Origin of the sequence: Aquimarina spongiae (assembly GCF_900141785.1) — a bacterium.
Taxonomy (GTDB): domain Bacteria; phylum Bacteroidota; class Bacteroidia; order Flavobacteriales; family Flavobacteriaceae; genus Aquimarina; species Aquimarina spongiae.
On the sequence record NZ_FQYP01000008.1, the window covers coordinates 1 to 57,671 of the forward strand.

Consider the following 57,671-nt stretch of genomic DNA (forward strand, 5'->3'; position numbering starts at 1 on the left):
CTTTTTTATCCACCAAAACTTTTTTGAAATATTTTTAAAAAGTTTTTCCGAAGCTGTCAATGAACATCACTAAACCAAATCTACCCTCAAATCTCTTCCCCGTTTAGCGGCTGCAAACATACAGCCTTTTTAATTATCAACAAGACTTTTTTAAAGTTTTTTTAATCTTTTTTTAATCTAAAAACCCAACACTCTAATACACCATTACTTACAACTGAAAAAAAATATTTACGCCTTCATAATTTTCACAACAATGGATTTACTAATAGGCGTATTACTCTTGTCTGCAAAATGATTATAAGGGACCAAAACATTAGTCTCCGGGAAATATGCGCCTAAATTACCTTTTGGAATATTATAGGGAATTGCTAAAAAGTTAATTGCTTTTCGTTCTACTCCATCATATTGACTTATCAAATGAACAATATCAAATTTTTGCAATGCATGCTCCTGCATGTCTTGTTCATTCATAAACACTACTCTTCTTTCGTTATATACCCCTCTATAACGATCATCTAATCCATATATAGTAGTATTAAACTGATCATGAGATCGAATCGTCATTAACAAAAACTCATCTTCTTTTATTTGATGATCCGGTAAACTGCATATACTAAATTGCGCTCTTTTATTGGGCAGTTTACTAAAATCTAAATCTCTTACATTATTAGGGAGATAAAAACCCACTCCTTTTGAGCGATCATTAAGTTCTTGAAACCCGTTGACCACCTTTTCTATTTTCTCTCTTATTAGCTCGTAATCGGTAGACAATCCTTTCCAATCTACAACATGATCTTTTTTGAAGTACGCTTCTGCAATTCCACCGACAATCTCTGGCTCACTTTTAAGATTACCAGAAGCAGGAGGCAACATCCCTTTTGATCGATGCACTTTCCCCATACTATTTTCTACTGTAAAAAATCTTGGTCGACCTTCTTTCATATCTTGTTCTGACCTGCCTAAAGTCGGCAAAATCAATGCAGTTTTTCCTGCCACCAAATGTGTTCTGTTTAATTTGGTACTTATATTGATCGTAAGATTACAATTAAATAAAGCTTGAGCCGTATATTCGGTATCAGAAGCTGCGGATAAAAAATTACCTCCCAGTGCAATAAACACTTTTGCTTTTCCTGTATTCATGGCTTCTATGGCATGCACCGTATCCAACCCTTCCTTGTCTGGAGGCGTAAACCCAAAGGTATTTTCAATAGCGTCATTGAGCGCTGGTGATACATGATGCATAATCCCAACGCTACGATCTCCTTGTACATTGCTATGTCCTCTTACCGGACAGGTTCCTGCTCCAGGTTTACCTAAACTTCCTTTCAGCAATAGAAGATTCACACACTCTTTAATGTTCTCTACTCCATTTTTATGTTGGGTGAGCCCCATCGCCCAGCAAATAATAATTCTCTTTTTGTGCGCTAGCAGATCAACCGCTTGGTCAATTATCTTTTCTGAAACACCGCATTGCTCTAAGAGCTCCTGATCAGAATACATATCCACATCCTGTGCTAACGTTTCATATCCTTGGGTATACTCTTTGATAAATTCATGATCAACAACTCCTCCTCGTTCTTTCTCTAATCTTATAAGTTTTTTAATCATCAATTTCAATAGTGAAACGTCTTGATTTATTTTTACCTGAAGATGTATGTCGGTAAGAGCTGTACCCGATGCCAGAACTCCTTTAATTTCCTGAGGGTTTTTAAACCGTATTAAACCTGCTTCTTCTAAAGGATTAACACTAATCACTTTGCCTCCATTTTCTTTACATTTTTGCAATGCAGATAGCATTCTGGGGTGATTCGTCCCTGGATTTTGCCCAATCACCATCACCACCTCGGCTTTTTCAAAATCTTCAAGTTTTACCGAACCTTTACCAATCCCCAAAGTTTCTTTTAATGCTACACCACTAGACTCGTGACACATATTTGAGCAATCGGGCATATTATTGGTTCCAAAAGCTCTTACAAAAAGCCCATATAAGAATGCTGCCTCGTTACTTGATCTTCCAGAAGTATAAAACACTCCTTGATCTGGATGATCCAGGGCATGCAGTTCTTCTGCGATGAGGGCAAATGCATCTTCCCAAGAAATAGGCTCATAATATATAGAATCAGGACGCAACACCATAGGTTCTGTTAATCGTCCACTTTTGCCGATTTGATAGTCTGACCATTGGGACAGTTCTTCTACAGAATGCTTTGCAAAAAAGTGTTGATCTACCCTTTGATTGGTTGCTTCTTCTGCTATAGCTTTAACTCCATTCTCACAATACTCCCCTAATCTTGAAGGTTTGTCAGGATCAGGCCAGGCACAACCGGGGCAATCAAACCCATCTTTTTGATTCATTTTACCAAGTACCTGAAACGACTTTGTGACTCCCATTTCTTTGAAAGCATGCTGAAGTGCCACTTTTACCGCTGGTAATCCGGCTGCATACACAGCAGGTTCTTTTACCTTTATTCCTGTAAATGATGTAGGCCCTAGAACGGATATATTTCTTTTATTAATGATGCTCATGTATCTTGATCTAAATAAAATGTGAGGAATACCAAAGATACATCTTAATCCCAGATCTGCGCCAGGGATTGAAGTGAAAATCCCGGATCTGTCAAACGCAGAACGGAATTGAAACGGAAAGCCCGCCCGGGCGCCCTAAAACATTATAAAAAGAAGTTCCACACCAGTCCAAACCGAATCACAGCATCTCTGTAGGCATAACCGGGAGCAGAAAATTCATTGTTTTGACTAAAGGCTTCGGAAAAGTTCTCTACTTTAAAGAAAATTCGGGTTTGCCGGACTTTTGCATTAAAAAAGAGGTCAATTTGAGGGAAACCACCGATCTCCTGATCATTTTGAGAATAAAATTCGGATAATACAGGATCGTATGCATCTCCATTATAGGCCGAGAAATATTTGAATGTAATACCAGTTTGTAGAAACAACGCATTGTTCTTAAACCAATGGTCTTCGTAAAACAAACTGTTACGAGTTATAATCTCTGGTACATTATATATCTGATCACCACCTTGCACACTCTGATACATCACAGTATTCTCTAACCCTATCTTACCAAACTTAAAGGCGTTGGTCAATTTTACCTTTAGCACATCGATATTGTCCGCTGCTTGTAGAGGAACCGTGATCGAATCTGCGTCTTTGGCGAAATAAGTGAAATTCTTAATCGTACTGTAACTCGCCTCGATATTGGCAATATTTTTGGCTTTTAGGTTAAGCGATATTTTTTGTGTTTCGGTATTCTCGAAATCATTTTGCCAATTGTAATTGACATAATCGTTTTGATATAACAAGAAGTTATAATTAGGTGCAACAGAATTAGAACTAATCTTTGCTTGTAACCCATACTTCTCGTTTAGTTGGTAACCAGCTCCTGCATTTACATAATGCCCATCAAAATCACCCGACACCAAGGTCATTCCATCTGCAAAAAGCTCAAAACCTTTATAGTTATTAGCATACTGTCCTCCTACCGAAAAAACATCTCCTTTTATTCTGTTGGTGATATTAACTGGATTCCCTTCAGAATCGACCTGGCGAAGAATACTATTATATCCATAATTATAATTAGAGCTTCCTCCGATCACTCTGAGGTTCCCTAACCATTTATTATCAAATTCTAAAAATACCTGATTGCTAAAATCTTCGAGGGCAACCTTATCTGATAGTGCTCCACTTTGATAAGCTTCTCCAAAAATGTTCCTGGGCGCAATAGCTGCCTGATCAAATTGGAACGATTTATCGGTAAGATCCATAATATGTCCTATGGCTAATCCTGTCCCGCTACTATCGGTTCTTTTCAGTATTTCAAATTGGTGATTGAGATAAAATCGTTTCCCTAAAAGGATACTTTCTGCATTTTCAAAATTAACGGTTATTGAAGCTCGATCTGCAAACTCAGCTTCCTCTCCTACAAATTGCCCTTGTGCCAAATATTGGTCAATCCCCTCCGGAGAAAGTCCCCCATTCTCTTCGTTTAATAAATCCTGAGAAACGAAATGTGTTTTTATCTGATATCTTTCGTTTTTGGTGATATAACTTAAAGTAGATCGGAAATTTCCTGTACTCGTCAAGGCGTGTTGATATTTACCTAACGATCTTACTCCTTTGTAAGCGATAGATAAGTTTAGTCTTGGTGAAGTATTTACTGTAAAAAACGCATCTAATTGTTGCCCTTGTTCAAAAGTGGTCTTAAAATACAATTCGGTAAGCGGAGTAGGCACTTGATAATAGTTGATATCATCGGCCTCCATAAAATTAAAATGTCTGGCTCTTGCACCAAATAACGGTAACAAATGATCTCTTTCCTCTCTTTTTGCCAAACTATTATAGGTTTGGCCAACATTATTGATAGGCAATAGTTCAAAATCGTCTCTTCTGAGGTAGTTAAATTGATAATCTTTTTGCAAGGTAAGTGTAGTATCTACAAAAGTAGTATCATTTTGTACAGAAACGATCTTATAAGCTGTAATCGGTGGTTTTTTCTTTTTATCCTTAGAGGAACCAGATGAATTGCGAATAGATCGCTCATCTAAGGTCTGCCCATTTTCTGTTTCATTCTGGTTTCTTTGCTGAGCCCACTGAGCAGCACTATAGATTAATAAAAGTACTAATATTATGTTTTTTCTCATTAGCGTATTTGAACTGTGGCAAAAATATACTTTTTTAACGAAAGTAAATGATAGTCATTGTCTGATTTAGACGATTGTTATTTTCAATTTTTAAAAATAGTTTTTCCGAAATTGAACACATCCTGTATCTTCGCAATATGCTTACATTGAAATTAAACACTGATCTGTTGGAATGCGGCACAGATGAAGCAGGGCGTGGTTGCCTTGCGGGACCAGTTACTGCTGCAGCCATCATTCTTCCAGATGATTTCAAAAATAAAATTCTAACTGACTCCAAACAACTTAGCGAGGCAAAAAGAAAATCTCTAAAACCTCTATTAGAAGACTGTTGTGTTACCTATGGTGTTACACATATTTTTATGGATGAAATCGATAAGATCAATATTCTAAACGCTTCTATTCTTGCTATGCAACGGTCTATAGAGCAATTAAAGCCTCAGCCCGAACATATTGCAGTAGATGGAAATAAGTTCAAACCTTATCATAATATCCCACATACTTGCGTTATAAAAGGTGACGGTAAATATTTAAACATTGCAGCGGCTTCAGTATTGGCCAAAACCTATAGAGATGAATATATGGAGAAAATCCACGAAGAGTTCCCGATGTATAACTGGAAGAAAAACAAAGGATACCCAACCAATGAACATAGAGAAGCAATCCGAAAATATGGAATCACAAAATACCATCGTAAAAGTTTCAGATTACTTCCAGAACAATTAACACTTGATCTTTAAATAATTATATCTTTGAAACGATTAACAAACCACTGTTTTTATTTAAAATTTGCTCGTTTTAAAGAGGTCTTAAAGCTGAATTTTTAATGTCGACATATCAAACCAGGAATACAAATCGAATTTATATGATGAAAAGAATAATTAGCATTCTACTAATTTTTATTGCTATTTCTTGTGACACCACCCCAAAAAAATCAAATTCATTAATTGAATATATCCCCAGAGATGCTCAGGTAATTATCAAAATCAATAACCTCGATAAATCTTCAAGTTCACTTAGAGACAATCATTTTATCAAAACCAATAGTCAATTAGCTTTTATTCAATATTTCAAAAAGTTATCCATTTTGGATCAAACTCATAAAAATCAGGGATTACTGTGTTTTTCTCCTAGAGGAAAAAATGATTTTGAATACACCTACGTTTCTAAATTCGATCCTAAACTCATTGAACAGGACTCTATCCATAAGAAGGACATCAAAACCATAAACTACGATGAGCATGTAATCTATGAAATCACTACAGGAGGAGATAATTTTTATGCCACCAGACAAGATAGCATTCTTATTGCTTCCTCTTCTCAATTATTGATCGAAAATGCTATTCGGATACAAGCTAATCCATTACCAATAGATAGTGATTTAGAAAAAGTATATAATGTATCTGGCACAGACAACAATTTATCTGTATTGATTAATGGTAAAAAACTTAAGAGCCTTCATAATTCGTTATTACCCAAAACCACTCTCGAAGATCTGGGTAATTTTAGTGGCTGGACCTCTCTTGATGCAACGATCGAACAAAATGCTATCAAATTTGATGGAATTGCTGTCGAAAAAGACTCCTTATCCAGCACGATCGGGATTTTTGACAATACTATTCCGCAAACCAATCAACTTTCCAAAATTACTCCTACAGGAGCCAAAGGATTCATCTCCTATACCTATGATGATTTTCTGACCTTAAAAAATAATTTATCTAGGGCTCAAGACAGAGATGTTGAGGATATCCCTAATCAATTAGATGAAGTATTTGCAGGTATATCAGAGATTGGTCTTATTTTTCTAGAGAAAGAAAAGGTTTTGGTTTTGAATGCTATCGACGGAGCCTCGACTGCAGAAGAATTAAATGGAGAAAAAGCGGATACCTACAGAAACATTTCCATTTTTCGTTACTCTGATGCCGGCATTTTTTCGCAGGTTTTGCATCCACTAGTTCAGGACTTTGAAGGTAAGTTTTATTTTGTAAAAGATGATTTTGTGGTCTTTGGAAGTTCTATGAGCGCTTTACGAGATATTATTGCTAACGTCCTAAATCAAACACTGCTGAACCAGCAAGGATATTACAGCAGTGCTGTTAATGGATTATCCAATGAAGCTTCTATTCTTGCCGTAAGCACTATCAAAAATATAAAAGAATACGTATCTACAAACGCCAAAGAGGATTACCAAAAGGAATTAGACGATGTAAAAGACAAAGGGTACGAGATAGGAGCTTTACAAATCATCAAAGAAAATGATTTTGCCCATATCCATGGTATCTTACAGAAAAATGCAGCAAAAGGTTCTGCTACCTCTGTATCTCAGGCAGCTTCGACCACCTTGGAAAATAAAATTCTAAACACCCCAGTACTGGTAAAAAATCACCGTAGTAAAGGTATGGACGCCACCATACAAGATATCGACAACAATCTATATCTGATTTCGGATAAAGGATCCATATTCTGGAAAAAACAAATCGACGGGGAGATTTTGGGAGAGATACAGCAAATTGATATCTATAAAAATGGAAGATATCAGCTTCTTTTCAATACGGCCAACACTTTGTATCTTGTTGACAGAGATGGAAATGATGTTGCTCCGTATCCAAAGAAATTTGATACCCCTATTACGCAACCGCTATCTTTATTCGACTATGATAAAAGTAAACGATACCGAATCGTAATCACCCAGGGGAATCAGGTAAAAATGTTTAATGCCGAAGGAGATGTCGTGACAGGATTTGGTTTTAAAGGCACTGAAACCGATATTATCCTACCTCCGAAACATATTAGAATTGGCACCAAAGATTATTTGCTCTTTGCAGAGAAAAACGGAACGCTTTCTATATTAGATCGATTAGGAAGACCTAGGGTAACTGTAAAGGATAAAGTTGATTTCTCACAGAATCAATGGTATCAATATCAGGATAAATTTACTTCTACTACCAAGGATGGGAAATTAATTCAAATCTTAACGGATGGTAGTGCGGTCACCCAAAACTTGAAACTTACAGGTGAGAATAGTGGAATGGTGGCTACCAACAAGACACTAGTCACTTTTTCTGAAAACAAACTTTCTATAAAAGGGCGAACGATAGAATTAGAATACGGTGTATACACGAAACCACAATTATTCTATATCAACAATAAAATCTACGTAACGATTACTGACACTCAAGCAAAAAAGGTGTTTTTGTATGATAGTAATGCAGAATTACTACCTAATTTCCCTGTGTATGGGAACTCTGTAATCAGTATGGGGAATATGGATAAGGATCCAAATCTAGAATTTGTTGTACAAGGTGAAGACAACAGTATATTGATCTATCAGATTAATTAAATCAAAATACTTACCATATAGCACAACCGAAGTTGACTTAGTTAGCTTCGGTTTTTTGTTGGATCCACTCCGCTTCAAAAAGAGTTTTGAAATGCTTAAGTAGTTTTTCTTTCACCTCTTCTACAGAGATGCTTTCCTTACCTAATTCTACGTTTAGAGATGTAACTGCTTTCCCTTTGATGCCACAAGGAATGATATTGTCAAAATAGCCAAGATCCGCATTTACATTGAACGCAAACCCATGCATGGTCACCCATCTGCTTGCTCGCACCCCCATAGCACATATTTTACGTGCAAAAGGAGTTCCTACGTCAAGCCAAACACCAGTTTCACCCTCACTCCTTGTTCCTACGATTCCATACTCTGCAAGAGTTAGGATAACCACCTCTTCTAGAAAACGAAGGTACTTATGAATGTCGGTAAAAAAATTATCCAAATCCAAAATAGGATATCCTACGATTTGTCCTGGCCCATGATAAGTAATATCTCCCCCTCTATTTATTTTATAGAAAGTGGCACCTTTTTGAGACAACTGCAACTCATTGAGCAAAAGATTACTCATATCCCCACTTTTTCCTAAGGTATACACATGTGGATGCTCTACAAACAGGAAATAGTTAGGTGTTTCCAAACCTGCATCTTCTCTTCGATTTTTAACTTTGATATCTAAAATCTCACGGAAAAGTTCTTCCTGATAATCCCAGGTCTCTTTGTAATCCTTATAACCTAGCTCCTGCAGTTGTATCTTCTTATTCATTATTACAAAGATACAATGATGACGTCGTATTCTTTATGGATTTTAACAAAATCTCATGATTTTGGGTTATTCAGTATCACTAATGCAGCAATTACTCCAGGAACCCAACCGCAAATAGTAAGCAGTAAAACAATTATTACAGAACCACACCCTTTATCAAGAACAGAAAGAGGTGGAAAAAAAATGGCTAATAAAACCCTCCAAAAACTCATAAATAATAATAAAATTTGATTGATGTATACTTATAGGTAGTACAACTTCATATTCTGTTACAATGTTATAAAATTAATCTCTATATTTCTATTTTGTTTTTGACAACAACAGATGAAATTTCAGAAATACCTTCTTATCGTTCTTTTATGCTTTCCCTTTATTGGGATTGCGCAGTATCAATTTACCGGAGAGGTAGACAAAGATAATTGGCCGGAAGCAGTCTATCTTTCTCTTATTGAAGATTACAGAAAATTATCCGGAGTGTATCCGGAGCAGATCATACAAAAAACACAACCAGACTCTTTGGGTATCTTTATTTTTGTTGGGGATCATTTACCCAAGGGGAATCATATTTATAAAATACAGACACATAATTGCTCGGGTACCGAGGAAGACAATGTTCATTTTGACGGTTTTTGCCCTAAGAGCAAAGAAATCCTATTCATTGCAAAGAATACAGATACCATCGCACTCCCTTTTTCTTTTGATCAAGAAATGTTTTGCAAAGTAGTCTCTACCAATCAAAAAAGCGATGCATTTATCAAAATCGATTCGCTAATTCATGAAATGCAATACGCTTTTGGAAAATATCGAAGTACTACGAGTCAAAAAATAAATGCCGCCAAGTGGTTGACAACCTTACAAGATTATGCACAAGAACAAAACGAGCCATTATTAGAGCTTTATGTGTATAGTTTTTTATCCAATAAAAGCAACGAACTTCATAAGTACTATTTGGAGGATCTAAAGCAAAACGCCTATTATGATGAATTGCTTAATAGATTACAACAACAATATCCAGAGAGTCCGTACACCGAACAATATCGGATGGAATTAGCTTCAGACAGATTTTTATCGAACCCAGAGGAACATACTGCAAAAAAGCCATGGTTACCCATTATTGCTATCCTTTTACTTCTTTCTGTAGTGCTCAATTTATTTCAACTTTATCATCATCGTAAGAAAAAAGCAGTATCCCATCTTCTAAAAGAACAAAATCTTACGCCTCAGGAGCAAAAAATTCTGGAACTTATCCTACAGGATAAAACGAACAAAGAGATTGCGACTACCATATTTGTAAGTGTTAGCACCGTAAAAACACACATTAACAACCTCTACAAGAAATTAAACGTTGCCTCTAGAGAAGAAGTTAAATCGTTATATACTAGTAGCTAGCAAAATTTCCACCCCGGGTCTAGTCCCGATTTCGACCCCAGTTTTTTCATTTTTCTCTTTGCAAAACCTCAATTTTGAAATGTTCATTTCTATAGAATGTACTTAATCAATTTATGTATTAATCCAAAAAATTAAAAGATGAAAAAACTTATGTTACCTACTATGTTAGCACTATTTCTAATTTTTACTACTTCTTGCAAAGACAAAGCAACCGACAAAATACAAGCCGAGAATCTAGAAATAGCTGCAAACAACAGTTTAAAAATTGCAGACTTGCCAGTAATGACATTTTCGAAGGTAAGTCATGATTTTGGAACCATAAACGAAGGAGAAATCGTAAAGCATCCGTTTACCTTTACCAATACTGGTAATGCTCCTCTTGTTATTATTAGCGCCAAAGGAAGTTGCGGATGTACGGTGAGTGATTGGCCAAAAGAACCTATTGCTCCGGGTGCTGTGGGAACACTTTTGGTTACCTTTAACTCAAACGGAAAGCCAAATCTGCAAACCAAACAGGTTACGATAACAGCAAATACCGAAAAAGGAAAAGAGACCTTAAAAATCAAAGCCATGGTTACTCCAAAACATAAATCTGGACGTTAATTTTGACATCAAAAAACGAATCCAAATCCCGTCGGTTGACGGGATTTTTTGTTTTGAAATATTCCTTAAATTTTGAAAAGCAGAAATCTTTAAAATTGGGTTTCCCGAAATTGACAGATTACCACATAGTTCGTATCTTTGCCAGCTTAAAACGGCAGAATTATGCAATTATCAGAACAAGAACTTGTACGACGAGAAAAATTAAATGCGCTGCGCAATTTGGGAATCAACCCTTATCCAGCTGCATTGTACCCAACCGATCACACTTCAGAAAAGATCAAACAGGAATTTACCGAAGGTAAAAAGGTGGTGATTGCAGGGCGACTAATGTCTAGACGTATACAAGGAAAAGCTTCTTTTGCAGAATTACAGGATGCCGATGGGCGAGTGCAAGTATATTTCAATAGAGATGAGATTTGTACTGGTGAAGATAAAACCCAGTACAATGAGGTTTATAAAAAACTTCTTGATATAGGAGATTTTATAGGTGTAGAAGGTGAACTATTTACCACAAAAGTTGGTGAAAAAACAGTAATGGTAAAAGATTTTACGCTATTGAGTAAAGCATTACGACCATTACCACTGCCTAAAACAGATAAGGACGGAAATACTTTTGATGAGTTTAACGATCCAGAATTGAGATATCGCCAACGCTATGCAGATTTGGTGGTTAACCCACAGGTAAAAGATGTTTTTGTAAAGAGAACCAAGCTTTTTAATGCGATGCGGGACTTTTTTAATGATCGAGGGTATTTTGAGGTAGAAACTCCAATTTTGCAACCGATCCCTGGAGGTGCTGCAGCACGTCCTTTTGTCACTCATCACAATTCTTTGGATATTCCTTTGTATATGAGGATAGCCAACGAGTTGTATTTAAAAAGACTTATAGTTGGAGGCTTTGACGGGGTATATGAGTTTTCGAAAAATTTCCGTAATGAAGGAATGGATCGTACCCACAACCCAGAGTTTACTGCTATGGAAATCTATGTTGCTTACAAAGATTACAACTGGATGATGGATTTTTGTGAGCAGTTATTAGAGTTCTGTGCGATTGCGGTAAATGGTACAACCAAAGTAACTTTTGGAGATCATGAAATTGATTTTAAAGCGCCTTATGCTCGCGTAACCATGACCGATGCTATCAAACATTTTAGTGGTTTTGATATTACGGATAAAACTGAAGAGGAGATTCGTAGTGCTGCCAAAGAAATGGGTATAGAAGTGGACGATACTATGGGTAAAGGAAAGCTGATCGACGAGATTTTTGGAGAAAAATGTGAAGGCAATTATATCCAGCCTACCTTTATCACAGATTATCCAAAAGAAATGAGCCCTCTATGTAAGGAGCACCGAGATAACCCAGAACTTACCGAGCGTTTTGAATTAATGGTCTGCGGAAAAGAGATTGCCAATGCGTATTCTGAGTTGAATGATCCAATCGATCAACGAGAACGTTTTGAAGATCAATTAAAGTTAAGCGAAAAAGGAGATGACGAAGCTATGTTTATTGATCATGATTTCTTGCGAGCTCTAGAATATGGTATGCCTCCTACCTCAGGAATGGGAATTGGTATGGATCGCCTGATTATGTATCTTACCAACAATCAATCAATACAAGAAGTCTTATTTTTCCCGCAAATGCGACCAGAGAAAAAGGCCGTAACCCTTACTGAAGAGGAAAAAGCAGTAGTATCTATTTTGAAAAGTACTTCTCCAATTGATTTGAATGAATTAAAGTCAAAATCAGGATTAAGTAATAAAAAATGGGACAAAACCATTAAGGGATTAACCAAAAACAAATTAGCTAAAGTAGACAAAACCGAAGAAGGATTACTTGTCGAGCTTTTGTAATTGATTAACCCCTTTTATAAAACAATTTGAGAGATGGCTTTGGTACGATGTACCAAAGCTATTTTAGTTTTTACTCGCAACTAGAACATCAGCTTCCCATACACCTTCTTGTGTAAGATTACCTTCACTGTCATACGATTTTCCTTTACCATTCCTGGAATTATTTTTCCATTTCCCACTATACTTAGTACCGTCTGACCAATACATGGTTCCTTTACCATGGCGTAAGTTATTTTTGAAAGATCCTTCATAACGATCTCCATTGGGCCAGGTATACGTACCCTTTCCAGAAATTTTATTACTCCCAAAACTTCCAGAATAGGTGGCTTTGTCAAACCACACTACATTTCCTTTCACCAAATGTCCCTGAGAAATTTCTACGTCATAATATGCTCCTGCATGGGTAAATTTATGCCATCCGTTTGGTAATTGGTTGATCCCGCTTGAAACTGGATAATTTAGTTCTTGTGCTTTAACTCCCAGCGCTCCGACAAGGAGTAACCCTATTAGTATTAATTTCTTTCCCATAATATTTTTTATAATGGGTCGATAAACACAAGCTTCTACTTACAGATAACCTGCTTATTTTTTGCATTTTAACCGTAACAAAAAAGGAAGTGCTATGATAAAAACACTTCCTTTTCCCCCTTTTAAAAACAAATCCTAACTATACGAAACTATTTTTCCTACAGTTTCTGTATAATTTTCTTGAGCAATGGTATCTATAAACATCCATTGCGCTTCTGCCGTACCAGAAGTAAATATCATTTTGAGATATCCCCTCCTGGAGGTATCTGTATATTGTAAATCATCAATTAATGTTTGAAGCGAAAATTCAAAACCACTTACCTGATCACTTTCTATCCCCGCAAAACTTTCAAACCCGGGCGAAGTAACCGACGATGTAGCAAACTCCATCCCCACTTCATCTCCTCCTGCGTTTTTAAGCACGTTGTGCCATGCATTATGGGTGTCTCCAGCCAAACAAACCATTTTCTTTCCGTTTAACATTTCAAAAAGCTGCTCTCTCTCGGTAAAATACCCATCCCACGCATCAAGGTTGTACGGTAGTACAGTTCTAACTCTGGTAATTTCTTCGGTAGTAAGTGTAACATCTCCAGCCAATAATCTCCCTTTGATTTCGGTGAGCTGAGCTAAAGATCCCTGGAATCTGGCAGCAGTTTCTGCAGAAAGGGTACCTGCGGCCCCTATTTCAGCAACCACTTGACCGAGTAAAATCAATAATTCTGCTGGCATAAACATTTTACCCATCAAAACTTGCTGTCCAAACACTTGCCATGAAGCACTACTAGCACTTATTGCCCCAGACAACCATTGCTTTTGATCTGCACCTAATAGTGTTCTCCCCGGATTCAATAAAGCAGTCTGGAAAGCTTCACCATCTAATGCACCTGTGGTGAAATCAAAAAAGTCGTTGTATGAAATTTGTTTATCTCTTCCTATAATTCGAGTATCTAACATATGAAGGCTAAGAATGGCTCCAAAATCAAAAGTTCTATAGATTTTAGAAGGATCGGTAGTTCTTACCGGAAGAAACTCGCTATACACCTGAATAGCGGTTTGTTTCCTCACTTCGTATGAACCTTCAGACTCTTGGTGGTTTTCTGCTCCATCTTTGTAAGCATCGTTGGTTACCTCATGATCATCCCAAACACAAATGAAAGGTTTTTTCTGATGAGCTAATTGCAATTGCTTATCGCTACGATATTGTCTGTATCGCTCCCGATAATCTTCTAAACTAAGAATTTCGTTTGCAGGTTCGTGTACTCTATCCAGTGCTACTGTATTCTCGTTGGTGCCATATTCTCCTTCTCCGTATTCGTAGATATAATCTCCCAAATGTACAATCACATCGACATCAGAATTTGCCATTGCTCCATAGGCATTAAACAACCCGGCAGCATAATTAGCACAAGAACACACCGCAAGCTTAATATTATTTACGGCATCTCCAACGTCTGGTAATGTAATCGTCTCTCCTGTAACCGAAACTGTTTTGGTTTCGATATTGAAGAATCTATAATAAAATTTAGCATTGGATGACAAATCCTGTACATCTATAGCTACGGTATAATCATTTGCTTCAAAAGTGCCAATTTCGCCGCTTCTCACCACATTCTCAAATGCCTTATCGGTGGCTACCTGCCAATTCAATGTAATTCCATCTACTGGTGAAGTTTTTGCAAAGGCTTTGGAACCCGGGGTAAAACGGGTCCAAATAATTACACTTGTATTGGTTGGATCAAAACTACCCACACCTTCAAAAAAATTATCGGTTACCAAATCCGGGATTGGTGTGATCGGTAAATCATCGTCATTATCACAACTTACATATATTGGGGCTAACATAAGGCCTCCTGTAGCCAAAAGGGATTTTTCGAAAAATTTTCTTCTGTTCATAGTATGCTTTTTTTAATGGCATAAAGGTATTTTCACTCTTGTAGCTGAAGGTTATGCTTCAATTAAATAAACCTTAATTGTTAGGCCATCAAGTTTACCAGATTGTAAGGTCAAAAAATACGTCGTATTGGTGTTTGATAAGAATCTGCTATATTTGAGTGATTTAAAACCAAATGACCATGCCTTTTATCACAGACGAAGAATTACAGGATCTTAAAACCCAAGTTGAACAAGCCGAAGAATCAAAACGCAGTTCAGAATATATGCGGGACAAAGCCGTAAAGGATGAAAAAGAAAATTCTCGTAAGTTCAAAATTGCAACGATTATCCTTGGTATTTTGGCACTACTAGGAATTGCAGGTACTGTTTACTTTATGAACTTCAATACTCCGGCCAACATGATATCTCAAAAGGATCACAAGGAGAAAATAGGGGTATTAGAAAATAAAATCACTGAATTAGAAGGTACACTTCAAAATCTTTCTATGAATCAAGAGTTACAGGCAGAAGATTCTGGAGACGCTGGTACGTTGGATGACAAAGTAGTATATGCAGTTCAAATAGGTGCTTTTGAGGAGAAAAACCTATCCCTATACTCTGACAACTTTGTTAATTTCAAAGAAATTAAAAGTGAAGGCTTCAATAAATATGCTTTAGGTAATTTTGAAACTCTTAATGAAGCAAAGAAATTCAGAAGAGAATTAGTAAAATTAGGATTCAGAAATGCTTTTATAGGTTCGTATCAAAACGGAAAACGGGTAAAAATAGAAGAAGCCTGGTAGGTAAAACATAAAAACAAAAAGAGGTTGATAACACGGATATATCAACCTCTTTTTTTGCAATCAATCAACTCAATCAAAAGATCAGACTCTAACCACAACATATTGTCGACCTGTTCTTTTGTAATACACTCCTCGGTGTTTGTAATATTTCACCCCTCTTACTTTAACTACTTTGTAACCTCTTGGTAATGCAGCCACTCTAACTCCTACTGGAGCAGTAACCACTCGATATCCTCGATTTCTTTTCACATACCACACTCCATTACTTCGATAGTATCGTACATTGTTATGTACCACCACCTTGGGATGATGCAATTTGGTCACTACAACAGTATTAGCCGGCTGCACCCTTACCGCGGTTGCACAAGAGGTAGACAGAAAAGAAATTAATAAAACAACAAGCCCCGTTTTTAGTACCATTTTCATATCCTTAGTTTTTATCATTTACTTCTTAGACAGAAAATTTACACAAAGGTTTAATGCTATTGTTCTTTTTCTACATATTCTTTGATCGAAACACCATCAATAACTACATCACTAAGCACAGATTGCCCTTCCTTAATATGTACTTTACCATATACGTCGTGATGCACATTGGTTCTATTTACTTTTCTATAGGCCTCTTCGGCATCGTATGCTTTGGACTCCTCCATATAATATCTGTTAAACGGCAACTCAAAATTTACTACTCCATTATAATTACCAGTCACTTTGGCTAGCACAAAGTCTTTATCAATATCTAATTCGGTCTTACTTATTTGTACTGTCTTTGCAAATCCATCTGCATCCTTATCGATATACACTTTGATTTCATCTCCATAAACAATGGTAGTGTCCTTCATCTTAAAGGAGTTCATTTCATAATGAAGTGTAATATATTTCCCTCTGAAAGGATCTGAAGGGTCGATAGGCATCGTTCTAAATCTGTATAGCTCTCCTGACTTCAAAATATCCTCTTGCTCATAGATCATTTGAACAGGTATAAAAATTTGAATTAGTGCCAATACTATAAATCCTATGAATAAATGTATCGTCTTCATAATTGTAAATCTTTTAATTGTTTTTTAATTCGTTGTTGTTTTTTCAGCATCATATAATTGGTCACAAAAAAGCCAATCCCTACCAAAACAAATAATACTCCCCTTAACACGAAACTCATCCCCGTATCAAAAAAACGACAAGCAATAAGAATTGAAATAATTAGTAATCCATAATTAAGGATTCCGAAATTAAACTTATTCGCTCCTATTCTTATGGCAGATATTCCTAATGCAAAAGCCAAAGCATTCATTAAGACCACCGGCACCACTTCTAATGATGAAAGGAAAAAATACACAATCGTAAACAACACAAATGTGATTTGAAACAAATTGATTTGGCGAATTCCTTTTTTTATGAAATGATAAATAACAAGCCCAAATGCTATCAAAAAGAGTGCTGCGCTGATATACATCTCCTGTAAACCATACTCAAACTTGAGTGGTAACTCCTCCCACAACCATCGAAATGTAAATGTCAATAAGAATGAAACCGTTCCTAATGACCCAATAATCAAGTACCCATTCCTCAAGGTTCTTAAGGATTTGAACACCTCCAATCGACCTATATTATATAGCAACCCATAAAATGCGATATAGGCTACTAGTATTAAATCTCCTTTATCACCAATAATAGTGGGTAGCGTAATCGCAAAACTTATTGGTAAAATCCAATTAAAAATGGTAACTACGTTACTTAAAAGCCTTTGTTTTAATAGGATTAAATAATGTGGAATCACCAACAACATAAACAATAGGTACAACCAAGGTGTTTGATGACTTCTGTAGTTCCAGAAACCAACTTCTGCTGCATAGTATGTACTCCAAATGACCACTAGTATTGCAATCATATGGGATCGTAACACATAAATTAATGGAAGACACAATGCTATCCACACCAAAAGGAATGAACTGATATTTCCTGGTATGTTATAAATCTGGCTTACCAAAGAAATACAGGCTCCAACGGCAAAAAACAAAAACGTCCCTGAAGCCTCTCTCCAGGTTGCAGATTTATCTTTCAGAATTGAAAACCCTACAAAAAACTGCCCTAAAAGTAAAGGTATAAAGGCTAATACTGTTTTTGTAATTCTCGAAAAATCATCCCAATTATGTGCTAACATTAGAATAATTCCTGATCCTATCAGTAGTGCTCCTAAAACCCCAAAAATGGTAAATAATCTATTCGGTTTACCAATATCTTTTGTGGCATAATATTGTTCTATCTTATCTGCGAGCTCTGGCGAAATGACCTTATCTTTTACCAAAGTTTTAAGCTCTTTATTAAATCTCGAACCCATGATATAAAATTGTTTAGTTATAAATGTAAGTAAAAAGACAGCTGCTGTTACACAGCTGTCTTTCAAATCATCAAAACAAGGAGTTGACCTCCCAATCTTATCTCACTTTTATTTTTTGATCCACGAGATAAGCACAACTCCTTCTTTTGATTTTAAGCATTTCCCTTACTTTCGATGTATTTCTTATCTCTGGTATTTTTTTGCACTGCAATTGCTGCAAATAGACTTAAGGTAAAAGACATCCCGTAAAAACCTTTTTCACTTAATTCTAAATCTGCATTCCACAAACCAATAATCAACAACAAAATAGAAGTAAGTGTTGTGAACCAACTAATACCATAATAAATTTCGGTTACTGGGATGCCCTCTAATCTATCCCTTACACTTTTTTGCACGGACACTGCCGAGAATAATCCAAATAATAATATTGTAAAATAATACCCTTTCTCGTTCAGAAACATATCAGCGTTCCATAAACCAATACAATAGGATATCATACCGATGAACAACGCTGCCCATGATGCTGATATGAAAGCAGGCGTTGGTTTTTGATCGTAAACTTTAGACTCTTTGTTTTCTGATGTTTGATTCATCGTATCCTCAGAAACATCACTACTAAATTTGTAATCCATAATAAATTGATTTTGATGATTTTTTCTGAGACAAAGGTGGGCCAATCTGATGGAGTACAAAACTCTATTTTGTAAAAAAACTTACGATATATAAATTATAATTTTTACAATAAACCTTTATTATATTATATTTATAATAAATTTTACTTACGATATAATGAGTGTTATTTCTTCTATAATTCAAACCTTTTCTGAGGAAGAGAAGCGAAGTTTTGTTACATTTCTCAAGAGAAAAAACAAAAGGAACGACACCAAAAACATCGAATTATTCAAGCTTTTGGATACTAATGAAGAAGTAAAAGACCTGGATATTTTGATTTATGGAAAGCGATCCAAAAACGCTTATCATGCATTAAGTAAAAGATTGCATGATAATCTCATAGATTTTGTAGCATCAAAAAGCTTTGAAGGAGAAACTTCAGAAGAGATGGAGATTTTAAAGCTGTTACTATCCAGTAGAATTTTCTTTGAACAAAAACAAAATAAAATTGCTTTCAAAACCCTTCAAAAAGCAGAACAAAAGGCAAAAACATACGATCTGTATACGATTTTAAATGAAATATATTATACCAAAATTCAATACGCGCATTTAAGTTCATCCCTGCTTCTCCCCGATTTGATAAGCGATTTCAGAAAAAATAAGATCTCTATCCAGGAAGAGGAAAACCTTAATTTATTCTATGCAACCGTACAAAACCAACTCCATCAACAGCATGCGGATTTTAATACGGTGATCAAAAGTACTTTATCACAATTCGGAATTTCGGTTACACAGGATCTAACGTTTAGGTCACTGTTCAAAATTTTGGAAATCACAAACAAAGCAGCACAAGAAACCAGAGATTATTTTACCATCCTACCTTTTGTAGAAGAGGCCTACAGTAAAATCATGGATAAAGAAGAGTTGATTGATAAACACTTATTTTATCATATTCAGATTCTGTATTATGTGGCTAATGCTTATTTCAGGAATAAAGACTTTAACACCTCGATGCATCATTTATCGCAAATGAAAGAACAGATGCTAAAGCATCAGAAAAAATATTATCGCCGATTTTTTCCGCAATATACACTACTACAAACCTTAAATTTAAATTATACTGGCAATGGAGAAAAGGCTATTGCTATTCTGGAGAATTTTGAAGAACATAAATACAAAGAACAAGTTACTTATCTGTTAGATCTTAAACTAAGTCTTATTGTATTTTATTTTCAACAACTTCGATTTAGAGATGCTTTGAATGTTTTTAACAGTCTATATCATAGTGATACATGGTATACACAAAAAGCTGGAGTACTTTGGGTAATAAAAAAGAACTTAGTCGAAATCCTTTTACGCATCGAATTGGACCATATTGACCTTATAGAATCACGAGTAAATAGTTTTCGAAAAAAACACGGTACCTACTTAAAACAGCACGGAGAAAAACGCGCCCTAGAATTCCTAAAACTTATTATAGAATACTATAGAAAACCAGAAGTGATTACCACCGATTCTTTCCGATCAAAAATTAAACAAGCGCTTATTGATTCCCGACGGGAACAGGAGGATATTTTTGAAATGAGTTTTTACGCGTGGTTACAAGCAAAAGCACATAATAACAACTTGTATAGAATCACATTAAAGTTATTAGCACAAACCTGATCACACGCTATTCATCAAATTAACAGCATTGTATCATGCTTTAACCAATATTTCACATAAGCGCTTATGCAATTTTATTACCTTCCGCCGTTCAAAAAAATCATTCTATGAAAAGAAATATACTTTGGCTTCTCATATTCACCGTAACATTTACTACTAGTGGGTATGCGTTTCAAGCTAAAAAAAAGAGAAAAGGAAAAAAGACTGCGGTACAAAAGAAAGCTCCTGGTCAAAAAAAAGACACCGTAATGCCTTATACCAAAGTCATTACCAAACAAGCAAAAACAGACAAAGGATTATTTGATGTTCATTTTGTGAACGACAAATATTATTATGAAATTCCCGACTCATTGCTTAACCGAGAAATGTTGATGGTAACTCGAATTGCCAAAACCGCCACAGGTATAGGTTTTGGAGGCGGTAAGCAAAATACGCAAGTGCTACGCTGGCAAAAAAAGAACAAACAAATATTGCTACGTGTGGTCGCTCATCAAATCTTCGCTGCAGATTCATTACCCATTCACGAAGCGGTGGTAAATTCAAATTTTGAACCTGTATTGTATGCTTTCCCTATAAAAGCATTTCATAAAGATTCGATCCATAATGCAACAGTTATTGACGTTACCAATTTGTATAAGAAAGATGTAAAAGCTCTAGGTTTCCCTGCAGCTAACCGTAAAACCTACAAAATTAGCAAACTGGATGACGCTCGATCTTACATCGATACCATAAGAAGTTATCCACTTAATATTGAAGCTCGACACATCAAAACGTATAATGCTGCAGAACCACCTTCAAATGCAAGCACAGGATCTATCTCATTAGAAATGAGCAATTCTATGATCCTACTTCCGAAAACCCCTATGAAACGTCGTTATTTTGACCAACGCGTTGGATGGTTTGCTCGTGGTCAGGTAGATTATGGTTTAGAAGCACAAGAAAGTAAGACCGTTCGCTATCTTGATCGTTGGAGACTTGAAGTCAAAGAAGAGGACATTGCCAAATTTAACCGAGGTGAACTTGTAGTGCCTAAAAAGCAAATTGTGTATTATATTGATCGTGCTACACCCAAAAAATGGAGAAAGTACATCAAGCAAGGTATCGAAGATTGGCAAGTTGCTTTTGAAGAAGCTGGTTTTAAAGAAGCAATTATTGCCAAAGACCCGCCTAGCGTTGAAGAAGATCCTGATTGGAGCCCAGAGGATGTACGATATTCTGTAGTTCGATATCTAGCATCTCCTATCCCTAATGCTAATGGTCCCCACGTAAGTGATCCCAGATCCGGAGAAATATTAGAAAGTGATATTAATTGGTATCACAATGTTATGACTCTACTTAGAAATTGGTTCTTCGTGCAAACTGCAGCTATCAATCCCAATGCTCAAAATGTAGCTTTCAAAGATGAAGTAATGGGAGAACTTATTCGCTTTGTGTCCTCGCATGAGGTAGGCCATACCCTTGGGTTACCACACAATATGGGGAGTAGCGCTGCTTATCCTGTTGAATCATTAAGAGATCCAGAATTTACAAAAAAGTATGGAACCGCTCCATCCATCATGGATTATGCAAGATTTAATTACGTAGCACAGCCCGGGGATGGTGATGTTGCCCTTATGCCAAAAATCGGAATCTATGACAAGCATTCTATACGTTGGGGTTATCGTCCAATCATAGACAAAACCGCAGAAGGAGAAAAGAAAACCTTGGATCAATGGATTTTGAAACATCAAAACGATCCTATGTACAGATTCGGAAGACAGCAGTTTGGTGTTATAGATCCTAGCTCCCAGACCGAAGACCTGGGAGACGATGCAGTAAACGCAAGTACCTATGGAATAAAAAACCTAAAACGTATTGTACCTAATTTAATACAATGGACAGCAGAAGATGGTAAGAACTATGACGACCTTGAAACCATGTATGGCCAGGTGTTAGCACAATACAATAGGTATATGGGACATGTAAGTTCTAACATTGGAGGAGTATATGAATATTACAAAACCTACGACCAGGAAGGTGCTGTTTATACCCATGTCACCAAAGAAAACCAAAAGCGTGCTATGAAGTTTTTGCAAGAAGAATTATTTAGCACTCCGCAATGGTTATTGGATAACACCATCTTTAACAAAATTGAATCTGCTGGAAGCGTAGAGCGCATTCGTAATTTCCAATCCAGAACATTAAACCGCCTATTAGAGCATGGCCGTATGGCAAGACTTATAGAAAATGAAACATTAAATACCAATGAAGCCTATACGCTTCTTGATATGATGAGCGAATTACGCTCTGGGTTGTGGTCTGAGTTAAGAAACGGTAGAACTATCGATGTATATCGTCGTAATCTGCAAAGAGCTTATGTTGATAGAATGGAGTTTTTGATGACCAAAGAACAGCCAAAAATACCAGCAAACATAAGACGTTTTGTAGTACGAACTAACGTAAACGCTTCTCAAAGTGATATCCGTGCTGTGGTAAGAGCAGAGCTAACCACATTGCGAAAAGATGCGAGAAGTGCCGCCTCTAGAACAGCAGATAGAATGACGCGTTATCACCTTTTAGATATTGCGGAAAGAATCTCCAATATTCTAGAACCAAAAAAGTAAAGATATTGTATCATAGCATATTAAAATCCCTGCATTTCATGCAGGGATTTTTTTTGTAATCATAATTCAATAAGGTTTAAAAAGAGCTTTTTCCAGAAATTTCCCCTACCAAAAAGGGGTGTATTCCCGATGGCGCGATAAAGAGATTTCGACTAGGTTTGCCCTATCATTTCATTTATAAACTTTTAACATTCACACAAATGGCTCTAGAAAATATAATACCCATTTCTTTTTCTGACCACGAATTGCAACAACTTAGTTTTGGGATCAATGCCATAAACAAAGTATTAAACGGAAAAACTGTAACCCTATCCCCAGAACAGAGAAAGCAATACGGCCGTATCGCAAATCAAAACAAACAGATTGTAGATTGTGCCAAGAAACATATGGAAAAACAACCGAAATGGATTCCTAATTTTTTGGATAAAGAGGAATTTGATCGGGATTACTACACTCGAAAACAAATTGATTCTGAGGTAGAAAAGCTAAAACAACTTACCCAACAACTCATAGACACTAAGATGTTATTGGATTATGATAACTATTCGAATGCGCTGAGTTTTTACAGAATGGTTCGTTACCTGGCAGGAGAAAACGAACCCAATGCAGAAGAAGTATATCAGGAAATGAAAATACTTTTTGGTAAAAACAAAACAGTTACCGACGAATCCGAAGAATAATTAGCCTATTATTTATTAACCACTTAGTGTTCTTAGCCTCATCATATTATTTTTATTCTATTAAAAAATATGATGAGGCATTTATTAATTCATTAATTTACAACAAAAGACCTCTTTAAAACGTTATTCGTAGTAACCAACTTATCGCTTCACATGAGTATACTTCCAAAATACGGTTTGCTTCAATATCGAAATTCTGCTAGGTTTTATATCAAATCAGTAGAAGAAAGCCTGGCGCTTTTCAAACAGGAAACCAAAGATCATAAAATCCCTTTGTTCTTAATTCACAAGCCAGATCAGCAAGAAGAACTAGACAGTGCGATCAACTTTTTGAACAATTTCAGGGTGATGCTCTATGTAGACTGGTTAGACGATGTAAGCGAAGATGATAAGAGTGAAGAACTTACCCAAACTATTTTGCAAAAAATTACCGCCAGTAATAAGTTCATTTTTCTAGCCACAGAAGAAGCACTGCAATCTAAATGGTGTAATTGGGTAATTCGTCTGGCAAAAACCAAAATTAAAACAGAAGACATTATTATATTGCCTATACGTAGTGATTTTGATGATTTTCAAGGAGAAGATATTCTTCAAAAGCATCCATATATCTATGAAGTAGAAGAACATCTTTATCATATCCAATATCCAAACGGAGATAGCAAAGCACTAGCCGATTGGATGATCCACTAAATTCATTTTATAAGTGATTTGCGATACTCTCTACTGCCTTAATGGTTTCATCAAGATCTTCATAGGATAACGCATCTGTAATAAACCAAGTTTCAAAAGCACTTGGTGCAATATAAATGCCTCGTTCTAACATGCCGTGAAAGAATTTCTTGAACGTATCATTATTTCCATTTGCGGCAGTGTCAAAGTCTACGACTTTATCTTCTGCAAAATGTACAGAAATCATAGAACCTAATCTATTGATCGTATGCACTATACCTTTGGCAGTCAACACTTCTGCCATTCCCTTATGCAAATAGGCAGTCTTTTCTTCAATAGATTTAAAAATTTCAGGCTGTGTATGTAACTCAGTTAGCATGGCCAGACCTGCTGCCATAGCCAGTGGATTACCACTCAGGGTTCCTGCTTGATATACCGGCCCTAAAGGCGCCAAATGATTCATTATTTCTTCTCTGGCGGCAAATGCTCCTACAGGTAACCCTCCTCCGATCACTTTACCAAAAGTGACAATATCTGCATCAACACCTAGTAGTTCCTGTGCACCACCTTGAGCCAATCTAAAACCAGTCATCACCTCATCAAAAATCAGTAAAATATCATGGGCATCACAAAGCGTTCGTAAACCTTCTAAAAATCCCGGTACAGGAGGGATACAACCCATATTACCTGCAACAGGTTCTATAATTATACAGGCAATTTCTCCCTTGTTAGAATTTACGATACTCTCTACATGCTCTAGATCATTGTATCTGGCCAACAAAGTATCTTTGGCTGTTCCCTGAGTTACTCCAGGACTATTAGGGCTTCCAAAAGTAACCGCACCACTCCCCGCTTGAATAAGAAAAGAATCACTGTGCCCATGGTAGCATCCAGCAAACTTTATGATTTTATCTCGTCCAGTATATCCTCGAGCCAATCGCACTGCACTCATACAAGCTTCGGTACCTGAATTTACAAATCGAATCTTATCGATATTTGGTACCATAGCGACAGCCAATTCTGCTATTTTGATTTCTATCTCGGTAGGCATTCCAAAACTGGTCCCCTTTTTAGCTTTTTGCACAACAGCATCCACAACAGGAGGATAAGCATGTCCCAAAATCATTGGCCCCCAGGAATTGATATAATCGATTAGGCGATTACCATCCTCATCAAATAAATAAGCACCTTTGGCTTCTTTTACAAAAATTGGGTCTCCTCCTACAGCTTTAAATGCTCTTACTGGTGAATTTACCCCTCCTGGGATTACTTTTTGCGCTTCGGCAAACAAAGCACTACTTCTTTGATAGATCATATTTAATTAAAATCTTCTTCCTCTTCTTCGGCGGCAACTCTTAGCACCTGCCCGATTTTGATATTATTATCGGCTAAATTATTATAAGCCTTTAGTTCTTCTACTGTTATCTTGTACCTTCTGGAAATAGAATACAGTGTGTCTCCTTTTTGTACCAAATGCCCACTACTTTCAGTCATTCTAGACACCACTGCTACCTCTTCTTTTCCAGGCTTTCTATTTTTCTTGCGGCCTAAAACCTGATCATCATATTTATCCAAATCATAGCGTTCTATAATACTAATGAGTTTCTGGGGATACTTCTTATCAGTAGCATATCCTGCTTCTCTCAGTCCCCTTGCCCAGGATTTATAATCTCTTTTACTAAACGTAAACAATCGGGCATATCGCTTTCTATTTTTCAAAAAGAGTGAATGGTCTCGGAATGACTCGCTAGCATGATCGTATTTCCTAAAACATTCTTGTAATCGATCATCATCGTGATATACTCTATCACCTTGCCAATCGTGACATTTAATTCCGAAGTGATTTTTTGCCCGCTGTGTAAGATCTCCATAACCAGCACCTGACTCCAAAATGCCCTGAGCAAGCGTTATACTGGCAGGAATCCCATAAGATTTCATTTCTTGTTTGGCAATACCAGCATATTCAAAAATATATTGTTGTACACGTTCTTGATAGGAAAGCGTAGTTGCCGGTTTTTTGGGGCTTTCTTTTACTACCTTTTTTTCTGTAGGCTTCTTTGTCTTGGCAACGGTAGTTTTATGAGATGGAACGGGTCTTTTGGTTCTGGAAGTCGAGGTTACTTTTTTACTTCCTCCACAAGAAATTAGAAAAAAAGTACCCAATAACAATACAATCAGTTTCTTCATCTTTGCATCAAATTGTGATAAGGGGTAGCTTCTTTTTCATTAATTTTTTATTCATTCCTGCTATACCCTGTACCCCTCCGGTATGCACGGCTAAAATACGAGTATTTTTTTTAAAAATACCCTTTTCTACAAGATCAAAAATCCCAAAAAGCATCTTAGCGGTATAGATAGGATCTAATGATATTTTTTGCTCTTTGTAGAACATATTGATAAACTCAATAAGCTCCAGATTTATTTTACCATAACCTCCAAAATGATAATCAGTAATCAGTTTCCAGCTCGTTCTGGACGTATATTTTTCTATTTCACCAGAAAGAAAATCACCTTTTAACGCAGGGAAACCTATTACCTCTTGATCTAAGGTAGCACCATTAATAATGCCAGAAATTGTCCCTCCCGTTCCCACGGGACAACAAATCACGTCGTACATCCCGTCCTGATCAGTCAAAATTTCTTCGCAACCTTTTACCGCCAAATCGTTAGTCCCACCTTCGGGGATTAGATAAAAATTACCGAATTCTTTGACAAGTTCTTGCAAAACTTCCTTGGTGTCCTTGGACCTGTAAGTAGTTCGATCCATAAACTTGAACTGCATCCCTTGCTTATTGGCAAAGTGTAACGTATCATTTTCTGATAACGTCTTAACTAATTGTACTCCCAATTCTTCTCCCCGGATTACCCCGATCGTTTGAAAACCCATTAATTTACCTGCCGCGGCAGTCGCTGCTATATGATTACTAAAAGCCCCACCAAAGGTAAGAATAGTAGCATATCCGGATGCTTTTGCTTCTATCAGATTATATTTCAACTTCCTGAACTTGTTCCCTGACACATGCTCATGCAATTGATCTTCACGTTTTATATGTAGAGTAACAGACGCAGTTTCTAAAATGGGATGCGTAATGAGTTGATTTTCTGAATATACAGTTTCCGAAAAAAGCATGAAAAAACAGTGATTTTAGTTGATCAAAAACCTGTTTATTTATTTTTTGTTATTTTTGGTCAACCAATTTAATGATTCTTGAGTTATGATTTTCAAAAATAGGCTTTTCGTATTAGTATTCCTTGGATTTGTTCTATGCCTTGCGAGCTGCAGTTCTTCTGAAGAACAAGAAGAACTTAATCCACCACCTGTTTCTGAAGAGCCTGATCCAGAACCAGACCCAGAAACTGAGGATGATAATAATAATGAACAAGAACGTCAGGCAAATGTTATCTGGAAAAATTGGTATTTATCAGTCCCTATCGATAGAGGTAACGGTAAAGCAACTTCGATATATTACGAAGCAATTGAAAATGATGAATTGACCGAAGAACAACGTCAGTACTTTTACAAAAATAGCGACGGAAGCTATACGTTTTATACCAAATTTACTGGTTTTACTACTTCTGGAGGTTACGATTTGGACCAAAGAAAATACTGCCGAACAGAATTAAGAGAATACTGGAGAGGTAATCAAACCACAACCGATAACTGGTCTATGGCAACCGGAACTCATATTATGGAATCTACCTTACAGGTAAACTATTGCAAAGGAAATAAGCAAACTTATGTAGGGCAAATACACGGAATTAAAAACGAAGCTTTGGGGCTTCAGAACTCTCCTGCAACCGTAAAAGTACAGTGGTATGATGGTGATATTGTAATTGAGTATTATCAAAAACCAGCAAGTGGAGAATGGACCAGCGACGGAGATGAAAAAATCAATATTGGACGTGTAGAGCATGAAAAATTTACCATTTTTCTTAAGGTTGAAGGTGGTAAATTATTATACAAACTGTACTGCGAAGCCAAAAACATCGATACTGAATACGTAACCGTTTATGATTATGTTGGAAATGGGTACCGTTATGAAAACTACTTCAAAACTGGAAATTATTTCAAATGGGATGATGATTATGAAGAAGATTCAGAAGTTGTGCTCTATGGTGTAAAAACCACTCATACTGAATAGCACACTACCAATATTTCATAAAACTCCAGAGTTTTCTCTTTTTCAGATAGTCGAGATCGTCTTCATTTTCATAAGCTTCTCTCTCAAAAGAGATATTTCTGTACGCCAGTTGCGAGTTTCGATATTGTATTACTCTTACGATATATTCTAAAAGATAGATGAGATAGAAGGGTAATACCAATAACTCGGCCTGCTGTCTTAAATGGATGCGTTCGTGATTGATGAAGCTTTCATCTTCCTTTAAGAATGAATCTTTGACCACAATAAATGGCCAGAGCGCAATCCCTACGAAATGTCTACCTATCAAATATTTGTTAACAACAACGCGCATATACCTGCAAGATACTTATTTTTGTATAATGAATGGTTCTAAAAAAATAATAACTCCAAAAGAGGGAGATTATTATATTACCCCAGAAGGGTATCGTTGTTTTACAGAACAATATCATCTAAGAAGAGGATATTGCTGTGAAAGTGGTTGCAGACACTGTCCATACGGATATGACAAGAAAACGAATAGTTACTCAAAAAAATAGTGTTACATCCCCTTATATGGTACGATTATTGTGACTTATTTTTTGCATAAGATGTTGTTAAACCTATAAAATCCAGGGATTATGAAATTTTTTTCACTTTTATCATTAATCCTTATCATAACACTTAGTTCTTGCACTACGGTAAGAGTTGCTTCAGATTATGATAAGAAGGCTAATTTTAATACATATAAGAGCTACGCTTTTTATAAACCGGGTATCGATAAGGCAGAAATTAGCGATCTCGACAAAAAACGAATTCTACGTGCTATTGAAGCGGATATGAACGCAAAAGGCTTCCAAAAGTCGGACAATCCGGATGTTTTGGTTAGTATTTTCACCAAGACCAGAGAAAATGTAAACGTATACCAAAATAACTGGGGCTGGGGCTGGGGCCCAGGATGGGGTTATGGATGGGGATGGAACCCATGGTTTTGGGGACCAAACTATAATTCTGTTTCTCGAGTTACTGAAGGCACCTTGTACATAGATCTTATAGACGCGTCTAAAAAGGAATTAATCTGGCAAGGTATGGGAACATCTGCTTTAACCAATAAAGTGGATAAAAAACAAGAAAAAATGAATGAAATTGTGGCGGCTATCCTAGAAAAATATCCTCCAGAATTGAATTAACAGATACAACAAAGTTAAACGCAACAGCCTTTCTTATACAGAAAGGCTGTTTTTTTATTGTACTTTTATAGAGAACTTGACAATACAACTATGCGAAACTTTCTACTAGGGGCAGTAATCATGGCTTTATTGGCTTTAGGAATTAAATACTTTATTGATTCCTCAAATACCCGAAAAACAGAATTGACATCGTCCGATCTTATTTTAAATCAGATCAAGAATGTTGGCAAACTTGTAGTTACCGAAGGTAATTTTGCTGAAGTAATTACATACAAAGATGCCAAAAAGTATTATTGGGATTTTTTTACAGCCAAAAAGGCCGCTGTTATTGTAGTTAATGCAACAGTACAAGTTTCTTACGACCTGAGTAAAATCGAGTACATTCTTAATCAAGAGAATAAAACAGTAACACTTACTCATATTCCAGAACCAGAAATCAATATCAATCCAGATATCAAATATCATAATCTTGTTTCTGGATTCTTGAATCCCTTTTCTGCAGAGGATCATAATGAAATTCAGAAAAAGGTAATAAAAGAGTTAGATCATAAGATCCGAAAATCTACCCTGATCACCAATTCTGAAAATCGTTTGATTAGCGAACTTCAAAAAATTTATATTCTCACCAATTCCTTGGGATGGCGATTAAAACACAATCACACAGAAATTACTAACGAGTCTGATATCAAGCAATTAATCGATTAATTTTGAACAAAAAAAGAAGGAAAGAGAGCTCTCTTTCCTTCTTCATATAAAACCTGTTAAAAGAAATTTGCTTTGTCCCTCAAACTTCTCGTTTTGATACAGATTATTGTTTTGTACTTATTAAACGCATCACTTCTAATATACCCCACCCCCTATCACAAAAAAAATTAATTATTTATAATATTTGTAATGAAGGACGCTAACTGCTCCTTGTTTACTTTCTCTATTTGGTGAGGAAAATCAGGAATTTCTTTCAATGTACTAAAAGGTAACAAATTGCTTACATGCTCTGATTCTTCTTTGGTCACCATAGTATCCAAACTTCCCAACAGTACAACCACTTCGGTTTGTATGGATCGCAACACTTGATCATCAAGAAGTGGTTGATTTCCTAAATCCCGCATTAAATTCCCCGTTTGAAGAACTACATTTTTCCAGTTTTCAGGACCGTGTAATTGTGCTAAATAATTGGCTAATTTTGGTACTTTTTCTTCAATCTTATCAGGATTAAGCATCTTCACCTCTTTGGCTGCAAATTCTGGAAACCAATCAAATTTTGTTCCCAAGGTGATAATTTTTCGGGCACTTCCAGGATACTTATGCTCAAGGTTTAATGCTATGTACCCTCCCATACTATACCCAAAAATGTAAACCTCCTTAAGATTATGAGACCGAATAAACGAATGCACATTATCCGTAAAAAGATCAATGCTAAAGTCTTTTGTCTCTGTTGTTCCTCCATGCCCATCAAAATTAAAGGCATGCACTTCAAGCTGTTGAGATAAAATACGTTTCAATTCCTGGAATTGATCTACGCACCCTAGAGCTCCATGGAGTAAAAGAATATGTTTTTTCATCTTAATTAGGATATAAATTTAATCGTGAAGAACTGTTTCATTTACACATTATTTTTAAAACAGCACTTTGGTATTCGTCAACTCTTCTTTAATTCTGATTTTCTCTGGTTCAGAAAACTCATTTTGGCTCAAATCCAATACCGCAAGCGTTTTTAAAGACTCTAAACTTTTGGGTAAACTGCTTAAACCAGATTTTCTAATCAAAAGCACCTTTAGGTTCTGCAGTTGTTTCAACTGATTGAGTAACAATTCAAGGTTCATATTTGGGTTCTCATCCAGCACCAAACCCTCTAAGTTTTGCATCAACGTTAATTCTTGAGGAAGATCTGTAAACTGGTTCGCACTCAATACCAAAATTTTTAATGACGGCATTCGAGATAATACTTTGAAACCTTTGGAAAGATCTAGTTTCGGGTTATGACTTAAATGAAGTTCTTGTAAACTTCCTAAATCCACCATTTGTTCAGGAAGTAGGGATATCTCATTTCCGGAGAGATATAAAAAATCCAGTTTCTTTATCTCTTTAAGAGTCTTCATACTTTCTGCCAAATCCAATTGATTATGGGCTAGATCAACTTCCCTAAGATTAGGGAAATGAATAAAAACTTCTGGAGTATGTGTGAAACTATTTTTCCTAAGGTTAATTACCCGTAATTCTTGTAAGCTCTTTAAATCATCTGGAAGCATGCGCAAATTATTATCTTCTAGATTCAATAAGGTAAGTGCTTTTAATTGGTCGATTCCAGAAGGTAATTCTTCAACATTGCATCCAGGAACATACAAACTAGATAGTTGTATAAGTTGACCAGCCTGTTTTTCCAGAACCGAAATGTTTGAACAATTCAAGCTTAGTGTTTTTACTTTTTCCGGTGCTTCAAAAACACCCTCTACCAAATCGTTTGGGTTCTGCTTTTGAGCATATATTGTTGGCAACAATAAGCCTGTAGTCACCATGGCAATAATTACAGATCTTAACATCTAACTTTTATCTTTTATACTACTAATTTTATTCCCTTTAAATGTAAATTCCGAAACACCTTTGAGTTGCAAGGTATCCCCGCTTTTCATCCCATTTGGAAGATCTACCGCCAAAATCCCTTCATAGTCTATTGTAATACGGACTAGGTCTGTATCAAACTGCCATGACGTAATGGTTTGTTTTCTTTCTTTAAAAAATGATGTAGCAGACTCTGCTTGTTTTATAAAACCATCTAACCCTTCTATCTTCAAATCCAGGGTATCTCCCTTATAATTTTCGAAGATAATATCTTGATCCAAATCTCGAATCATCCCTTCTACGTCAAAATTGTTGTAAGAATTGACATAGTTTTCTATCATTCGTTTTTGTTCATTTTGCATAGTATCATTTTTTTTACAGCTTATCAAAACTCCAAACACTATGAATATCCAAAGACACCTCATATTAGATCGTTTTTAATTTGGTCATCACCAGATGTACTTTATTTGGTAACTCCAAACTTCCATCTATTTGCAAAACAGGGCAGTCCAGTTTTTTCATCCAATTCTTGTGAATCTTAAGTGATCTTCCCTCAAAATCATCATTTTCGTACCGATTAGCCCATTGCAAAAAAGCTTTTGAATTTTTCTGAATCTCTTGATCTGTTTCTAACAAATTCCCGTATCGTTCATTTTCTCTTTTCTGAAGTCTATCCATCCTTTCCTCATTATCCAAATACAGAAAAATAGCCAAATCAAAGGCTACCTCCCATTCTTTTCCCCAGCTTACCATAGAACCACTCATCACCACATGATCATAATGTTCAAAATCTTGCTTCAAATGCTCATTTCGTTCTTGTAATGGCACTTTTTCGACAAACAGAGGTTCTGTTTTTCTCCAATAATAATCATCAACATCCAAATGCACAAAACCTGTTTCTTTTTCAATAGCCTTACCTAATGTTGTGGTTCCCGAACCGGAAGCTCCAAATATTAATATTTTCATCAAACTGATTTATAATTATGCATCAGAACATATATCATTATGCATGCATCCAGCCATTTACATTCTAAAATTAACTAATTCCCAAATAAAAACACATATCCAACACTATTTATAAATTACTGAAAAACAATCCTATAAAAGTTTTCAAACGACTACAAACGATTACAAACGAAATTAAATGCTTCCTAACCGAATCCCGTTTGAACCTGATACTATGTTTGCATCGTCGAAACATCAGAATTCGATAGTATCAATTGTTTAACGAAAACTAAAAATTATGAACACGCTTAAAAACAAAGTACAGTTGATTGGAAACTTAGGACAAGAACCAGAAATCGTAAACTTAGAATCTGGAAAAAAATTGGCAAAATTCTCTATTGCTACCAATGATTACTATTACAACAAATCCGGAGATAAAGTCACGGATACACAATGGCATAATATTGTTGCATGGGGTAAGACCGCAGAAATCATTGAAAAGTATGTAAACAAAGGACAAGAAGTAGCTATCGAAGGGAAGCTCACCTCAAGAAGTTATGAAGATAGTGATGGTCAAAAGCGATATATTACAGAAGTTGTATGCAACGAATTACTCATGCTTAGCAAATAAATTCGTAAGATCGAAACTATAAATACGACTATTAAGGCTCCTGAACGGAGCCTTTTTTATTGGATTTTGGGTAACCAAACTATCCAAAACAGGTAGTTTGTCGTCTGAAGTAAGTTTTGAAAAATTAACACAGTCAGGGTGTTATCAAAATTCATTATTTTTAACAATACTAACTATATAAACCAATTTCTTTTTTGAACACGTATACCAAATATTGGTTTCTTGAAGGGTTTAATCTTTTTCAAAAACTCGGACGCATTACCATGATGCGTATGTGCGAAATTCTTGAAATGGAGAACATCAACAAAGGAGAAACCATTCACCTGATCAACAAGGATGAGAAAAATATTTTTTTTCTTAAAAAAGGAAGCGTAAAAATTGTTGATACTTCAAACGATACTACAAAGTACTTAGTAAAAAAAGGAAACATTTTTGGAGAACTATCTTTATATGACGACTTATCGTCAGCAGAAGAAAAAGCAATTGCTTTAGAAGACTGTATCATTTGCTATATAGAAGCCGATAGAATGGAAAAAATCATGCAAAAACACCAATCCTTAAAAAATGGTGTACTCAAAGTGTATGGTTTACGAATAAAAAAACTGGAACGCAGGCTTCAAGACTTATTATACAAAGATAGCACTTCCCGAATCACTGATTTTATTACCGATTATATACAAGAATTCGGACAAGTAGAAAATAATAGAATGATAGCCAAAAACCTGCTATCACATAAAGATATTGCCCACTTAACCAACACCTCAAGACAAACGGTTAGTAATGTTTTGAGTGTATTACGTAAAGAAAATATCATTGATTATGATTCTCAATACGTTTCTATGCTCAAAAAACCTATACCGACATAAAACTAGCAAAAGACACCTTATACTAATTATGAAATTCACACAACCAAAAATCATCTCGACACTCTTCTTTGTATTTGCTTTTTCTGTGCTATACAGTCAAGAAAGCGAAATAGAGAATTCGATATACATTACTGCAAATACCAGTAATGATATTGACCTAGATGTACTACAACAGATCGTCAAAGCATCAGATCAACAAAAAAACAACACCTTATTATTGGTTGGTAATATTGCTGACCCAGCCAGTATTAAAGAAAATTCCACAAAAACTACGATAGGAAAACAATTGGATGTTATCGAAGATTTTAATGGGCAGATTATACTCACTCCCGGATACAACGAATGGAAAGTATCGGGCTATAAAAACGTCAAAAGAATCGAAAAATTTGTTCAGGATAACAGTGCCGCCAAGTACTATCCCGACGATGGATGCCCTATCAAGAAAAAAGACCTCTCCGAAAACGTAGTCTTAATCGCTGTAGATTCTCAATGGTATCTCGAAAACTGGGATAAAAATATCTACATCAATGACAATTGTGAGATTCAAAATCGAACACAGTTCTATGATGAGTTTGAAAGTGTGCTGAAAAAGAATCAAGATAAAATTAAGATCGTTGCTATTCATCATCCGGTTTTTTCAAACTCTACTTCGGGTTTAATTGCTAGAACTGGAGGTATGTCTACTCAGGATTTTCAGAACAAACAATATACAGACTTACGAAATAAATTACTTACTCTAGCACGCCAACGAGAAAATGTCATCTTTGCTTCTGGGAAAGATCAAAACCTGCAATACATCAATAAATATAGCATTCCCCAAATCATTAGTGGTGCCGTGGGAAATACAAAAGGTGTGCGATCGGTGATGAAAGGTGATTTTGGTGCTTCGCAAATGGGATATGCCAAATTAGATGTGTTTAAAAGTGGAAAGGTCACCGTTTCTTTTTTCTCCAGTACCGATGCTCCTATATTTTCTACGACCATCTTTTCTGGAGATGTTTCAGAACTTTCCTATAATTTCAAATCAAAAAACAGTTTTGAAAAAACCACAACATCTTCTGTATACACCAAAGAAGAAACCACAAAAGGAAAATTATATCGTGGACTTTGGGGAGACCATTATCGAAAATATTACAGCACCCAAGTGGAAGCTCCCATAGTATTCTTAGACACCTTATTTGGTGGACTACAACCAATACGCCGTGGAGGAGGACATCAATCTAAATCCCTTCGATTAGAAGACAAAGATGGAAGACAGTTTGTAATGCGAGCCTTAAGAAAAAGTGCTACTAAATTCTTACAAGCGACAGCATTTCAGGATAAATACGTTGAAGAAGATTTACAAGATAGTTTTGCAGATCGATTTTTACTGGATTTCTATACCTCTGCCCATCCCTACACTCCGTTCGCAGTGGGTACACTTGCCGATGCTGCGGATGTATACCATACCAATCCTAAACTTTTTTATGTGCCTAAACAAGAAGCGTTAGGAGTATACAACGATGAATATGGAGATGAACTCTACATGATCGAAGAACGTGTTGCCTCGAATCAAAACGAGTTAGAAAGTTTTGGGAAACCCAAAGATATCCTAAGTACAAATGATGTGTTGATGGAGATTCGAAAAACCGGAAAATCTATTGTCGACGAACCTTCTTACATACGTGCCCGATTATTTGATATGCTTATCGGAGATTGGGATAGGCACGAAGATCAATGGCGTTGGGCGCGATTCGAAAATCCGGATGGAACCGAAGTATGTAAACCGATCCCTAGGGATAGAGACCAGGCATTTTCTGTATTTGATGGTAGTGTACTCTCATTTTTGAGATTTGCAGTACCCTTTATACGAATGATGCAGTCTTTTGATGAAGAGTTACCCAATACCAAGTGGTTCAACTTTGAGCCTTACCCACTCGACCTTACCTTTATCAATAAATCCAATTGGGAAGATTGGCAACTGCAAATTCAATATATCCAGAACAACCTAACCGACGAGGTGATAGAAAAAGCTTTTAACGAGATTCCTGATGAAGTGAAAGGAGAAACTATTGAATCCCTTAAAACCAAACTAAAAGGAAGAAGAGCTAATCTTGAAAATATTGCCAGAGCTTATTATTTGTACATCAACAAATTTGAAGTAGTGGTCGGGACTCAAAAAAATGATGATTTTGTCATCGAAAGACTTCCCAATGGACAGACTTCTGTGAACATTCAACGTAAAGATCTTGAGATTTTCAATCGTACCTTCTCCAAAGAAGAAACCAAAGAAATTTGGTTATACGGCCTAAATGGTAATGATTCTTTTAAGGTTCAGGGACAAGGTGATCATCCAATCATGGTTCGGATTATGGGTGGAAGAAAAAATGACACTTACGATTTTAGGAATAGAAGAAAGGTGAAACTTTATGACTACAAATCAAAAGATAATACCATCGTACACAAAAATTCAAGAAAGTGGCTGGTCGATTCTTATGAGATCAATAATTATGACTACAAAAAACGCCGCTATCACGTGAATCAGGTATTACCTTTGTTAGCCTTTAATCCCGACGACGGATTACGAATTGGGGTTCAAAATACCTTTACACAATATGGTCTGCAAAGAAACCCTTTTACTCATAAGCAATCTATTGGTGCATCGTACTATACAGGCTCGTCAGGGTTTGATGTATCGTACAATGGGGAGTTTTCTAATATTTTTTACAATTGGAATTTTGGTGTAGAAGCCAAGTACAACAGTCCTACTTTTGCGATTAACTTTTTTGGATTTGGTAATGACACCGAATACGACAGAGACGAAGTAGATCTGGACTTCAACCGAACTCGAATTGAGAAATTGAGTGCTGCGATTTCTCTGATATGGAGAGGTCGAGATGGAGGTAACTTTTACTTCAAACCGCTATTCGAATCTTTTGAGGTTGAAAACACCGATGGACGATTCATCAATATCGTACCCGCCACCAACGATGTTTTTGAAAGACAAAACTATCTGGGAGCTGAAGCACATTATCATTTTGCCAACAAAAACGACCTTGCTTTTCCTACATACGCACTTAATACAGGTATCACAGCAGGATATAAAACCAATATTGATGGCGGAGATAATGAAAATAGTTTTGCCTATGTAAGACCTTATTTTTCTATAGATCATAGTCTTTCTAAAAGAGGCAACTTTGTGCTGGCTACAAAAGTTCAAGCCGAAGCTATACTTGGTGACGATTTTGAGTTCTATCACGGGACTAAAATTGGAGGAAACAACGGACTACGTGGTTTCAGGAACGAACGCTTTAACGGTAAATATTCCTTATACCAAAATATTGACTTACGCTGGCAACTAGGAAAATTCAAGACAAGTTTTATCCCTTTAAAATACGGAGTAACCGGTGGGTTTGATCATGGTCGGGTTTGGGTTGAAGACGACGATTCAGATACCTGGCATACTTCAGTAGGAGGAACTTTTTGGATTAGTGGTTTAGACACTTTTTCGGCAAATGCAGGTTTATATGGCACCGAAGACGGAGCACGATTTGTGTTTACTGTTGGATTCGCTTTTTAGAACAAAAAATAAACTTTTAACATACGCTCACACTTATGAAAAAACCGGTTGTAATTGCACAGGTTAGCAAGTTGGAAACCAAAACACCAACACATGCCATCGTAAATGGCTTGGATTTAGTTATTGTTAAATACGAAGATGATATTTCTGTTCTCTATGGCCGATGCCTGCACAGAGGTGCTTTGATGGCTGATGGTCATATCGATGGGCACAACCTGATTTGTGGTGTGCACGATTGGGACTATCGCTATGATACAGGAGTTTCAGAATATAATAACAAGGAAGTATTACATAAGTTTACAGCACAAATAAAAGGAGATGATTTATTGGTAGATGAGGAAGAAATCAACCAATACTTGGTGGAACACCCACAACCTTTCAATAGAGAAGAATATTTGGGGGCTTATGCTGATACTCATCCAGAAGATACAGAGCCGTATACCAATTACATTAAACATCTGGCTCAATATGGTCTAAAAAAAGTAGGCCATCACGGGTTTTCAGAAGCAATGGGAGTGGATCGAAACACCCTTCCCAAATGGGAAAATATACAATTTCTACCTGCTCAATTGGCAAAGAAACCTTTATTAGATCACGAAGAAGTTGCCACCAAAGTAGTGATCGGACCAAGGGCAAAAAAACCGTTAACCCTCAATATTCCTTTGTTTGTGAGTGATATGAGTTTCGGAGCTTTATCGAGAGAGGCAAAGATTGCGCTATCCGCTGGTGCAGAAATGGCTGGAACTGGAATCTGTTCTGGAGAAGGCGGAATGTTACCCGATGAGCAAGCCGAAAACTCAAGATATTTTATGGAATATGCTTCTGCCGGATTTGGTTTCTCCTGGGATCGCGTTCCCAAAGTGCAAGCATTTCATTTTAAAGGTGGACAAGGTGCCAAAACAGGTACCGGAGGGCATCTCCCTGGAGAAAAAGTAAAGGGAGAAATCGCAAAAGTTCGTGAGTTAAAAGAAGGTGAAGCAGCAATATCTCCTGCCACCTTTACAAACCTGGTTACTGTAAAAGATTTTAGAGATTGGGGAGATAAGGTCCGTGAAGTATCTGGTGGAATTCCAGTAGGATTCAAGTTGGCCGCAAGTCACATCGAAAAAGATATTGCCTTTGCACTTGAAGCCGATGCAGATTACATTATTTTGGATGGACGTGGAGGTGGAACCGGAGCCGCACCTACGGTTTTGCGAAATAACATCAACGTTCCTACAATTCCTGCCCTGGCTCGAGCCAGAAAATTTTTGGATCAGCAAGGTGTAAAGGACGTTACCCTGGTCATTACTGGTGGACTTCGTATAGCAGAGGATTTTGCCAAAGCCATGATGCTTGGTGCCGACGCCATTGCTGTTTCTAATGCAGCCATACAGGCAGTAGGTTGTGTAGGTATGAGAGCCTGTAATACTAATAATTGCCCAGTGGGAGTTGCCACTCAAAAAGAACATCTAAGAGCACGATTAAAAATCCAATCCTCAGCCAGGCAATTGGCCAATTATTTTGAAGCCTCTACAGAATTGATGCAAGTCATTGCCAGATCTTGTGGTCACAATGATATCCGACAATTCAATTTTGATGATCTGACCACTTTTGATTATGACATGCATCGACTAACGGGCATTAACTATGCGGGTGTGCTATAAAATACTGTTAGTCGTTATTTTGAGCTTTCCCTCAACGCTGTTAGGTCAACAAGGATGGATGCTAGGTTTTGCCCCATCCCTAGAACTTGAAGAAAATTTGATAGGCTTTAATGCAAGAGGGTACTACGGAATTAACGAGCATTTTTGTTTTGGTCCAGAAGTAACCCTATTCCCAAAGCAAGAAGTAGAAAATAATTATGAACTAAAAATAACCGAACTCAACTTCAATGCACATTACATCTTTGAAGTGTCTCATAAAATTGGAATGTATCCATTATCCGGTATTAATTATACCATTGAGCAAGAGCAAGATTCAAACACTTTGGAAGAGGAAAAAGAAGAGGCTTTTGGAATCAATTATGGGTTTGGAGTACACTATAATCTAGGAAAAACTTTTGCTTTTGCTGAGTTTAAAGGAGTTTCGGGAGCATTGAATGACGAATTTATTACGGTTGGAGTTGTTTTTGTTTTTCTAAAAAACGAAAAGCAAACATCGCATAAAGAATAGGTAATAACACACAAATAAACCTTAACATGACAAATCAATTGCACTTGGCAGCACAATATCTGGCTGCAGCAGGAATCAGTTTTTTAGAGAAAAAAGATGATGATAGCCATACAAACCTTGGATTTTCAACAGAAAATGCCATTTTATCTACTCGTAAATTAGGAGATAAAGAGATCCGACTTTGTTTAAATTACAATCTTTTCACTTTAGAATGGAACGGACCGGACATTGCTAATTCATTGAAATTAGATGGCACTTCGCATGCCGAAATAGTACAATGGATTCAACAAATGGCTCATCAATATGGGTTAGGAATCTATAGCTATGATCTACATTATGATCTGCCCTACAAAATTCAAGAGGATTACACGTTTACACTTCAGGATAAACATCAACTGGAGACACTAAAAAAGCACCGTATCCTGGCTAATACGGTCATTCAACAATTTCTAAACGATAACCATCTAAGTTCAGAAATACGTATATGGCCTCATCATTTCGATACTGGCGCATTTACCCCTCTGGAGGATGAATCTGGGCTGGCTATTGGACTGGGAATGGCAATCCCCGATACCATGATCGACGACTATTATTTCTACATCAGTGCCTATCAAGGACATGATGGTATCGACACATCCAATTTTTCTTCTCTTACCGCGGGTGAATGGAAAAATGAAGGCTTTAAAGGAGCTGTATTGGCAATTAGTGATATCGATCATACAACCGGAGTACGTTTTTTTAACGAAGCATTTCAAGCTTATAAAAACTAAACTCTATGGAAAACTGGTATATTCCTGCAACGATCATTCCCGGGATTGGATTATTGATCCTTTCTACCTCCAACCTCCTCATAAATCTAAGTACAGAGATTAAAGGACTAATAGAACAGGATGGAATGAATCAAAATCTAATTGAACAAAAATTAAAGCAGTTAAAATTTCTGAACAGTGCGATGGTATTTCTATATATCGGAGTAGCTAGTTTAGTTATTTCAGCTTTAGTTTCAGGTCTATACAAAAGCGCTGACAGCAATTTTGAATTTTCAATTTATATCTCTATAGCAGGAATTGTTAGCGTACTTCTCGGGTTAATCATACTGATTATTTACTCATTTAGAGCAGTACGGATACGACAACAGCAATTTCATCAAAAAACAAATAACTAAACACACAAATTCATGGCATCAAACAAAAAAACAGTATGGTACAAAGTACTGGACAACAAAGATCGACTCCCAGAAGGCAGAGTACAAACCGTTACTGCGGGGCATCAAGGTATTTGTCTTACGCATTTTGAAGGAAAGTTCTCTGCACTAGACAATAGTTGTCCGCACCAGGGAGGACCGCTTGGAGAAGGTTCTATAGAGAATGGAATGTTACGATGCCCATGGCATGGTTGGGATTTTCATCCTTGTACGGGATTATCCCCAGGTGGATTTGATGACGGTGTAACGACCTTTGATGTTAAGGAAGAAGAAAATGCAATATACGTAGGTATCCCTGAAGAAGGTGAGCATCAAGAAACTATCTCTGACGTTATGATCCAAACTATGGTCAATTGGGGCATAGATACGGTATTCGGTATGGTGGGGCATAGTAATTTGGGAGTTGCAGATGCTATGAGAAGACAAGAACAAAAAGGAAAATTACGTTTCTTCGGAATTCGTCACGAAGGAGCAGCTGCCTTTGCTGCTTCAGGATATGCAAAACTAACAGGAAAACCCGCCGCTTGTTTTGGAATTGCAGGACCAGGAGCCACCAATATGTTTACAGGGATGTGGGATGCCAAAGTTGATCGTGTACCATTATTAGCGCTTTCGGGACAAGTACATACGCAGGTTGTGGGTACAGGTGCATTTCAGGAAGTGGATTTGACCAAAGCTTTTAACAGCGTTGCCGAGTTTAATCATGCAGTACACCTCAACTCTAATCATAGTGAATTAATGTCTTTGGCATTAAAGCATGCTTTGATCAAAAGAGACGTTTCTCACCTCACTTTCCCTGATGAAGTTGCCTTTACCGCTAAGCCAGAAAAAGAAAAAGCGCAAACACCAGAGAATCGTATTACCCCCTTTAATATTTCTCCACCCAAAGAAATGCTTACCAAAGCCATTGACATGATCAAATCTGCAAAAAGACCAGCAATAATTGTAGGGCATGGAGCACGTTTTGAAATGGAGAGCATCATCGAATACGCAGGTACGCTTAACTGCCCAGTGATTACCACTTTCAAAGGAAAAGGTTTGATCCCAGATGATCACGAATTGGGGTGCGGTGTATTAGGACGCAGTGGAACACCTATCGCCTCATGGTTTATGAATGAAAGCGATCTTTTGATTGTTTTTGGTGCCTCGTTCTCTAATCACACGGGGATCACTCCCAAAAAACCAATCATCCAGGTAGATTTTGATCCTATGGCGCTGAGCAAATTTCATAAAGTTGACTGTGCGTTGTGGGGTGAAATTTCTGAAACTTTAACCGTAATACGAAAAGAAACTGAAGGAACTACGCAGAGTATTGATCATCGCAAAGAAATTGCTTCCCGTTGGCAAATATGGCGAGATGAGAAACAAAGTAGGCTTCAGGACTCTAGTACTGCCGGCATTAGTTCTATTGCTGTATTTGATGCCATGAACAAGGTAACTCCAGATAATGCGGTTATTGCGGTGGATGTAGGTAACAACACCTATTCTTTTGGTCGATATTTTGAGCCAAAACAACAATCCATTCTTATGTCTGGGTATTTAGGGTCAATTGGGTTTTCATTACCAGCAGCTATGGGAGCTTGGGCAGCACAAGGTGATCAAAGACCGATCTGGTCGGTATCTGGTGATGGAGGTCTAGGGCAATACCTGGCAGAAATTTCTACTTTGGTAAAATATCAAATGAATATTAAGCATATCGTGCTTAACAATTCTGAACTGGGTAAAATTTCCAAAGAACAACGGGCCGCAGAACTCGACGTATGGCAAACCTCTCTACACAATCCAAGTTTTGCTGATTTTGCCAATAACTGTGGTGCTTTGGGTATCAAAGTAGAAAAATTAGAAGACTTGATTCCTGCAATGGAAAAATTAAGAGATCACCAAGGTCCTGCACTTCTGGAAATAATTACAGACGTAAACCTTATCTAACTATGGAAACTTTGATAAAAATAATCCCTGTGCTCATACTCATATACTTTGGTATTGGAGTTTTATTTGGTATCTATTTCTTTGCTAAAGGAGCTGCCAAAATAGATTCGTTGATTTCGGAGAGCAAATGGACAGTACGGTTATTCTTGGTTCCTGGTGCTATTGGATTGTGGCCTATTTTATTGATTAAAATCTTGAAAACTTCAAAATCTTAATTATGACTTCTGGACAACGAAAAGCACATAAACTCATCTGGATGTTTCTGGTTATTGCAATTCCTGTATTTGTGATTTTTGCTTTAAAAAGTATCAAAGAACCCTTTATTACGGATAGTGATCTTAGCAGCAGAGAAGAAATCACAGGGAAATTGATCCTGGATGATGCACAATTTCAAATCCAATTATTGGATAAAAGCAATATACAAATCATCTTAAAACGCCCTCTTAAAAGTGCTTCCTCTTCGGTATATGGAATTTCGTCGAATAACGAAAGTGAGATTTTTTTGGGAGTTCTGGATAAAAAAGGCATTTATCAATTTCAGATCAACCCAAACTGTAAAAGCATTAAAATTCAAGATGACATTAAACATATCAACCTTTTTAACATCGAATTGTAATGGGAGTAAATTATCAAACCGTTCTATGGAACAAGAATAAAAAAGTATATGATAAATGGATTGGTATTGGGATCTTGGTTTATCTGATATGCTTTATCGGTATCACGGTGGCTACAAATCCAGCAACAAGTATAGAAACCTTGATCATAAGGGCATTCGGAACTTTGGCTATTGCTCTTTTACATATTGTTTTGGTAATCGGTCCATTAGCCAGACTGAACACTAATTTTCTTCCTTTGCTATACAACAGAAGACACCTTGGAGTAAGTATGTTTCTAGCCGCTTTGGTGCATGGGGGTTTTTCTATATTTCAATTTCATTCCTTGGGAAATGTAAATCCGATTTATGCTTTGGTCACCTCTAATATGGATTATGATTCACTGACTCATTTTCCATTTCAGGTGCTTGGTTTTTTTGCATTGATCATTTTGTTCTTGATGGCTTCTACCAGTCATGATTTTTGGTTAAAAAACCTTTCTCCAAAAACCTGGAAAAGACTTCATATGCTAGTATATTTTGCCTATGCACTAATTATCATGCATGTTTTTCTTGGTGCTTTTCAACAACAGCCTTCTTTTGCATCCATAGGTATTTTGATTTTTGGATTTATCATAATTGCCTCGCTACATTTGATTGCTGCTTTTAAAGAAACCAGAATTGATGCTACGGTAACCCAAGATACTGAAGACGGATGGGAATATGTTTGTGATGTTAATGACATTCCTGAAGACCGAGCCAAAATATTTATCGTAGAAAAGGAACGTGTTGCTGTCTTCAAATACAACAACCAATTATCTGCGATTTCAAACGTATGTAAACACCAAGGTGGACCTTTGGGAGAAGGAAAAATAGTCGACGGTTGCGTGACCTGCCCGTGGCATGGATATCAGTATTTGCCACATAATGGACAATCTCCTCCTCCATTTACAGAAAAAGTAGCGACTTATGAGCTTCGTATTCAGAATAAAAAAGTGTATATCCTTCCTACCCCGCTGCCCGAAGGAACTGAAGTTACTCCTATACTCATTTAAAAAAACAGAACTCATGAAAAAAAGAGAAGACGAATTTTATATTGGTTATGTGGATGGTATAGGGCAACATACCAAAAAAACAGTACGGCAATTTGTGCTGTTTGGACTGCTAGCTGTCATCTTAATCGCTTCCATTTTTGCATTTACGCAAAATCGATTTAAGAATAGCACTTTTGAATTAGCTACAACGACCAAAATCATGGGAGTTTATCACGAAAACCCATATCCAATGCTTAAAGTGAAAACCGGAGAAAACACGTTTAAAAATATCTTATTGCTGGGCTTTGGGAAATTTAGTGCTAACCCTTACTTAAAAAAGATCCGGAATAAGTCAGGTTCCATCTCCGGAAGTATGATCAGTATCGAGGGTAATCTCATTTATTACAATGGCAAAACCCTATTGCAAATTACAAATGATGAAAAAGTAACATTACTGGAAACAGGACAAGCACATCAAGCTCCAAGACCTTCTACTATAGCCAAAAACATGGAGTTAAAAGGAGAAATTGTAGATCCCAAATGCTATTTTGGTGTGATGAAACCAGGAAAAGGGAAAATACATCGCAGTTGTGCTGCCTTATGTATTTCAGGAGGGATTCCACCTGTTCTGGTAACCAGTGATGACAATAACATTTCTGAATATTATCAAATTACTGATCAAAATGGCAAAGCCATACATAAGGATATTTTACCCTTTATTGGTAAGCCCTCACTACTTTCTGGACAGATAGTACAGCTAGAAGACTGGTATCAAATTAGGATTGACGTGAACACTATACAAGAATTGGATTTACCTTCCAGAATTTATTAAATCATATGTCGAAGACCTTAGAAGTATTATCCAAATACAAATACCTTATTGCATTAATAAGCGTATTTAATTTTCTATTAACTCCTATTCATGCGAGTATTTCTTCTATACAACCTGCACACCCGGTAGTAATCAATTATACCTTAGTCATATTAGCGAGTTCTTTAATTGCTTCAGACTCCAGAAAGAGGATTAGAACCTATGCTTTGGGAGCCATTACCTTAGTTTTTATCTGGATAGAATTTTCTTATCCCAATCACATGGGTATCTTAGCCTGTCGTCTTGCCTCTTCTTTGGTATTGTTCTCTCACTTTTGCTTACTGTTAATTCATCAACTAAGAAAGATTCGCACCATGAACCTTCAATTTATTTTGGGGCCGATTTTAGGTTTTATTTATCTGGGAATTATTGGAGGTATTTTTTTTGAAACTGTACACCTAATTGATCCTTCTTCCTTCCGGTTTCATAGCGATATCTCTGGATATGTATACTATTATTTCAGCTTTATTAGCATTACTACTGTGGGTTATGGAGATATTACCCCTATTACACCGCAAGCTCAAGCGATAACTCTTGTTCTCAATGTTATTGGGCAATTTTATCTCGCTATTGTTATTGCTCTTTTTGTTGGTAAATACATTAATGAAAAAAAATAACATCATGTTACAATCCTTCAGTATTATCTTTTCTATCGCTGCTCTTTATAGTTATATCAACTACAAATGGTTAAAGCTACCCACAACTATTGCGTTGATGATTATGAGCCTCGTGACCATTCTTATCATCACGATAAGTAAAAGTATTTTTCCTGCATTTTACCAGTTTTTTTGTGACATCATTGTCAATTCAGATTTTAAGACCCTGCTATTAGATGGCATCTTGAGTTTCTTGCTCTTTGCTGGAGCATTGCATGTAAACATTGAAGATCTAAACAAAGAAAAATGGTCGATTATCTTGTTTGCATCCTTAGGAGTTCTTATTTCAACTTTTGTCGTGGGAGGATTGCTTTATCTGATTGCTAATCCAATGGGAGTATCTCTTCCCTTTTTGGATGCCTTATTATTTGGTGCCTTAATCTCTCCCACTGATCCTATTGCCGTTATGGCCATACTTAAGAAAGCAAATATTTCAAAAAGTCTGGGTATTAAAATAGAAGGAGAATCTCTCTTTAATGATGGGATTGGTGTTGTTGTCTTTTCTGGTATCCTAATTTTGGCTGGAATGGGTGAACATGATATAGAAAGTTCTATCGGTTCAGAAATTGGAAAACTTTTCCTGGAAGAAGCCGTAGGAGGAATAGCATACGGTACTGCACTTGGGTTTCTGGGATATTACACGATCAAATCGATAAAAGAAAACCCTCAACTTGCTGTTATGATTAGCCTTGCCATTGTAATGGGGGGTTATGCCATCGCCTCTATGATACATGTATCTGGCCCACTGGCAATGGTAGTTACCGGAATGGTTATCGGCAACAAATTGAATATTAAAAGTAATACAGGCCCCACCCGAAAACTAATTAATGAAATATGGGAAGTTTTGGATGACGTGTTTAATGGTATTTTATTTGTTCTAATAGGGTTGGCAATACATTTACTCAAATACGATCCACTGCACCTTACCTTAGGGATAATCACTATCTTAATAGTTCTTCTTTCTAGGTTTATTTCGGTATTGTTACCTTATTCTTTGTTACGACATACTGAGGATAGTCCTATCAAAACAGTAAGTGTGCTTACCTGGGGAGGTTTGCGAGGTGGGATTTCGGTAGCTTTGGCGTTAAGCCTTTCTGATAATGCTTCTTCCGAAGTTATATTGTATATTACCTATGTAGTTGTGATTTTTTCAATAATTGTTCAAGGCTTAAGTATCGGAAAACTAGTTAAAAGATTGTATCGATAATATCCATCATCTTTTTTTACATAAAAATAACACTAACATCATATGTAATTTTGGCATCAAGAGCTTTAGTGTCATTATATTTCAAAATTAAACCTTAAGAATATGGCGCTCATATCAAAGAAATACTATAACAGAGATCTATCATGGTTACGTTTCAACCATAGAGTATTGCAAGAAGCTGCAGATCAAAACAACCTGTTATACGATCGTATTAAATTCTTGGCCATCTTTTCTTCTAATCTTGATGAGTTTTTTAAAGTACGAGTTTCTGATATTAGAAAGATTAAAGATCTTGATAAATCCCTTCGCAAAAAACTAATTACCAAACCCAATAAGCTATTAAAAAAAATAAAGAAGCAAGTGCATCTTCAACAAGAAGAATTCGGAGCCATTTTTGGTAATCAGATTCTCCCTGAATTGGAGAAAGAAGGCATCTATTTAATTGATCATAATGCATTTTCACCATCCCAAAAAATAGTAGCAGAAAGCTATTATAAAGAACATTTAGTGCATAAAACACAGGTTCTTATTGATAGCGTGCAAAAAAATGAAAGTGTTTTTATAGAGAATGAGCAATTGTATCTTACTTCGCAATCCAATACTTCAGAAGTTGTTATCGTAAAAATCCCCAACGACACGAGTCGATTTGTGACGTTTCCATCAGAAGGCGGGAAACACTACATCACCTTTGTAGACGACATCCTGAAATACAATCTGGCTCAGGTTTATGCAGAAAAAGGATGTTCTGATTTTTATGCTATCAAAATATCCAGAGATGCAGAATTATACATAGACAACGAATATTCTGGAGATCTTCTCACCAAAATTAAAGATTCGCTAGGCAATCGAGATACAGGTCAGGTTACCCGATTATTAATCGATCGATCGATGCCTGATAAACTACTAAGTCGTATTAAAGACATTTTAGATGCCAACGAAACTGATGTTTTATGGGGTGGAAGCTATCATAATTTTAAAGACTTTTTTGGTTTTCCTAATCCAACAAACAAAACCTTTACCGAAGATGCTGTAGCACCAATATATGACAGTCAACTTCAAAAGTTCGATACCATTTTTGAGGCAATTAATGAAAAAGACCGATTGCGTTATTATCCTTACGAATCTTTTGACGATTTACTTCGTTTGGCCCAAGAAGCTGCTGAAGACGAAACCGTAAGCCAAATAAAAGTAACACTCTATCGGGTGGCGAAACAATCTGGAATAGCAGAGGCATTACTGAAGGCTGCAAAAAATGGGAAAGAAGTTTTTGTTTTTATTGAGACGAAGGCACGATTTGATGAAGAAAATAACATCAGGTGGGGTAAAATTTTGCAAGACAATGGGGCCAAAGTAATGTATAGTTACCCTGGCATAAAAGTACATTCAAAAATCCTGCTAATAGAGCGTATAGAAAATGGTATCGCCAAAAACTATGGCTATATCAGTACAGGAAATTTTAATGAAAAGACCTCCAAAATATACACCGACTTCGGTCTGATGACCGCTAATCAAAAAATAACTTCGGAACTCAATCAGGTTTTTCAACTATTAGAAGGAAATAGCATACTCCCAAAAACTAAAAAACTATTAGTTTCTCCTTTTTCTACACGTAACACTTTCGAAAAATTAATTAGAAATGAAATCGAAAATGCGTTAACCGGTCAAGAAGCCTACATTATTTTGAAATTAAATAGTCTCCAGGATCAGGGGATGATCGATCTTTTATATCAGGCTAGTAATGCAGGGGTAAAAATTCGACTTGTAGTACGAGGCATTTGTTGTCTTGTTCCTGGTATCGAAGGACAAAGTAAAAATATCTATGTGACCAGTATTGTAGATCGGTTTTTGGAGCATGGTAGGGTATATATATTCGCTAATGGCGGAAAAGAGAAAATGTATATCGGATCGGCCGATTGGATGACACGTAATCTTGATCACAGGATCGAAGTGATTACTCCAATTCTGGATCAAGATGTATATGCTAAAATTAGAAAGGTAGTACAATTACAAATTGAGGACACTGTAAAATCAAGAATCATCGATGAAGATCAAAGTAACGATTATGTGAGTGGTTCTAAAAAAATACGTGCTCAGATGGAAACTGTACAAGCTCTAGCTCAATAGCTACGTAGTTTTTCTTTATTTATCTAATGCTATGATTATCGCAGAATTTTTAGACAGGTTTATAGAAGTACTAATATCTACCGTATTTCCAGATAAAATATCTATGCATTTTCACCAAATGAGGTGGACATCAAGAGCACTAAGATTCCTGTAGGGTGTAATTACAACGACATTATTAAGCAGGCTTTAGGTTATTATTTGTGCCATAGGTAATAATCGCTAATTTTCAATTTTACGTAAAAACACGTACAAATTGTTAGGGGTAAAATATTTATCTTTAAGATAGCACAACAACTTTTAAACCTAACCTGTCATGAGTACCAACCAAGCATTGACAACCGTATTCCAAAAAGATAAAATTTGGATTCTTATCGTTACTTCTATTTTGATCATTATTGGTTTCACCAATCTCCTTACAACTCCAGCTATTGACTTTTTGACCAATGTAAATAGTGATATGATGCTGAGTCTTGGGATTGCGATGGAATTAAAAAGTATAGCTTCTAGTATTGACAGTTCCAAAATCCCACTAATCGGAGGGTTAGCAACAGAGCTCGAAGATATTTTTACACGTGCTATCAATTATCTGGCATTTTCTAATATTGTTCTTGGTGTTCAAACCATTTTGGTGAATATGGGTAAATCCTTACTATTCAAAATACTACCCGTTTTTTTTATAGTTGGAATATTCTTTAAAAAATACAACCAAATTGCGTTGCGATTATTGATTATATCCCTTTTGATTAATCCTGGATTAGCATTATACGTGAATGGTATTCACTATGTTTCAGACACTATGGAACTAAGTTTGGGGTCAGACCTACACAAGCAACTGTCTGAAATAAAAAACAAGTATGAGGCGAAAAAAGAAAAACTAAAGGTAAAACAGGAAAGTAAGAAGGAAAAACAACTAGAAAAAGCCAAAGAAAAAGGGCATGAGGACATTAGCCTATTCAAAAAAGTGGAAGATGCCGTAGTTGACAAAGTCGAAGATGTTGGAGTAGATGTTAGCGAAGGAGTATCCGAAACTTTTCAGATTCTCAAAGAGGGTAAAAAAGAATTGATGAAGCTCATCCTTAATATGGTGAGTAATCTGGCCGTACTCTTCTTGGTTTTGCCACTATTATACTTCTACATTATGGGACTAGTTCTGAAAAAATTCTTCCATTTTTCAGGATTAAATCTTATCGGCACTCAAGAAATAGATAACCTTAAAAAACTTGGTAAAGATTTCGAATCCAGTAATCACTAACCAACACAACATACTCAAAAAACCTTATCTTATGAAAAAAGCAGCATTTTTCTTACTTACGCTATGTTTGATGATATCATGTAAAAAAGAACAGGAAAACATAGAAGTCCAACAACCAGACGTTGAAAAAAAAGAAGTGATTAAAGATCTGTGTACCTCTGAGGAAGAGAGAATCCGAACGGAACCCAGTATACTGGGGATGGATATTTCACATTTTCAGGGAGAAATACAATGGAACAAAATAAAAGCAGATGGTGTCAACTTCGTATACATGAAAGCCACTCAGGGAACAACCTTTAAAGATCCCAGATTTGAAAAGAACCATGCGGCGACCAAAAAAAATTGCTTGTATAGAGGGGCATATCATTTCTATGAAACAGGAAAAGATCCCAAAAAACAAGCACAAAACTTTACTGAAACCGTAAAAGAACTAATTCCTGGTGATCTACCACCTGTGTTAGATTTGGAAGAATTAGGAATGCAAACTTCGGTCACCAAAGAAATGTACGAAACCAACACACTACGATGGCTCAAAATAGTTGAAGAAAAATTAGGGGTTCGCCCTATTATTTACAGCAATCCTACTTTTGCCAATGCGTATCTTAAACATCCGGAGTTTGCTAACTATAAACTTTGGATAGCAGATTATACCAAGGGAGCATCTCCTACAATGCCTTATACCTGGAAGGATAAAAGTTGGACATTTTGGCAACGTACGGATAGCAAAAAATTAGAAGGAGCCGAAGGAAAAATCGATTACGATCTGTTTCAAGGCGATGCCGACTCTTTTCTGAAAATGATAAAAAAATAGTGCTAAAGATCCTGTAGTATTGATTACCTTGGATCCATGAAAGAACATCAATCTACCGAAAGCCGTTATTGGACAGAACGCTATGCCGAAAACCGAACCGGTTGGGATATTGGATATGTCTCTACGCCCTTAAAAACATATGTTGATCAGCTAACAGACAAGACGATCAAAATACTCATCCCCGGAGCTGGAAATGCCTATGAAGCAGAATATCTGTTTCATAATGGATTTACTAATGTTTTTGTGTTAGATATATCTCAAACACCTCTTGATGCTTTTGCTCAAAGGGTCCCTCAGTTCCCTAAATCCAATCTGCTTCTCGATGACTTTTTTACACTCGAAGGAAAATTTGATCTTATTTTGGAACAAACCTTTTTTTGTTCCTTTATCCCTACAGATGATAACAGAATGGCCTATGTCAAACAAATGGCTAACCTCCTAAAACCAGAAGGAAAACTGGTGGGTCTTTGGTTTGATTTCCCATTAACTGGCGATATGGAAAAGCGCCCATTTGGAGGCGACAAGGATCTTTATCTATCGTACTTTAACTCTCATTTTAAGGCCAAAACATTTGAAAAAAGCTATAACTCTATTCCAGAACGACAAGGAAACGAACTTTTTGGGATTTTTATAAAAAAATAGACCTCCTTGCAGAGGTCTTCTTTCTAATTTTCTTTTTCAAAGTATGGCTTAATATCTTAGTAACTCATCAATTTTTACCTTCACTTTTTCAGTAGAAGGAATCATGGTTTGTTCTAAAGTACTATTAAGGGGAATAGCCGGCATATTTTCTGAACCTATTGTCATTACTGGTGCATCCAAAGATCTAAAACACTCTTCCTGAATTTTTCCAGCCAAGGCTCTTGCAAAAGAATTATTACTTGGTTCTTCGGTAACTACTAGACATTTTTTAGTCTTCTTCACCGATTCCATAATGGTTTCTTCATCAAGAGGATACAAGGTTCTTAAATCAATAATTTCTACAACATCCTTGATATCTTTTGTGGCATTTAGCGCCCAATGCACTCCCATACCATAGGTCACCACGGTAAGCGTTTCTTGATCATCCTGTGGCCAGATACGCTGTACGATGTTTGCTTTTCCGAAAGGTAATATATAATCTTCAGAAGGTTCTATTGTTCTGGCAGCATCAGTCCCTTTTACCTTAGACCAATACAATCCTTTATGTTCCAGAATCACCACTGGGTTTGGATCATGATAAGCGGCTTTCATTAATCCTTTTAGATCTGCTCCATTACTAGGATATGCTATTTTTATACCTCTGATATTGGTAACTACAGATTCTACAGATGAAGAATGATAAGGACCTCCACTACCATAAGCTCCAATAGGAACCCGTAAAATCATCGATACAGGCCATTTCCCGTTTGACAAATAACAAGAACGACTCACTTCAGTAAACAATTGATTTAATCCTGGCCAAATGTAATCTGCAAACTGTACTTCTACGATTGGTTTTAACCCAACAGCAGACATACCTACAGTTGATCCTACGATAAAAGCCTCTTGTATTGGGGTATTGAATACACGTTCATCTCCAAATTTTTGAGCCAGTGTCGCAGCTTCTCTAAATACACCTCCTAATCGACCTCCTACGTCCTGTCCGTACAGCAAACATTCTTTATGCTCTCTCATCAATTCCTCTACCGCAAACAAGGCACAATCTACCATGACTACTTCTTCTTTGTCTGATGGTGCTCGTTCTCCAAGTTCTTGGGTTACTGGTGTTGGTGCAAAATCGTGTGTAAACAAATCTTCTGGCGTTGGATCTTCGGCTTTCATTGCTTCCTCAAGATCTCTGGCTACGATATCTTTTGCTTTGTTTTCTATTTCTTGTATTTCTTTCTCTTCAAATCCGTTATCCAACAGCTGGTTACGAAGCACCGGATATGGGTCTCGAGATCTTGCTTCATCAAGATCATCTCGATACCATTCCATACGTACTCCCGATGTATGGTGATTTAATAAAGGAACTTTGGCGTGAACCAATATAGGTCGTCTTTCTTCTCTTATCGTTTGAATCGCTTCCTGAATGGCTAAATAACTTTCAGTAAAATTTGCTCCGTCTATAGATATAGCATCCAAACCATTAAATCCTCTCGCGTATTCAAAAGCATTTTGTGCCCTTGTTTCGGCTTCGTTGGCAGAAATATCCCAACCATTATCCTGAACCAAATACAAGATCGGAAGCTGTTTTAAAGCTGCCATCTGGAAAGCCTCTGCGATCTCTCCTTCTGTCACCGACGCATCTCCCAAAGAGCATAGCACCAGAGGTGCCTCTTTTATCTCACTCTTGCCGGAATCGTTGTGGGGTATTCCTACAAGTTCTTTATACTGCAATCCTAATCCAACCCCGGTTGCCGGAATCGCTTGCATACCTGTTGCAGAAGATTGATGTGGTATTTTTGGCTTATCGGCATCTCGTAAACTCGGATGCGAATAATAGGTTCTACCCCCGGAAAAAGGATCGTCTTTTTTTGCCAACAGTTGCAACATCAGATCATAAGGTTTCATCCCGATCCCCAACAACATCGCATCATCTCTATAATACGGAAAAGCAAAATCCTGTGGCAATAATTGCATCGCTACAGCAATTTGTATGGCTTCATGACCACGTGAGGTAGCATGTACATATTTTGAGACTACTTTAAAATTCTCTTCGTATAATTCGGCCATTGATTTTGCCTTGCAAAGTGTCATAAATGCTTCTTGCAATACCTCTTTGGCGATGGTTTTTTCAGCTAACATACTCTTCATTTTTTTAAATACAGATTGCCCATCAGCATTCATTATTTATCCAACTTTTTCTTCTACATCTACAGGGATAATCCATCCATGTTTATCTTCCTGCTTCTGGGTTTTGATATCATCCAGGGTTGTTTTCATATCCTGGCTCACTGGATTATCTGTTGGTAATGTAATTACCTCATCTTTATATCCAATAGCTTCTACCATGGCAATGGCTACAGCTGTGCCTGTTCCAAAAGCTTCTTCCAACTTCCCTTCTTTAGAAAATTGAATCACTTCATCAATAGTGATAGGGCGTTCTTCTACTTCAAAACCTTTGTCTTTTAACAAGGTGATCACACTGTCTCTGGTAATTCCCTTTAGGATAGAACCACTAGTACTTGGTGTTATGAACTTACCTGATACCTTGAAAAAGATATTCATCGTCCCCACTTCCTGAACGTATTTGTGTTCGTTGGCATCTAACCATAATACCTGGTCATATCCTTTTGCTTTTGCTTTTTCTGTTGGTAAAATTGCCGCAGCATAGTTTCCTGCAGCTTTTGCTTCACCTGTTCCTCCATCGGCCGCTCTTATAAACTCAGTTTCAGCATACAGCCGTATTTTCTTTGTAAAAAATGGACCTGCCGGAGAACAAATTACTATGAACTTATAGCTTGTAGCTGCTCTCATCCCAATAAAAGGCTCATCGGCATACATAAATGGTCTTAGATACAAGGCACTACCATCCTGTGGCGGAATCCAATTATGCTCTACACCTACAATTTGCTTTACTGCTTCTACAAACAAGGTTTCGGGAACAGTAGGCATCCCCATACGAACCGCACTATGATTAAAACGTTTCGCATTTTCTTCAGGTCTAAACAAAAGTGGGGTTTTATCCTGCCCAACAGTAGCTTTCATTCCTTCAAAAATGGCTTGCCCATAATGCAAAGCCATAGCAGCCGGATGGGTGGGTATCATCTGCAAAGGTTCGATACGTGGGTTTTGCCAGTTTCCATTTTGGTAATCACAAACAAACATATGATCAGTAAATACGGTTCCCAACGGGATGTTATCAAAATCAATGTGTTGTAATCCCGAATTCGAAGTTCTTGTAATTTTGATCTGTTGTTCCATTTTTATTATGTTTTGGGCGCATCCCTGTGGGTCGGGCTATCCACGCTACACGGTAGCTTGTTTCTATCCCTTGCGCATATTTTTTTAACTATATTTTTCTATTACTATCAAATGCTTCAAGCTCATCTCCTACCTTACGTAAAAAAGAGCCTCCTAAAAATCCATCTACTACTCGATGATCAAAAGACAACGACAAATACATCATGCTTCTAATCGCGATCTCATCACCTTTTTCTGTAGTAATCACCTCTGGTCTTTTCTTAATGATCCCTAATGCCAAAATCGCTACTTCAGGTTGATTGATTATTGGTGTTCCCATCAAGCTTCCAAAAGTTCCTACATTAGAAATAGTAAAAGTACTCCCGCCGATTTCATCGGGTTTCAAAGCATTGTTACGCGCGTTGTTGGCTAAATGATTTACATTTTTTGCCAATCCCAAAAGATTCTTTTCATCAGCATTTCGTACCACAGGTACAATTAAATTCCCGCTTGGTAACGCAGTAGCCATACCTACATTAATATCATCATGTACCACGATTTTATCTCCATCTACCGATACATTAATCATCGGATACTCCTTAATCGCTTTTGCTACCGCTTCTACAAAAATTGGAGTGTAAGTCAGTTTTTCACCATACTTTTCCAGAAACTCATTCTTTACCGTATTTCTCCAATTCACAATATTGGTGACATCTATCTCGATATAACTGGTCACATGAGGAGAAGTATGCTTAGAGTACACCATATGATCAGCGATCATTTTTCGCATACGATCCATCTCTACAATACGATCCTTACCTTCTGTAAATTGTATTGGTGGTGGATTGTAAGACGATTTTGGAGCGGTAGCCTGCGGGCGGCTTGGCAAAGGATATTTTCTATTTTTAAGATATAATATGATATCACTTTTGCGAATACGTCCACCCTCGCCAGTTCCTTGTATACTCTGTACCTCTTCTATACTTAGGTTTTCCTTTTTGGCAATGCTAATGACCAATGGAGATAAAAATCCATCGTTATCCCCAGTATTTAATGACCTAAACTCACGTTCTGTTTCGGATTTTACTGCTGCAGTTTGAGCTTTGGGTTTTGGAGCCTCAATTTTGGCTACCTCTATCTTTTCTGAAGGAGTTTTTGCCGTGGCCTCTCCATCTGCATCAATAACAGCAATCACGGTTCCTATTTCTACAACTTCATTAGGTTCAAATCGTATTTCTGAAAGCACCCCATTGCATGGTGCTGGCACTTCAGAATCTACTTTGTCTGTTGCCACCTCTAGTATGGTTTCATCTTCTTCTACAGGATCTCCAACCTTCTTCAACCAGTTTAAGATTGTCGCTTCTGAAATACTCTCGCCCATTTTGGGCATTTTTAACTCTACTATTGACATTTTGGTTAACTAATGTTCGTTAGTTTAATAATATACAAAATTCTTATGCGGGAACCGCACTACTTTCCAAAGCTTTACGTATTCCTGTCCACAAGGCTATACGTTTCTCAAGCGCTTTTTTACTGTAACGCAAGGCCTCGTTCCATTCTTTCTCGTTAGTACAAAGAACATCCACCATTTCCAAACTTAAAGGGCCATGTTCATCACCATCGAGTTCTATATGACGTTCCAGATAATATACCAGTTGTTTTAATTCTGATTCGGAGCCATTTCCTATACTTTTTACCAATTCGATAAACATGTCCGGGATCAAGTCTTCTCTTCCAAAA

General features: G+C 36.8%; 54 protein-coding genes (1 of these 54 running past the window's edge). 32 read left to right on the forward strand and 22 right to left on the reverse strand.

The genetic code is table 11. The features are described from left to right. Window positions 1–228: 228 nt before the first annotated feature. Both BUE24_RS17475 and BUE24_RS17480 read right to left on the reverse strand, forming a co-directional pair. On the reverse strand, window positions 229–2,526 hold the full coding sequence (locus BUE24_RS17475; RefSeq protein ID WP_073318707.1) for an FdhF/YdeP family oxidoreductase: 2,298 nt from the start codon (window positions 2,524–2,526) through the stop codon (window positions 229–231). 143 nt (window positions 2,527–2,669) lie between these two features. Beyond that, window positions 2,670–4,655, reverse strand: a complete 1,986-nt coding sequence (locus tag BUE24_RS17480) for a putative porin (RefSeq protein WP_073318709.1) — start codon at window positions 4,653–4,655, stop codon at window positions 2,670–2,672. Between the two features lie 137 nt (window positions 4,656–4,792). On the opposite strand from BUE24_RS17480, the gene BUE24_RS17485 reads away from it, so the two are divergent. Together BUE24_RS17485 and BUE24_RS17490 are read left to right on the forward strand one after the other, a co-directional pair. Continuing rightward, window positions 4,793–5,392 (forward strand): ribonuclease HII, encoded by a 600-nt coding sequence (locus BUE24_RS17485; RefSeq protein ID WP_073318711.1) that lies wholly within the window; start codon window positions 4,793–4,795, stop codon window positions 5,390–5,392. A gap of 125 nt (window positions 5,393–5,517) precedes the next feature. Next, entirely contained in the window at window positions 5,518–7,992 is a 2,475-nt protein-coding gene (locus BUE24_RS17490; RefSeq protein ID WP_139242039.1) for a ribonuclease HII, read from the forward strand. A 37-nt stretch (window positions 7,993–8,029) separates the two neighbouring features. Here the strand turns inward: BUE24_RS17490 and lipB are convergent, their stop codons facing one another. After that, window positions 8,030–8,749, reverse strand: a complete 720-nt coding sequence (gene lipB / locus BUE24_RS17495; RefSeq protein WP_073318715.1) for a lipoyl(octanoyl) transferase LipB — start codon at window positions 8,747–8,749, stop codon at window positions 8,030–8,032. 53 nt (window positions 8,750–8,802) lie between these two features. Next, window positions 8,803–8,961: a YqaE/Pmp3 family membrane protein gene (locus tag BUE24_RS17500; RefSeq protein ID WP_073318718.1), complete on the reverse strand. Its 159-nt coding sequence runs from the start codon at window positions 8,959–8,961 to the stop codon at window positions 8,803–8,805. 112 nt (window positions 8,962–9,073) lie between these two features. On the opposite strand from BUE24_RS17500, the gene BUE24_RS24395 reads away from it, so the two are divergent. The 3 genes from BUE24_RS24395 to lysS all read left to right on the forward strand — a co-directional run bounded on the left by BUE24_RS24395 (window position 9,074) and on the right by lysS (window position 12,592). Beyond that, window positions 9,074–10,138: a response regulator transcription factor gene (locus BUE24_RS24395; RefSeq protein WP_073318721.1), complete on the forward strand. Its 1,065-nt coding sequence runs from the start codon at window positions 9,074–9,076 to the stop codon at window positions 10,136–10,138. Window positions 10,139–10,276: 138 nt separating this feature from the next. Continuing rightward, complete coding sequence (locus tag BUE24_RS17510; protein ID WP_073318725.1) at window positions 10,277–10,741, forward strand: DUF1573 domain-containing protein; 465 nt, start codon at window positions 10,277–10,279, stop codon at window positions 10,739–10,741. Window positions 10,742–10,903: 162 nt separating this feature from the next. Further along, complete coding sequence (gene lysS, locus BUE24_RS17515; RefSeq protein ID WP_073318728.1) at window positions 10,904–12,592, forward strand: lysine--tRNA ligase; 1,689 nt, start codon at window positions 10,904–10,906, stop codon at window positions 12,590–12,592. Window positions 12,593–12,655: 63 nt separating this feature from the next. Here the strand turns inward: lysS and BUE24_RS17520 are convergent, their stop codons facing one another. Both BUE24_RS17520 and BUE24_RS17525 read right to left on the reverse strand, forming a co-directional pair. Beyond that, a complete protein-coding gene (locus BUE24_RS17520; RefSeq protein ID WP_073318752.1) occupies window positions 12,656–13,120 on the reverse strand; it encodes an MORN repeat-containing protein in 465 nt (154 codons plus the stop codon). A gap of 135 nt (window positions 13,121–13,255) precedes the next feature. Beyond that, complete coding sequence (locus tag BUE24_RS17525) at window positions 13,256–15,013, reverse strand: alkaline phosphatase D family protein (protein WP_073318755.1); 1,758 nt, start codon at window positions 15,011–15,013, stop codon at window positions 13,256–13,258. A gap of 179 nt (window positions 15,014–15,192) precedes the next feature. On the opposite strand from BUE24_RS17525, the gene BUE24_RS17530 reads away from it, so the two are divergent. Further along, the gene (locus tag BUE24_RS17530; RefSeq protein WP_073318758.1) at window positions 15,193–15,795 is read left to right on the forward strand and encodes an SPOR domain-containing protein; all 603 of its coding nucleotides are present in this window, start codon (window positions 15,193–15,195) and stop codon (window positions 15,793–15,795) included. 81 nt (window positions 15,796–15,876) lie between these two features. Here BUE24_RS17530 and BUE24_RS17535 read toward each other — a convergent pair whose 3' ends face one another. From BUE24_RS17535 to yiaA, 4 genes are all read right to left on the reverse strand, one after another. Then, entirely contained in the window at window positions 15,877–16,221 is a 345-nt protein-coding gene (locus tag BUE24_RS17535) for a DUF6515 family protein (protein ID WP_244548173.1), read from the reverse strand. A gap of 56 nt (window positions 16,222–16,277) precedes the next feature. Beyond that, a complete protein-coding gene (locus tag BUE24_RS17540) occupies window positions 16,278–16,835 on the reverse strand; it encodes a GDYXXLXY domain-containing protein (RefSeq protein WP_073318763.1) in 558 nt (185 codons plus the stop codon). Beyond that, window positions 16,832–18,133, reverse strand: coding sequence for a DUF2157 domain-containing protein (locus tag BUE24_RS17545; RefSeq protein ID WP_073318764.1), 1,302 nt, complete (start codon window positions 18,131–18,133; stop codon window positions 16,832–16,834). The genes BUE24_RS17540 and BUE24_RS17545 overlap by 4 nt, the downstream gene beginning before the upstream one ends. Before the next feature lie 152 nt (window positions 18,134–18,285). Next, entirely contained in the window at window positions 18,286–18,765 is a 480-nt protein-coding gene (yiaA, locus tag BUE24_RS17550) for an inner membrane protein YiaA (RefSeq protein ID WP_073318766.1), read from the reverse strand. A gap of 157 nt (window positions 18,766–18,922) precedes the next feature. Here yiaA and BUE24_RS17555 point away from each other — a divergent pair, with 157 nt between their 5' ends. The 4 genes from BUE24_RS17555 (at window position 18,923) to BUE24_RS17570 (ending at window position 24,383) form a co-directional block, all read left to right on the forward strand. Next, the gene (locus BUE24_RS17555; protein WP_073318768.1) at window positions 18,923–20,410 is read left to right on the forward strand and encodes a hypothetical protein; all 1,488 of its coding nucleotides are present in this window, start codon (window positions 18,923–18,925) and stop codon (window positions 20,408–20,410) included. A 107-nt stretch (window positions 20,411–20,517) separates the two neighbouring features. Then, a complete protein-coding gene (locus BUE24_RS17560; protein ID WP_073318770.1) occupies window positions 20,518–23,013 on the forward strand; it encodes a zinc-dependent metalloprotease in 2,496 nt (831 codons plus the stop codon). Between the two features lie 200 nt (window positions 23,014–23,213). Then, window positions 23,214–23,693, forward strand: coding sequence for a hypothetical protein (locus BUE24_RS17565; RefSeq protein ID WP_073318772.1), 480 nt, complete (start codon window positions 23,214–23,216; stop codon window positions 23,691–23,693). Between the two features lie 153 nt (window positions 23,694–23,846). Beyond that, window positions 23,847–24,383 carry a toll/interleukin-1 receptor domain-containing protein gene (locus BUE24_RS17570; RefSeq protein WP_073318774.1) on the forward strand — a complete coding sequence of 179 codons (537 nt, stop codon included), beginning with the start codon at window positions 23,847–23,849 and terminating at the stop codon, window positions 24,381–24,383. A gap of 7 nt (window positions 24,384–24,390) precedes the next feature. On the opposite strand, the gene hemL is transcribed toward BUE24_RS17570, so the two are convergent. From hemL to BUE24_RS17585, 3 genes are read right to left on the reverse strand one after another with little or no spacing between them, the layout of a single operon-like run. Next, the gene (hemL, locus tag BUE24_RS17575; protein WP_073318777.1) at window positions 24,391–25,677 is read right to left on the reverse strand and encodes a glutamate-1-semialdehyde 2,1-aminomutase; all 1,287 of its coding nucleotides are present in this window, start codon (window positions 25,675–25,677) and stop codon (window positions 24,391–24,393) included. Window positions 25,678–25,679: 2 nt separating this feature from the next. Then, on the reverse strand, window positions 25,680–26,549 hold the full coding sequence (locus BUE24_RS17580; RefSeq protein ID WP_073318780.1) for a glucosaminidase domain-containing protein: 870 nt from the start codon (window positions 26,547–26,549) through the stop codon (window positions 25,680–25,682). A 7-nt stretch (window positions 26,550–26,556) separates the two neighbouring features. Continuing rightward, entirely contained in the window at window positions 26,557–27,492 is a 936-nt protein-coding gene (locus tag BUE24_RS17585; RefSeq protein ID WP_073318783.1) for a 1-aminocyclopropane-1-carboxylate deaminase/D-cysteine desulfhydrase, read from the reverse strand. A gap of 85 nt (window positions 27,493–27,577) precedes the next feature. Between BUE24_RS17585 and BUE24_RS17590 the strand changes: the two genes are divergently transcribed. Continuing rightward, window positions 27,578–28,504, forward strand: coding sequence for a polysaccharide lyase family 7 protein (locus tag BUE24_RS17590; RefSeq protein ID WP_073318785.1), 927 nt, complete (start codon window positions 27,578–27,580; stop codon window positions 28,502–28,504). 4 nt (window positions 28,505–28,508) lie between these two features. On the opposite strand, the gene BUE24_RS17595 is transcribed toward BUE24_RS17590, so the two are convergent. Next, window positions 28,509–28,835: a hypothetical protein gene (locus BUE24_RS17595; protein ID WP_073318788.1), complete on the reverse strand. Its 327-nt coding sequence runs from the start codon at window positions 28,833–28,835 to the stop codon at window positions 28,509–28,511. Window positions 28,836–28,863: 28 nt separating this feature from the next. On the opposite strand from BUE24_RS17595, the gene BUE24_RS24010 reads away from it, so the two are divergent. The 3 genes from BUE24_RS24010 to BUE24_RS17605 all read left to right on the forward strand — a co-directional run bounded on the left by BUE24_RS24010 (window position 28,864) and on the right by BUE24_RS17605 (window position 30,375). Beyond that, entirely contained in the window at window positions 28,864–29,040 is a 177-nt protein-coding gene (locus BUE24_RS24010) for a C1orf53 family protein (protein ID WP_170864623.1), read from the forward strand. An 81-nt stretch (window positions 29,041–29,121) separates the two neighbouring features. After that, complete coding sequence (locus BUE24_RS17600; protein WP_073318791.1) at window positions 29,122–29,670, forward strand: DUF4136 domain-containing protein; 549 nt, start codon at window positions 29,122–29,124, stop codon at window positions 29,668–29,670. A gap of 90 nt (window positions 29,671–29,760) precedes the next feature. After that, complete coding sequence (locus BUE24_RS17605) at window positions 29,761–30,375, forward strand: DUF4230 domain-containing protein (RefSeq protein ID WP_073319558.1); 615 nt, start codon at window positions 29,761–29,763, stop codon at window positions 30,373–30,375. A gap of 167 nt (window positions 30,376–30,542) precedes the next feature. Here BUE24_RS17605 and BUE24_RS17610 read toward each other — a convergent pair whose 3' ends face one another. From BUE24_RS17610 to BUE24_RS17625, 4 genes are all read right to left on the reverse strand, one after another. Further along, entirely contained in the window at window positions 30,543–31,232 is a 690-nt protein-coding gene (locus BUE24_RS17610; protein WP_073318793.1) for an alpha/beta fold hydrolase, read from the reverse strand. A gap of 54 nt (window positions 31,233–31,286) precedes the next feature. Then, window positions 31,287–32,210, reverse strand: coding sequence for a leucine-rich repeat domain-containing protein (locus BUE24_RS17615; RefSeq protein ID WP_073318796.1), 924 nt, complete (start codon window positions 32,208–32,210; stop codon window positions 31,287–31,289). Continuing rightward, on the reverse strand, window positions 32,211–32,591 hold the full coding sequence (locus tag BUE24_RS17620; protein ID WP_073318799.1) for a nuclear transport factor 2 family protein: 381 nt from the start codon (window positions 32,589–32,591) through the stop codon (window positions 32,211–32,213). 64 nt (window positions 32,592–32,655) lie between these two features. After that, a complete protein-coding gene (locus tag BUE24_RS17625; protein WP_073318802.1) occupies window positions 32,656–33,195 on the reverse strand; it encodes an AAA family ATPase in 540 nt (179 codons plus the stop codon). Window positions 33,196–33,472: 277 nt separating this feature from the next. Here BUE24_RS17625 and BUE24_RS17630 point away from each other — a divergent pair, with 277 nt between their 5' ends. The 18 genes from BUE24_RS17630 (at window position 33,473) to BUE24_RS17715 (ending at window position 52,706) form a co-directional block, all read left to right on the forward strand. Continuing rightward, a complete protein-coding gene (locus BUE24_RS17630; RefSeq protein WP_073318805.1) occupies window positions 33,473–33,805 on the forward strand; it encodes a single-stranded DNA-binding protein in 333 nt (110 codons plus the stop codon). Window positions 33,806–33,999: 194 nt separating this feature from the next. Further along, window positions 34,000–34,671, forward strand: coding sequence for a Crp/Fnr family transcriptional regulator (locus BUE24_RS17635; RefSeq protein WP_073318808.1), 672 nt, complete (start codon window positions 34,000–34,002; stop codon window positions 34,669–34,671). A 28-nt stretch (window positions 34,672–34,699) separates the two neighbouring features. Next, the gene (locus BUE24_RS17640; RefSeq protein ID WP_073318811.1) at window positions 34,700–38,230 is read left to right on the forward strand and encodes a bifunctional metallophosphoesterase/BamA family protein; all 3,531 of its coding nucleotides are present in this window, start codon (window positions 34,700–34,702) and stop codon (window positions 38,228–38,230) included. Between the two features lie 35 nt (window positions 38,231–38,265). Further along, window positions 38,266–39,876, forward strand: a complete 1,611-nt coding sequence (locus BUE24_RS17645; RefSeq protein WP_073318814.1) for a glutamate synthase-related protein — start codon at window positions 38,266–38,268, stop codon at window positions 39,874–39,876. 19 nt (window positions 39,877–39,895) lie between these two features. Then, window positions 39,896–40,384 carry an outer membrane beta-barrel protein gene (locus BUE24_RS17650; RefSeq protein ID WP_170864624.1) on the forward strand — a complete coding sequence of 163 codons (489 nt, stop codon included), beginning with the start codon at window positions 39,896–39,898 and terminating at the stop codon, window positions 40,382–40,384. Between the two features lie 26 nt (window positions 40,385–40,410). Continuing rightward, window positions 40,411–41,154, forward strand: coding sequence for a hypothetical protein (locus BUE24_RS17655; protein ID WP_073318820.1), 744 nt, complete (start codon window positions 40,411–40,413; stop codon window positions 41,152–41,154). Between the two features lie 5 nt (window positions 41,155–41,159). Further along, complete coding sequence (locus BUE24_RS17660) at window positions 41,160–41,549, forward strand: DUF2721 domain-containing protein (RefSeq protein WP_073318822.1); 390 nt, start codon at window positions 41,160–41,162, stop codon at window positions 41,547–41,549. Between the two features lie 12 nt (window positions 41,550–41,561). Continuing rightward, a complete protein-coding gene (locus tag BUE24_RS17665) occupies window positions 41,562–43,517 on the forward strand; it encodes a thiamine pyrophosphate-binding protein (protein WP_073318825.1) in 1,956 nt (651 codons plus the stop codon). Between the two features lie 2 nt (window positions 43,518–43,519). Next, the gene (locus tag BUE24_RS17670) at window positions 43,520–43,732 is read left to right on the forward strand and encodes a hypothetical protein (RefSeq protein WP_073318827.1); all 213 of its coding nucleotides are present in this window, start codon (window positions 43,520–43,522) and stop codon (window positions 43,730–43,732) included. Between the two features lie 2 nt (window positions 43,733–43,734). Then, on the forward strand, window positions 43,735–44,133 hold the full coding sequence (locus BUE24_RS17675; RefSeq protein ID WP_073318830.1) for a hypothetical protein: 399 nt from the start codon (window positions 43,735–43,737) through the stop codon (window positions 44,131–44,133). Next, entirely contained in the window at window positions 44,133–45,164 is a 1,032-nt protein-coding gene (locus BUE24_RS17680) for a Rieske 2Fe-2S domain-containing protein (protein ID WP_073318833.1), read from the forward strand. The genes BUE24_RS17675 and BUE24_RS17680 overlap by 1 nt, the downstream gene beginning before the upstream one ends. A 13-nt stretch (window positions 45,165–45,177) precedes the next feature. Then, window positions 45,178–45,975 (forward strand): hypothetical protein, encoded by a 798-nt coding sequence (locus tag BUE24_RS17685; RefSeq protein ID WP_073318836.1) that lies wholly within the window; start codon window positions 45,178–45,180, stop codon window positions 45,973–45,975. 5 nt (window positions 45,976–45,980) lie between these two features. Next, on the forward strand, window positions 45,981–46,631 hold the full coding sequence (locus BUE24_RS17690) for a potassium channel family protein (RefSeq protein ID WP_073318839.1): 651 nt from the start codon (window positions 45,981–45,983) through the stop codon (window positions 46,629–46,631). Window positions 46,632–46,635: 4 nt separating this feature from the next. Beyond that, window positions 46,636–47,877: a cation:proton antiporter gene (locus BUE24_RS17695; RefSeq protein WP_073319561.1), complete on the forward strand. Its 1,242-nt coding sequence runs from the start codon at window positions 46,636–46,638 to the stop codon at window positions 47,875–47,877. Window positions 47,878–47,979: 102 nt separating this feature from the next. Beyond that, complete coding sequence (ppk1, locus tag BUE24_RS17700) at window positions 47,980–50,001, forward strand: polyphosphate kinase 1 (RefSeq protein WP_073318842.1); 2,022 nt, start codon at window positions 47,980–47,982, stop codon at window positions 49,999–50,001. Window positions 50,002–50,314: 313 nt separating this feature from the next. Then, a complete protein-coding gene (locus BUE24_RS17705; protein ID WP_073318844.1) occupies window positions 50,315–51,253 on the forward strand; it encodes a hypothetical protein in 939 nt (312 codons plus the stop codon). A gap of 31 nt (window positions 51,254–51,284) precedes the next feature. Beyond that, on the forward strand, window positions 51,285–52,064 hold the full coding sequence (locus BUE24_RS17710) for a glycoside hydrolase family 25 protein (RefSeq protein WP_073318847.1): 780 nt from the start codon (window positions 51,285–51,287) through the stop codon (window positions 52,062–52,064). A gap of 36 nt (window positions 52,065–52,100) precedes the next feature. Continuing rightward, the gene (locus BUE24_RS17715) at window positions 52,101–52,706 is read left to right on the forward strand and encodes a methyltransferase domain-containing protein (RefSeq protein WP_073318850.1); all 606 of its coding nucleotides are present in this window, start codon (window positions 52,101–52,103) and stop codon (window positions 52,704–52,706) included. Between the two features lie 48 nt (window positions 52,707–52,754). Here BUE24_RS17715 and BUE24_RS17720 read toward each other — a convergent pair whose 3' ends face one another. The 4 genes from BUE24_RS17720 to BUE24_RS17735 form a co-directional block, all read right to left on the reverse strand. Beyond that, the gene (locus BUE24_RS17720; RefSeq protein WP_073319564.1) at window positions 52,755–54,833 is read right to left on the reverse strand and encodes an alpha-ketoacid dehydrogenase subunit alpha/beta; all 2,079 of its coding nucleotides are present in this window, start codon (window positions 54,831–54,833) and stop codon (window positions 52,755–52,757) included. Between the two features lie 45 nt (window positions 54,834–54,878). Then, window positions 54,879–55,952 carry a branched-chain amino acid aminotransferase gene (locus BUE24_RS17725; protein WP_073318853.1) on the reverse strand — a complete coding sequence of 358 codons (1,074 nt, stop codon included), beginning with the start codon at window positions 55,950–55,952 and terminating at the stop codon, window positions 54,879–54,881. Window positions 55,953–56,040: 88 nt separating this feature from the next. Next, complete coding sequence (locus BUE24_RS17730; protein WP_073318856.1) at window positions 56,041–57,342, reverse strand: dihydrolipoamide acetyltransferase family protein; 1,302 nt, start codon at window positions 57,340–57,342, stop codon at window positions 56,041–56,043. 43 nt (window positions 57,343–57,385) lie between these two features. After that, window positions 57,386–57,671, reverse strand: partial view of a DUF3050 domain-containing protein gene (locus tag BUE24_RS17735; RefSeq protein WP_073318859.1) — the end only. The gene runs 491 nt beyond the window's last position; only the last 286 of its 777 coding nucleotides appear in the window; its start codon lies off the right edge, out of view; it ends in the stop codon at window positions 57,386–57,388.

Excerpts from the sequence above, each read along its gene's own strand:
- ppk1 (WP_073318842.1), top strand. The coding sequence starts at position 47,980 with ATGGCGCTCATATCAAAGAAATACTATAACAGAGATCTATCATGGTTA.
- BUE24_RS17725 (WP_073318853.1), bottom strand. The coding sequence starts at position 55,952 with ATGGAACAACAGATCAAAATTACAAGAACTTCGAATTCGGGATTACAA.
- BUE24_RS17690 (WP_073318839.1), top strand. The coding sequence starts at position 45,981 with ATGTCGAAGACCTTAGAAGTATTATCCAAATACAAATACCTTATTGCA.
- BUE24_RS17595 (WP_073318788.1), bottom strand. The coding sequence starts at position 28,835 with ATGCGCGTTGTTGTTAACAAATATTTGATAGGTAGACATTTCGTAGGG.
- BUE24_RS17585 (WP_073318783.1), bottom strand. The coding sequence starts at position 27,492 with ATGCTTTTTTCGGAAACTGTATATTCAGAAAATCAACTCATTACGCAT.
- BUE24_RS17675 (WP_073318830.1), top strand. The coding sequence starts at position 43,735 with ATGACTTCTGGACAACGAAAAGCACATAAACTCATCTGGATGTTTCTG.
- BUE24_RS24010 (WP_170864623.1), top strand. The coding sequence starts at position 28,864 with ATGAATGGTTCTAAAAAAATAATAACTCCAAAAGAGGGAGATTATTAT.
- BUE24_RS17620 (WP_073318799.1), bottom strand. The coding sequence starts at position 32,591 with ATGCAAAATGAACAAAAACGAATGATAGAAAACTATGTCAATTCTTAC.
- BUE24_RS17670 (WP_073318827.1), top strand. The coding sequence starts at position 43,520 with ATGGAAACTTTGATAAAAATAATCCCTGTGCTCATACTCATATACTTT.
- BUE24_RS17680 (WP_073318833.1), top strand. The coding sequence starts at position 44,133 with ATGGGAGTAAATTATCAAACCGTTCTATGGAACAAGAATAAAAAAGTA.
- BUE24_RS17520 (WP_073318752.1), bottom strand. The coding sequence starts at position 13,120 with ATGGGAAAGAAATTAATACTAATAGGGTTACTCCTTGTCGGAGCGCTG.
- BUE24_RS17610 (WP_073318793.1), bottom strand. The coding sequence starts at position 31,232 with ATGAAAAAACATATTCTTTTACTCCATGGAGCTCTAGGGTGCGTAGAT.
- BUE24_RS17485 (WP_073318711.1), top strand. The coding sequence starts at position 4,793 with ATGCTTACATTGAAATTAAACACTGATCTGTTGGAATGCGGCACAGAT.
- lysS (WP_073318728.1), top strand. The coding sequence starts at position 10,904 with ATGCAATTATCAGAACAAGAACTTGTACGACGAGAAAAATTAAATGCG.
- BUE24_RS17500 (WP_073318718.1), bottom strand. The coding sequence starts at position 8,961 with ATGAGTTTTTGGAGGGTTTTATTAGCCATTTTTTTTCCACCTCTTTCT.
- BUE24_RS17545 (WP_073318764.1), bottom strand. The coding sequence starts at position 18,133 with ATGGGTTCGAGATTTAATAAAGAGCTTAAAACTTTGGTAAAAGATAAG.
- yiaA (WP_073318766.1), bottom strand. The coding sequence starts at position 18,765 with ATGGATTACAAATTTAGTAGTGATGTTTCTGAGGATACGATGAATCAA.
- BUE24_RS17600 (WP_073318791.1), top strand. The coding sequence starts at position 29,122 with ATGAAATTTTTTTCACTTTTATCATTAATCCTTATCATAACACTTAGT.
- BUE24_RS24395 (WP_073318721.1), top strand. The coding sequence starts at position 9,074 with ATGAAATTTCAGAAATACCTTCTTATCGTTCTTTTATGCTTTCCCTTT.
- BUE24_RS17730 (WP_073318856.1), bottom strand. The coding sequence starts at position 57,342 with ATGTCAATAGTAGAGTTAAAAATGCCCAAAATGGGCGAGAGTATTTCA.
- BUE24_RS17705 (WP_073318844.1), top strand. The coding sequence starts at position 50,315 with ATGAGTACCAACCAAGCATTGACAACCGTATTCCAAAAAGATAAAATT.
- BUE24_RS17665 (WP_073318825.1), top strand. The coding sequence starts at position 41,562 with ATGGCATCAAACAAAAAAACAGTATGGTACAAAGTACTGGACAACAAA.
- BUE24_RS17660 (WP_073318822.1), top strand. The coding sequence starts at position 41,160 with ATGGAAAACTGGTATATTCCTGCAACGATCATTCCCGGGATTGGATTA.
- BUE24_RS17640 (WP_073318811.1), top strand. The coding sequence starts at position 34,700 with ATGAAATTCACACAACCAAAAATCATCTCGACACTCTTCTTTGTATTT.
- BUE24_RS17525 (WP_073318755.1), bottom strand. The coding sequence starts at position 15,013 with ATGAACAGAAGAAAATTTTTCGAAAAATCCCTTTTGGCTACAGGAGGC.
- lipB (WP_073318715.1), bottom strand. The coding sequence starts at position 8,749 with ATGAATAAGAAGATACAACTGCAGGAGCTAGGTTATAAGGATTACAAA.
- BUE24_RS17710 (WP_073318847.1), top strand. The coding sequence starts at position 51,285 with ATGAAAAAAGCAGCATTTTTCTTACTTACGCTATGTTTGATGATATCA.
- BUE24_RS17540 (WP_073318763.1), bottom strand. The coding sequence starts at position 16,835 with ATGAAGACGATACATTTATTCATAGGATTTATAGTATTGGCACTAATT.
- BUE24_RS17695 (WP_073319561.1), top strand. The coding sequence starts at position 46,636 with ATGTTACAATCCTTCAGTATTATCTTTTCTATCGCTGCTCTTTATAGT.
- BUE24_RS17615 (WP_073318796.1), bottom strand. The coding sequence starts at position 32,210 with ATGTTAAGATCTGTAATTATTGCCATGGTGACTACAGGCTTATTGTTG.
- BUE24_RS17560 (WP_073318770.1), top strand. The coding sequence starts at position 20,518 with ATGAAAAGAAATATACTTTGGCTTCTCATATTCACCGTAACATTTACT.
- BUE24_RS17685 (WP_073318836.1), top strand. The coding sequence starts at position 45,178 with ATGAAAAAAAGAGAAGACGAATTTTATATTGGTTATGTGGATGGTATA.
- BUE24_RS17475 (WP_073318707.1), bottom strand. The coding sequence starts at position 2,526 with ATGAGCATCATTAATAAAAGAAATATATCCGTTCTAGGGCCTACATCA.
- BUE24_RS17570 (WP_073318774.1), top strand. The coding sequence starts at position 23,847 with ATGAGTATACTTCCAAAATACGGTTTGCTTCAATATCGAAATTCTGCT.
- BUE24_RS17555 (WP_073318768.1), top strand. The coding sequence starts at position 18,923 with ATGAGTGTTATTTCTTCTATAATTCAAACCTTTTCTGAGGAAGAGAAG.
- BUE24_RS17530 (WP_073318758.1), top strand. The coding sequence starts at position 15,193 with ATGCCTTTTATCACAGACGAAGAATTACAGGATCTTAAAACCCAAGTT.
- BUE24_RS17510 (WP_073318725.1), top strand. The coding sequence starts at position 10,277 with ATGAAAAAACTTATGTTACCTACTATGTTAGCACTATTTCTAATTTTT.
- BUE24_RS17655 (WP_073318820.1), top strand. The coding sequence starts at position 40,411 with ATGACAAATCAATTGCACTTGGCAGCACAATATCTGGCTGCAGCAGGA.
- BUE24_RS17715 (WP_073318850.1), top strand. The coding sequence starts at position 52,101 with ATGAAAGAACATCAATCTACCGAAAGCCGTTATTGGACAGAACGCTAT.
- BUE24_RS17490 (WP_139242039.1), top strand. The coding sequence starts at position 5,518 with ATGATGAAAAGAATAATTAGCATTCTACTAATTTTTATTGCTATTTCT.
- BUE24_RS17565 (WP_073318772.1), top strand. The coding sequence starts at position 23,214 with ATGGCTCTAGAAAATATAATACCCATTTCTTTTTCTGACCACGAATTG.
- BUE24_RS17590 (WP_073318785.1), top strand. The coding sequence starts at position 27,578 with ATGATTTTCAAAAATAGGCTTTTCGTATTAGTATTCCTTGGATTTGTT.
- hemL (WP_073318777.1), bottom strand. The coding sequence starts at position 25,677 with ATGATCTATCAAAGAAGTAGTGCTTTGTTTGCCGAAGCGCAAAAAGTA.
- BUE24_RS17480 (WP_073318709.1), bottom strand. The coding sequence starts at position 4,655 with ATGAGAAAAAACATAATATTAGTACTTTTATTAATCTATAGTGCTGCT.
- BUE24_RS17580 (WP_073318780.1), bottom strand. The coding sequence starts at position 26,549 with ATGAAGAAACTGATTGTATTGTTATTGGGTACTTTTTTTCTAATTTCT.
- BUE24_RS17645 (WP_073318814.1), top strand. The coding sequence starts at position 38,266 with ATGAAAAAACCGGTTGTAATTGCACAGGTTAGCAAGTTGGAAACCAAA.
- BUE24_RS17535 (WP_244548173.1), bottom strand. The coding sequence starts at position 16,221 with ATGAAAATGGTACTAAAAACGGGGCTTGTTGTTTTATTAATTTCTTTT.
- BUE24_RS17625 (WP_073318802.1), bottom strand. The coding sequence starts at position 33,195 with ATGAAAATATTAATATTTGGAGCTTCCGGTTCGGGAACCACAACATTA.
- BUE24_RS17605 (WP_073319558.1), top strand. The coding sequence starts at position 29,761 with ATGCGAAACTTTCTACTAGGGGCAGTAATCATGGCTTTATTGGCTTTA.
- BUE24_RS17720 (WP_073319564.1), bottom strand. The coding sequence starts at position 54,833 with ATGTTAGCTGAAAAAACCATCGCCAAAGAGGTATTGCAAGAAGCATTT.
- BUE24_RS17630 (WP_073318805.1), top strand. The coding sequence starts at position 33,473 with ATGAACACGCTTAAAAACAAAGTACAGTTGATTGGAAACTTAGGACAA.